Origin of the sequence: Halomonas denitrificans, assembly GCA_019800895.1 — a bacterium.
GTDB lineage: Bacteria > Pseudomonadota > Gammaproteobacteria > Xanthomonadales > Wenzhouxiangellaceae.
In genome coordinates this window covers 402,122-459,792 of sequence record JAHVKF010000001.1, presented here as the reverse complement: position 1 = coordinate 459,792, position 57,671 = coordinate 402,122, and the positions used below count along the sequence as shown (strand labels likewise).

General features: G+C 68.0%; 48 protein-coding genes (2 of these 48 running past the window's edge). 28 read left to right on the top strand and 20 right to left on the bottom strand.

The window, feature by feature from the left end:
- The 3 genes from KUV67_02015 to gcvH all read left to right on the top strand — a co-directional run.
- On the top strand, positions 1 to 559 hold the end of the coding sequence (locus KUV67_02015) for an iron ABC transporter permease (protein MBY6203644.1). It extends 992 nt beyond the left edge of the window; 559 of the gene's 1,551 nt are visible here — the last part of the coding sequence; the start codon falls outside the window, past its left edge; the stop codon is at positions 557 to 559.
- A 126-nt stretch (positions 560 to 685) separates the two neighbouring features.
- The gene (gene gcvT / locus KUV67_02010; GenBank protein ID MBY6203643.1) at positions 686 to 1,786 is read left to right on the top strand and encodes a glycine cleavage system aminomethyltransferase GcvT; all 1,101 of its coding nucleotides are present in this window, start codon (positions 686 to 688) and stop codon (positions 1,784 to 1,786) included.
- Between the two features lie 93 nt (positions 1,787 to 1,879).
- Complete coding sequence (gene gcvH, locus KUV67_02005) at positions 1,880 to 2,266, top strand: glycine cleavage system protein GcvH (protein MBY6203642.1); 387 nt, start codon at positions 1,880 to 1,882, stop codon at positions 2,264 to 2,266.
- Between the two features lie 39 nt (positions 2,267 to 2,305).
- On the opposite strand, the gene KUV67_02000 is transcribed toward gcvH, so the two are convergent.
- On the bottom strand, positions 2,306 to 2,764 hold the full coding sequence (locus KUV67_02000; protein MBY6203641.1) for an Lrp/AsnC family transcriptional regulator: 459 nt from the start codon (positions 2,762 to 2,764) through the stop codon (positions 2,306 to 2,308).
- A gap of 116 nt (positions 2,765 to 2,880) precedes the next feature.
- Between KUV67_02000 and megL the strand changes: the two genes are divergently transcribed.
- Complete coding sequence (gene megL / locus KUV67_01995) at positions 2,881 to 4,089, top strand: methionine gamma-lyase (protein MBY6203640.1); 1,209 nt, start codon at positions 2,881 to 2,883, stop codon at positions 4,087 to 4,089.
- A 27-nt stretch (positions 4,090 to 4,116) separates the two neighbouring features.
- Here megL and KUV67_01990 read toward each other — a convergent pair whose 3' ends face one another.
- Positions 4,117 to 4,569 carry a DUF962 domain-containing protein gene (locus KUV67_01990; GenBank protein MBY6203639.1) on the bottom strand — a complete coding sequence of 151 codons (453 nt, stop codon included), beginning with the start codon at positions 4,567 to 4,569 and terminating at the stop codon, positions 4,117 to 4,119.
- A 108-nt stretch (positions 4,570 to 4,677) separates the two neighbouring features.
- Here KUV67_01990 and glmM point away from each other — a divergent pair, with 108 nt between their 5' ends.
- From glmM to KUV67_01975, 3 genes are read left to right on the top strand one after another with little or no spacing between them, the layout of a single operon-like run.
- Positions 4,678 to 6,051: a phosphoglucosamine mutase gene (glmM, locus tag KUV67_01985; GenBank protein MBY6203638.1), complete on the top strand. Its 1,374-nt coding sequence runs from the start codon at positions 4,678 to 4,680 to the stop codon at positions 6,049 to 6,051.
- Positions 6,041 to 6,994 (top strand): isopenicillin N synthase family oxygenase, encoded by a 954-nt coding sequence (locus KUV67_01980; protein ID MBY6203637.1) that lies wholly within the window; start codon positions 6,041 to 6,043, stop codon positions 6,992 to 6,994. The genes glmM and KUV67_01980 overlap by 11 nt, the downstream gene beginning before the upstream one ends.
- A 59-nt stretch (positions 6,995 to 7,053) precedes the next feature.
- Positions 7,054 to 7,731 carry a hypothetical protein gene (locus KUV67_01975; protein ID MBY6203636.1) on the top strand — a complete coding sequence of 226 codons (678 nt, stop codon included), beginning with the start codon at positions 7,054 to 7,056 and terminating at the stop codon, positions 7,729 to 7,731.
- 97 nt (positions 7,732 to 7,828) lie between these two features.
- On the opposite strand, the gene KUV67_01970 is transcribed toward KUV67_01975, so the two are convergent.
- From KUV67_01970 to tdh, 3 genes are all read right to left on the bottom strand, one after another.
- Entirely contained in the window at positions 7,829 to 8,269 is a 441-nt protein-coding gene (locus KUV67_01970; protein ID MBY6203635.1) for a potassium channel family protein, read from the bottom strand.
- A 60-nt stretch (positions 8,270 to 8,329) separates the two neighbouring features.
- Positions 8,330 to 9,523, bottom strand: coding sequence for a glycine C-acetyltransferase (gene kbl, locus KUV67_01965; GenBank protein MBY6203634.1), 1,194 nt, complete (start codon positions 9,521 to 9,523; stop codon positions 8,330 to 8,332).
- A gap of 227 nt (positions 9,524 to 9,750) precedes the next feature.
- Positions 9,751 to 10,794: an L-threonine 3-dehydrogenase gene (gene tdh, locus KUV67_01960; GenBank protein MBY6203633.1), complete on the bottom strand. Its 1,044-nt coding sequence runs from the start codon at positions 10,792 to 10,794 to the stop codon at positions 9,751 to 9,753.
- Positions 10,795 to 10,982: 188 nt separating this feature from the next.
- Here tdh and KUV67_01955 point away from each other — a divergent pair, with 188 nt between their 5' ends.
- From KUV67_01955 to KUV67_01940, 4 genes are all read left to right on the top strand, one after another.
- Entirely contained in the window at positions 10,983 to 12,110 is a 1,128-nt protein-coding gene (locus KUV67_01955) for an efflux RND transporter periplasmic adaptor subunit (GenBank protein MBY6203632.1), read from the top strand.
- Positions 12,110 to 15,160 (top strand): efflux RND transporter permease subunit, encoded by a 3,051-nt coding sequence (locus KUV67_01950; protein MBY6203631.1) that lies wholly within the window; start codon positions 12,110 to 12,112, stop codon positions 15,158 to 15,160. The genes KUV67_01955 and KUV67_01950 overlap by 1 nt, the downstream gene beginning before the upstream one ends.
- 414 nt (positions 15,161 to 15,574) lie before the next feature.
- Positions 15,575 to 16,252, top strand: coding sequence for a type 1 glutamine amidotransferase domain-containing protein (locus KUV67_01945; GenBank protein ID MBY6203630.1), 678 nt, complete (start codon positions 15,575 to 15,577; stop codon positions 16,250 to 16,252).
- Between the two features lie 405 nt (positions 16,253 to 16,657).
- Complete coding sequence (locus tag KUV67_01940) at positions 16,658 to 17,812, top strand: NAD-dependent epimerase/dehydratase family protein (protein ID MBY6203629.1); 1,155 nt, start codon at positions 16,658 to 16,660, stop codon at positions 17,810 to 17,812.
- A gap of 270 nt (positions 17,813 to 18,082) precedes the next feature.
- On the opposite strand, the gene KUV67_01935 is transcribed toward KUV67_01940, so the two are convergent.
- On the bottom strand, positions 18,083 to 18,955 hold the full coding sequence (locus KUV67_01935; protein ID MBY6203628.1) for a phosphoribosylaminoimidazolesuccinocarboxamide synthase: 873 nt from the start codon (positions 18,953 to 18,955) through the stop codon (positions 18,083 to 18,085).
- Between the two features lie 400 nt (positions 18,956 to 19,355).
- On the opposite strand from KUV67_01935, the gene rpe reads away from it, so the two are divergent.
- The 11 genes from rpe to KUV67_01880 all read left to right on the top strand — a co-directional run bounded on the left by rpe (position 19,356) and on the right by KUV67_01880 (position 32,081).
- Complete coding sequence (gene rpe / locus KUV67_01930) at positions 19,356 to 20,027, top strand: ribulose-phosphate 3-epimerase (GenBank protein ID MBY6203627.1); 672 nt, start codon at positions 19,356 to 19,358, stop codon at positions 20,025 to 20,027.
- A gap of 109 nt (positions 20,028 to 20,136) precedes the next feature.
- The gene (gene trpE / locus KUV67_01925; protein MBY6203626.1) at positions 20,137 to 21,624 is read left to right on the top strand and encodes an anthranilate synthase component I; all 1,488 of its coding nucleotides are present in this window, start codon (positions 20,137 to 20,139) and stop codon (positions 21,622 to 21,624) included.
- On the top strand, positions 21,621 to 22,214 hold the full coding sequence (locus tag KUV67_01920) for an aminodeoxychorismate/anthranilate synthase component II (protein ID MBY6203625.1): 594 nt from the start codon (positions 21,621 to 21,623) through the stop codon (positions 22,212 to 22,214). Before trpE ends, KUV67_01920 begins: the two co-directional genes overlap by 4 nt.
- A 283-nt stretch (positions 22,215 to 22,497) precedes the next feature.
- Complete coding sequence (gene trpD, locus KUV67_01915) at positions 22,498 to 23,529, top strand: anthranilate phosphoribosyltransferase (protein ID MBY6203624.1); 1,032 nt, start codon at positions 22,498 to 22,500, stop codon at positions 23,527 to 23,529.
- Complete coding sequence (gene trpC, locus KUV67_01910) at positions 23,526 to 24,323, top strand: indole-3-glycerol phosphate synthase TrpC (protein ID MBY6203623.1); 798 nt, start codon at positions 23,526 to 23,528, stop codon at positions 24,321 to 24,323. Before trpD ends, trpC begins: the two co-directional genes overlap by 4 nt.
- 381 nt (positions 24,324 to 24,704) lie before the next feature.
- Positions 24,705 to 26,099: an aldehyde dehydrogenase family protein gene (locus KUV67_01905; GenBank protein ID MBY6203622.1), complete on the top strand. Its 1,395-nt coding sequence runs from the start codon at positions 24,705 to 24,707 to the stop codon at positions 26,097 to 26,099.
- Between the two features lie 100 nt (positions 26,100 to 26,199).
- Positions 26,200 to 26,646 carry a VOC family protein gene (locus KUV67_01900; GenBank protein ID MBY6203621.1) on the top strand — a complete coding sequence of 149 codons (447 nt, stop codon included), beginning with the start codon at positions 26,200 to 26,202 and terminating at the stop codon, positions 26,644 to 26,646.
- Between the two features lie 52 nt (positions 26,647 to 26,698).
- Complete coding sequence (locus tag KUV67_01895) at positions 26,699 to 28,180, top strand: alanine:cation symporter family protein (GenBank protein ID MBY6203620.1); 1,482 nt, start codon at positions 26,699 to 26,701, stop codon at positions 28,178 to 28,180.
- Between the two features lie 93 nt (positions 28,181 to 28,273).
- Positions 28,274 to 30,184 (top strand): ATP-binding cassette domain-containing protein, encoded by a 1,911-nt coding sequence (locus KUV67_01890; protein ID MBY6203619.1) that lies wholly within the window; start codon positions 28,274 to 28,276, stop codon positions 30,182 to 30,184.
- 109 nt (positions 30,185 to 30,293) lie between these two features.
- Complete coding sequence (mscL, locus tag KUV67_01885; GenBank protein MBY6203618.1) at positions 30,294 to 30,704, top strand: large-conductance mechanosensitive channel protein MscL; 411 nt, start codon at positions 30,294 to 30,296, stop codon at positions 30,702 to 30,704.
- 75 nt (positions 30,705 to 30,779) lie between these two features.
- Positions 30,780 to 32,081, top strand: coding sequence for an alkaline phosphatase (locus KUV67_01880; protein ID MBY6203617.1), 1,302 nt, complete (start codon positions 30,780 to 30,782; stop codon positions 32,079 to 32,081).
- 289 nt (positions 32,082 to 32,370) lie between these two features.
- Here KUV67_01880 and KUV67_01875 read toward each other — a convergent pair whose 3' ends face one another.
- The 3 genes from KUV67_01875 to serA all read right to left on the bottom strand — a co-directional run bounded on the left by KUV67_01875 (position 32,371) and on the right by serA (position 34,723).
- Complete coding sequence (locus KUV67_01875) at positions 32,371 to 33,033, bottom strand: OmpA family protein (protein ID MBY6203616.1); 663 nt, start codon at positions 33,031 to 33,033, stop codon at positions 32,371 to 32,373.
- A gap of 158 nt (positions 33,034 to 33,191) precedes the next feature.
- Positions 33,192 to 33,476, bottom strand: coding sequence for an N-acetyltransferase (locus KUV67_01870; protein MBY6203615.1), 285 nt, complete (start codon positions 33,474 to 33,476; stop codon positions 33,192 to 33,194).
- An 11-nt stretch (positions 33,477 to 33,487) separates the two neighbouring features.
- Positions 33,488 to 34,723 (bottom strand): phosphoglycerate dehydrogenase, encoded by a 1,236-nt coding sequence (serA, locus tag KUV67_01865; protein MBY6203614.1) that lies wholly within the window; start codon positions 34,721 to 34,723, stop codon positions 33,488 to 33,490.
- An 84-nt stretch (positions 34,724 to 34,807) separates the two neighbouring features.
- Between serA and KUV67_01860 the strand changes: the two genes are divergently transcribed.
- Positions 34,808 to 36,178 carry an FAD-binding oxidoreductase gene (locus KUV67_01860; protein ID MBY6203613.1) on the top strand — a complete coding sequence of 457 codons (1,371 nt, stop codon included), beginning with the start codon at positions 34,808 to 34,810 and terminating at the stop codon, positions 36,176 to 36,178.
- Positions 36,175 to 37,155 (top strand): hypothetical protein, encoded by a 981-nt coding sequence (locus KUV67_01855; GenBank protein ID MBY6203612.1) that lies wholly within the window; start codon positions 36,175 to 36,177, stop codon positions 37,153 to 37,155. Before KUV67_01860 ends, KUV67_01855 begins: the two co-directional genes overlap by 4 nt.
- 260 nt (positions 37,156 to 37,415) lie before the next feature.
- On the opposite strand, the gene KUV67_01850 is transcribed toward KUV67_01855, so the two are convergent.
- Positions 37,416 to 37,850 (bottom strand): hotdog fold thioesterase, encoded by a 435-nt coding sequence (locus KUV67_01850; GenBank protein MBY6203611.1) that lies wholly within the window; start codon positions 37,848 to 37,850, stop codon positions 37,416 to 37,418.
- Between the two features lie 100 nt (positions 37,851 to 37,950).
- Between KUV67_01850 and KUV67_01845 the strand changes: the two genes are divergently transcribed.
- Positions 37,951 to 38,193: a hypothetical protein gene (locus KUV67_01845; GenBank protein ID MBY6203610.1), complete on the top strand. Its 243-nt coding sequence runs from the start codon at positions 37,951 to 37,953 to the stop codon at positions 38,191 to 38,193.
- A 29-nt stretch (positions 38,194 to 38,222) separates the two neighbouring features.
- On the opposite strand, the gene KUV67_01840 is transcribed toward KUV67_01845, so the two are convergent.
- Positions 38,223 to 40,268 (bottom strand): elongation factor G, encoded by a 2,046-nt coding sequence (locus KUV67_01840; GenBank protein ID MBY6203609.1) that lies wholly within the window; start codon positions 40,266 to 40,268, stop codon positions 38,223 to 38,225.
- A 194-nt stretch (positions 40,269 to 40,462) separates the two neighbouring features.
- On the opposite strand from KUV67_01840, the gene KUV67_01835 reads away from it, so the two are divergent.
- Together KUV67_01835 and coaE are read left to right on the top strand one after the other, a co-directional pair.
- The gene (locus KUV67_01835; protein MBY6203608.1) at positions 40,463 to 40,996 is read left to right on the top strand and encodes a glycine zipper 2TM domain-containing protein; all 534 of its coding nucleotides are present in this window, start codon (positions 40,463 to 40,465) and stop codon (positions 40,994 to 40,996) included.
- Between the two features lie 87 nt (positions 40,997 to 41,083).
- Positions 41,084 to 41,707 (top strand): dephospho-CoA kinase, encoded by a 624-nt coding sequence (coaE, locus tag KUV67_01830; GenBank protein ID MBY6203607.1) that lies wholly within the window; start codon positions 41,084 to 41,086, stop codon positions 41,705 to 41,707.
- Between the two features lie 272 nt (positions 41,708 to 41,979).
- On the opposite strand, the gene KUV67_01825 is transcribed toward coaE, so the two are convergent.
- The 6 genes from KUV67_01825 to murJ form a co-directional block, all read right to left on the bottom strand.
- A complete protein-coding gene (locus KUV67_01825) occupies positions 41,980 to 42,834 on the bottom strand; it encodes an A24 family peptidase (protein ID MBY6203606.1) in 855 nt (284 codons plus the stop codon).
- A 122-nt stretch (positions 42,835 to 42,956) separates the two neighbouring features.
- The gene (locus KUV67_01820) at positions 42,957 to 44,180 is read right to left on the bottom strand and encodes a type II secretion system F family protein (protein MBY6203605.1); all 1,224 of its coding nucleotides are present in this window, start codon (positions 44,178 to 44,180) and stop codon (positions 42,957 to 42,959) included.
- Positions 44,181 to 44,395: 215 nt separating this feature from the next.
- The gene (gene lspA, locus KUV67_01815; protein MBY6203604.1) at positions 44,396 to 44,914 is read right to left on the bottom strand and encodes a signal peptidase II; all 519 of its coding nucleotides are present in this window, start codon (positions 44,912 to 44,914) and stop codon (positions 44,396 to 44,398) included.
- Between the two features lie 7 nt (positions 44,915 to 44,921).
- Entirely contained in the window at positions 44,922 to 47,753 is a 2,832-nt protein-coding gene (gene ileS / locus KUV67_01810) for an isoleucine--tRNA ligase (protein MBY6203603.1), read from the bottom strand.
- Between the two features lie 77 nt (positions 47,754 to 47,830).
- Entirely contained in the window at positions 47,831 to 48,760 is a 930-nt protein-coding gene (locus KUV67_01805) for a bifunctional riboflavin kinase/FAD synthetase (GenBank protein ID MBY6203602.1), read from the bottom strand.
- A 79-nt stretch (positions 48,761 to 48,839) separates the two neighbouring features.
- Positions 48,840 to 50,402 (bottom strand): murein biosynthesis integral membrane protein MurJ, encoded by a 1,563-nt coding sequence (gene murJ / locus KUV67_01800; protein MBY6203601.1) that lies wholly within the window; start codon positions 50,400 to 50,402, stop codon positions 48,840 to 48,842.
- 306 nt (positions 50,403 to 50,708) lie between these two features.
- On the opposite strand from murJ, the gene rpsT reads away from it, so the two are divergent.
- Positions 50,709 to 50,969, top strand: a complete 261-nt coding sequence (rpsT, locus tag KUV67_01795) for a 30S ribosomal protein S20 (protein MBY6203600.1) — start codon at positions 50,709 to 50,711, stop codon at positions 50,967 to 50,969.
- An 11-nt stretch (positions 50,970 to 50,980) separates the two neighbouring features.
- On the opposite strand, the gene KUV67_01790 is transcribed toward rpsT, so the two are convergent.
- From KUV67_01790 to KUV67_01780, 3 genes are all read right to left on the bottom strand, one after another.
- A complete protein-coding gene (locus tag KUV67_01790; GenBank protein ID MBY6203599.1) occupies positions 50,981 to 53,659 on the bottom strand; it encodes a serine/threonine-protein kinase in 2,679 nt (892 codons plus the stop codon).
- Entirely contained in the window at positions 53,652 to 56,201 is a 2,550-nt protein-coding gene (locus KUV67_01785; protein ID MBY6203598.1) for a serine/threonine-protein kinase, read from the bottom strand. The genes KUV67_01790 and KUV67_01785 overlap by 8 nt, the downstream gene beginning before the upstream one ends.
- 123 nt (positions 56,202 to 56,324) lie before the next feature.
- Positions 56,325 to 57,671: the 3' portion of a mucoidy inhibitor MuiA family protein gene (locus tag KUV67_01780; protein MBY6203597.1), read on the bottom strand. The gene runs 321 nt beyond the window's last position; 1,347 of the gene's 1,668 nt are visible here — the last part of the coding sequence; its start codon lies beyond the right edge, outside the window; its stop codon occupies positions 56,325 to 56,327.

The following is a 57,671-nucleotide window of genomic DNA, read 5'->3' as shown; positions in this document are numbered from 1 at the left end:
CGTCCTGTTGCTCGCCGGCTACCGCGCGTCGCGCCGTTTTACGCTGCTGAGCGAGCTGGCCGCGAGCGGCTACGCGATTCCGGGCACGGTGCTGGCCGTGGCGATCATGCTCGCGCTGACGGGCGTCGACCGGGTGCTCGAGACGACCCTGGCCGGCGGCCTGCTCGCGCTCCTCCTGGCCTACCTGATCCGCTTCGTGCGCGTGGCCTGGGGCCCGCTGGAAGGCGTGGCGGCGCGAATCCGGCCCGAGCTGTTCGAGAGTGCGCGCAGTCTCGGCGCGTCCCGCTGGGAGCGCCTGTGGCGGGTCATGCTGCCGCTGCTCCGGCCGGGCCTGGCCACGGCTTTCCTGCTCGCCCTGGTCGAGATCGCAAAGGAAATGCCGGCCACGCTGATGCTCCGGCCCTTCGGCTGGGATACGCTCGCGACCCGCATCTACGAACTGACCGCCGAGGGCCAATGGGAACGGGCGGCCCTGCCGGCGCTGGTCCTCGTCGTGCTCGGCGCGATTCCTGCCGTGTTGCTGATGCGGCGGCTCGGCGGTCGCACCGCCGATCGCTGACGCGGCGAGCGCCGACCTGCGTGACGTCGCCTCGGCAACGACGATCGGGCAGATTCCGGGGCGCTTCCCGGCTACACTAACCGGCTGCTCCGTCACGACCTTCTCGAAAGGTTCAACGAGACTTCAATGGCTGCAAAGACTCCCCTGTACGACGCCCATATCGAGGCCGGTGCCCGGATGGTGGAATTCGCCGGCTGGTCGCTGCCGATTCGCTACGGCTCCCTGGTCGAGGAACACCAGGCGGTGCGCGAGCGCGCGGGGATGTTCGACGTGTCGCACATGACCGTCGTGGACGTGGAGGGCGACGGCGCGCGCGAAGGTCTGCGCCGGCTGCTCGCCAACGACGTCGACAAGATCCGCGAGGACGGCCAGGCCATCTACGGCTGCATGCTGAACGACGACGGCGGCATCATCGATGACCTCATCACCTACCGCATCGAGGCGGGCTTCTATCGCCTGGTCGTCAATGCCGCGACGCGCGACGGCGACCTGGCGTGGATGAACGAACGGCTGGCCGGGGAGGACGTCACGATCCGCGAGCGCGACGACCTTGCCATGCTGGCCGTGCAGGGGCCCGAAGCGCGCGCTGTGCTCGCCGAGCGCCTAGGCGTGCCGGATATCGAGCATCTGAAGCCGTTCCGCTCGATGCTCCACGGCGAACTGTTCATCGCGCGAACCGGTTACACCGGCGAGGACGGCTGCGAGATCGTGCTGCCGAACGGGCTGATCGGGGACCTGTTCCAGACCCTGCTCGACGCCGGCGTTGCGCCCTGCGGGCTGGGTGCGCGCGATTCCCTCCGCCTCGAGGCCGGCCTGAACCTCTACGGCCAGGACATGGATACGACCACCACCCCGCTGGAGTCGAACCTGGCCTGGACGGTGGCGTTCGAGCCCTCCGAACGGGACTTCATCGGCCGGGGCGCGCTCGAGGCCCAGCGCGAGGGCGGAGTCGATCGCCAGCTCGTCGGGCTGGTGCTCGGGACCGGGGGCATTCCTCGTTCCGGTGCCCGGGTGATCACCGCGTCGGGCGACGGCGAAGTGACCAGCGGCGGATTCGGGCCCACGGTGGGTCGGCCGGTGGCGATGGCCCGGATTCCGACCGGAGCGAGCGGCGAGGTCGAGGTCGAGCTTCGCGGCAAGCGCCTGCCGGCGCGCGTCGTCAAGCTGCCCTTCGTCCGCAACGGCCGGGTCGCCGAGGCCGTCCTCGCCGAACCCGACGATGGCTGAACGGCCGGCGCGCAGCGCGTGTTGCGCTGACAATCCCCTGGCCGGAAGGCTAGAATCCCGGACCTGGTCTACTTTCGAATCGAGGACGTCGAGATGAGCGAGATTCCGTCGGAACTGCGTTACGCGGACAGCCACGAGTGGGCCGAGTCCCAGGACGACGGCCTGGTCCGGGTCGGCATCAGCGACCACGCCCAGGAGCAGCTCGGCGACCTGGTGTTCGTCGAGCTGCCGGAAGAAGGCGCAACCGTCACCCGAGGCGAAGCCTGCGCCGTCGTCGAATCGGTCAAGGCTGCATCGGACATCTACTCGCCGGTCACCGGCGAGGTCGTCGCGATCAACGGACTGCTCGAGGATTCGCCCGAGACGGTCAACAACGACCCCTACGGTGACGGCTGGCTGTTCACGGTCAAGCCGGAAGACGAGGGAGAGCTCGACGAGTTGATGGACGCCGAGGCCTACGGCGAACATCTCGAGGATTGAACGCGATCGGCGCCGGCCTGTCCGGCCTCCGAGCCTGCATCATCCTCGAGCGGGCAGAGCGCGTGCCTGCTTGACCACCCCATAGGCGAAACTCGTATCGATCGAGCCGATCCCGGGGATCGTATGGATCACGTCCCGGATGAACCGCTCGTAGCCCTCCAGGCTGCGGGCCACCACCCGCATCAGGTAGTCGCGCTGTCCGGTCATCAGGAAGCAGTCGAGGATCTCTTCGATCGCGCGGACCCGGCGCTCGAATTCCGCAACGGTCCGCGTATCGTGGCGTTGCAGAGCGATCCGTACGAACACGGTGATCGGGTAGCCGAGCGCCGACTGGTCGACGATCGCGGTGTAGCCGCGAATCACCCCCCTGGCTTCGAGTTGGCGCACGCGCCGCAGGCACGGCGACGGCGACAGGCTCACGCGCTCGGCCAGTTCCTGGTTGCTCAGCCGGCCACTCAGTTGCAGTTCGTGCGCGATTTGAAGATCTTTCTTGTCCACGGGGGGATCTGGATTGGCAGATTCTGCCAGTATCCTGCGCTGTGCGAGGAGATTTGGCAAGCATCTTTCGCCGGGGCAGCAGTAGGCTGGTCGCCTCGACCGAAAGGGCCCGTTCGATGCACCCGTCCAAAGACCTCGAGCCCGGGTTCGCCACCCGTGCAATCCATGCCGGCGACGCCGGTGATCCCCACGGCGCGCTGACACCGCCGGTTCACCTGACCTCGACGTTCACCTTCGATCGGGTGGCCGACGGCGCGGCGCGCTTCGCCGGTGAGCAGCCGGGTCATGTCTATTCGCGCATCTCCAATCCCACCGTCGATCTGCTCGAACGCCGGGTCGCGTCGCTGGAGGGCGGCGAAGCGGCGCTGGCGACCGCGTCCGGGATGGGCGCGATCACGTCGCTGCTCTGGACACTGGTCGCGCCCGGGGACGAAATCATTGCCGACGAAGCGCTCTACGGCTGCACGTATTCGTTTCTCCACCATGGACTCGCCCGCTTCGGCGTGCGGGTCCGGCACATCGATCTTTCCGACGCGGACCGACTGGCCCGGGCGATCGGACCGTCCACCAGGGTGGTGTACTTCGAAACGCCGGCCAATCCGACCATGCGCCTGGTCGACGTCGAGGCGGTTTCGACGATCGCACGCCGGGCGGGCGCGACCGTGGTCGTCGACAACACCTACGCCACGCCGGTGCTGACCCGGCCGATCGAACGCGGGGCCGACTATGTCGTCCACTCCGCCACCAAGTACCTCGGGGGACACGGCGACCTCGTCGCCGGCCTGGTGGTCGGGCCGGCCGAGGGCATGGAACGCGTCCGCCTGGAAGGGCTGAAGGACCTGACCGGCGCGGTCATGGCACCGCTGACCGCGCACCTGGTGATGCGTGGCCTGAAGACCCTGGAGCTGCGCATGCAGCGTCATTGCCAGTCGGCGGGCCGGATCGCGACCTGGCTGGAGCGCCAGGCCGGCGTGGCCCGCGTCCACTACCCGGGGCTGGGGTCGTGTCCGCAGCGCGAGCTCGCCGTTCGACAGATGGCCGGATTCGGCGGCATGATCGCCTTCGAACTCGAGGGCGGGCTGGACGCCGGCGTCCGTTTCATGGATTCGCTGCAGCTGATCCGCAGGGCCGTCTCGCTCGGCGACGCCGAGTCGCTGGTCCAGCACCCTGCGAGCATGACCCACTCGACGATGACCGCCGAGGAGCGCGCGCGCCACGGGATCGCCGAGGGCCTGATCCGGCTTTCGGTGGGACTGGAAACGCCGGAAGACCTGGTCGGTGATCTGGATTCGGCGCTGGCGGCCTCGCGGCTGCGTGCGGCTTGAACCCGTCGCTTCGAGGAAAGGAGCGAGCTAGTACGACCAGCCCAGTTTCCGATAGACGAAGCCCAGCAGCCACGCCGGGCCGATGAGGAGGAATTGCAGGTCCTTGAAGAAGCTCGGTTTCCGGCCTTCGATGTGGTGGCCGATGAACTGGCCGATCCAGCTGAGCACGAAGACCGCGAGACCGATCTGCCACAGCGGAATCGCGACGCTGGACTCGATCAGCGCGCAGAGCCCCAGGCACAGGAGCAGGAACAGGCCCAGTCCGATCGCCAGGGGAATCGACAGGGCGAGGTACCAGGCTTCGGCCAGGATCGCCATCGCCACGGCCCAGTTCAACCAGTCGAAGGGCGACGGGATCGACCAGATCAGCGCGGTCACGCTCCACACGATCAGCGGCACGCAGATCCAGTGAATCCGCTTGTTGGTCGAATTGCGATGACTCTGGCCATAGTCGCGGAACCACTCGTCGGCGGTGCGCATCGGGGCTCTCCGTCGTGGTGTCTGGAGCGACAGTCTGTCCAGTCGCCGGCCGGCGTGTCAACCGGTGCCGATGCCGGTCGGGCGGGGCGGTGGCGTAAAATGGCGCGCATGAGCTTCAAGTACTTCGGCACCGACGGCATTCGCGGCCGCGTCGGTGAGTCGCCGATCACCGCGGAATTCGCATTGCGCCTGGGCTGGGCCACTGGCCGCACGCTGGAGGAACAGCATGGAGGGCCGGTCCGTGTCGTGATCGGCAAGGACACCCGGATTTCGGGTTACCTGTTCGAATCGGCGCTCGAGGCCGGTCTGGCCGCGGCGGGCGCCGAGGTCCTGCTGCTCGGGCCGATGCCCACGCCCGCGGTCGCCCACATGACACGCTCGATGGGGGCGGCGGCCGGCATCGTGATCTCGGCCTCGCACAACCCGTATCACGACAACGGAATCAAGTTCTTCTCCGGCAGCGCACAGAAGATGCCCGACGCGATCCAGCACCGGATCGAGCAGGCGCTCGAACTCGAGATGCAGCACGTCGCACCGGAACGGCTGGGCAAGGCGCGGCGAATCGACGACGCGACGGGACGCTACGTGGAGTTCTGCAAGGGAACGGTGCAGCACGGCGTCCGCTTCGACGGGCTGAAGCTGGTCGTCGACTGCGCCAACGGCGCGACCTTCCGCATCGCGCCGCACGTGTTCCGCGAACTCGGGGCCCGGGTGGTGGCGACCCACTGCGAACCGGACGGGCTGAACATCAACCGGGATTGCGGATCCACCCATCCCGGCGGCATGGCTGCTCGCGTGGCCGCAGAAGGTGCCGATGTCGGTGTCGCGTTCGACGGCGACGGCGACCGGGTCATCCTGGCCGACGCCGGCGGCAACGTGGTCGACGGCGATGGCATCCTGTACGCACTGGCGTGCAGCCGCCGGGCCGCCGGAGGCCTCGACGGCGGGGTGGTCGGCACGGTCATGAGCAATTTCGGTCTCGAAGAGGCTTTCGGTCGACACGGAATCGAGTTCGCTCGCGCGCAGGTCGGGGATCGTCACGTGCACGAAGCGCTCGTCGATCGCGGCTGGACACTGGGCGGCGAAGCCTCCGGCCACATTCTCTGCCTCGATCGGGCGAGCACCGGCTGCGGTATTGTGAGCGCGCTCCAGGTGCTGGAGGCCATGGTCTCCAGCGGTCGCTCGCTGGCCGAACTGGTCGCCGACCTGCACAGGTATCCGCAGGTGATGGTCAACGTCGAGGTCGATGGTGCCGACCGGCAGGCCCTGCATCGAAGGCCGGCAATCGCCGAGGCGATCGACGACGCCGAGCGCTCGCTCGACGGGCAAGGGCGGATCGTCCTGCGGCCCTCCGGGACCGAACCGGTGGTCCGGGTGATGGTCGAGGCGCCGCAAGAGTCCCGGGCGCGGGAGCTGGCCGCATCGCTGGCCGACATCGTACAGAACGAAGCACGACGAACGGAATCGAACAATGGACACTGAACGCTACGGGATCCCGGTCCTCGACCTGGAAGAGTTCACCGGCAAGCGCGACGACTTCACCGACGCCCTCGGCGCCGCGTATCGCGAATACGGCTTCGCTGGCATCACCCACCACGGCGTCGACGATGCCCTGATCGAACGGGCGTACGACCGCTTCAAGGCGTTCTTCGCCCTGCCCCCGGACGTCAAGCAGGCCTACCACCTGCCCGGCAGGGGCGGCGCGCGCGGCTACACCGGCTTCGGCGTGGAGCAGGCCAAGGACCACGATGTGCCCGATCTGAAGGAATTCTGGCACGTGGGCCGGGAGCTGGACGCGGGCGCGGACAACCCGCACCCGGACATCCTGCTGCCCAATCTCTGGCCCGACGAGGTCGAGGGGTTCCGCGCCGCGGCGCTCGCCCTGTACGGCGCGCTGGACAATCTCGGGCGGCGCATGCTGTCCGCGATCGCGATCGACCTCGGCCTGCCGTCGGACTGGTTCGCCGACAAGGTCGATCTTGGCAATTCGATCCTTCGACCGATCCACTACCCGCCGATCCGCGACGCCGTCCCGGGCGCCGTGCGCGCTGCCCGCCACGAGGACATCAACCTGATCACGCTGCTGATCGGTTCGCGCGAGCAGGGCCTGGAGATTCTCAGCAAGAAGGGCGAGTGGATTCCGGTCACGACCGTGCCGGGTACCATCATCGTCAACGTCGGCGACATGCTCCAGCGCCTGACCAACCACGTCTACCAGTCGACCACCCACCGCGTCGTCAACCCGCCCGGCGACCTGGCGGCCAAGGCGCGCTATTCGATCCCGTTCTTCCTTCACCCGAACCCGGACTTCGTCATCGAGACGCTGCCGCAATGCATCAGCGACGACAAGCCGAACCGCTACCCGGAGCCGATCACCTCGCACGGGTACCTGATGGAGCGGCTGCGGGAGATCAAGCTGGCCTAGCGGATCGAGGGGGCAGCTTCAAAGGCAATTAGTCCGCAGATGAACGCAGATGAACGCGGATGAGAAACCTCGAAGACACTGAATTGGCAGGTCCATTCGATACCATCCGGGCATTCGTTGTTCTGTTGCTGTTTGGTTCATTTCAAGTAGGGCCCGTCCATTCTCAAGTGGGTGATCTGGACTACAGCCTGTCGCATGGCCGAGAGTCCCAGGTTGCGGCGTTCCGCAAGTGCTTGGAGATGCAAGCGCAGGTTCCGAGTACGGTCGATGAAGTCATGCTGGCGGCTGGAGAATGCCTGCCCGATGATGACCTTCGTTCAGGGGCGGTTGCCAGCGGACGTGCGCTGGTCGAGTATCAGGCTCTTCGGCGCGATCGCTCTTCTCCGGACACCCGAATCTTCATGTTTCTCGACCTTGTTCGACCCGAGTTTCATCAGGAGCTGATGAGTCTTGAACTGGGGCGCGCGATCGAGAATGGTCGATCCACCGATCTGTTTGTCGAGTCAATCGCCTACCATGCAGGTCGTTTCGCGGCGGAGGCCAAGCATTGCTGCACGGAAGATTGGTCCGATGAAGGGACATCGTGCACTTGGCCATCCCTGGGTGCTGCGACCCTGCACTCGATTCTCTTCGGCAATGCGGGCGAGCCGGTGGACTTCCTGTCACTCATTCGCGTCTATGACTCGAACTCCCATTGCAATGCCTTGTTTGCCCGGAGGTCATCTCGGCCAGAGTAGCTGAATCTGGCGGGTGGTAACCCAGGGGTTTCATCTGTGTTGATCTGCGTTCATCTGCGGACAGAATTCGCTTTTCGTTTGTCGCGAAGTCCGTTCTTTACAACGACTCCTCGTCTCCCGCCCCCCAGGCGCGGGCCATGATCAGGTAGGTGAAGGATGCCGACCAGGTGATCAGCATGAATCCGGTCAGGGCCTCGGTGCCGGCCAGGAAGCGTATCGGCCCGATCGCGGTGAGTTCGCCCCAGCCCACGGTGGTGTAGGTGGCTGCGGAGAAGTAGACGTAGTCGAGGAAAGTGAATTCCTCGTAGCCCAGAACCTCACCGAAGTCACCGGCAAGGTCGAGGACGAAGAAGCCGGCCGCGAACAGCCAGATTTCGGCGACGTGGGCAAGCAGCAGGGCGAACATCACAAGAAGCAGCGTCCGACGGTCCCGTCGACGCCAGAAGGGACCGCGCGACGGACGGCCCACCCATCGGTTCAGCACCGCGATGATCTCGTAATGGAGGACGACGGCCAGCGTCACGATGCCGGCGGTCATCAGCGTGACCACCCATTCGTTGACCCCGACCTGGCCGAACATCGTCAGCTCATCGCCGGATCAATTCACGACACCGAGCTCGCGGCCGACCTTGACGAAGGCCTCGACGGCGCGCTCCAGGTGTTCCTGCTCGTGCGCCGCCGAGATCTGCAGCCGGATCCGGGCTTCGCCCTTCGGTACGACCGGGTAGAAGAAGCCGATCACGTAGATGCCTTCCTCGAGCAGGGCATCGGCCATCTTCTGGGCGAGCGGCGCGTCGTAGAGCATGACCGGCACGATCGGATGGTCGCCGGGCTTGATGTCGAAGCCGGCTTCGGTCATGGCGTTGCGGAAGTACTTCGTGTTGGCGACCAGCTTGTCGCGCAGCGCCGTGGACTCGTCGAGAATCTCGAACACCTTCAGGCTGGCCGCGACCAGCGGTGGCGCCAGCGAGTTCGAGAACAGGTAGGGTCGGGAGCGCTGGCGCAGCAGGTCGATGACTTCCTGGCGCGCAGTCGTGAAGCCGCCCATTCCGCCGCCCAGCGCCTTGCCCAGCGTCGAGGTGATGATGTCGACCTTGTCGAGTACCCCGTGATACTCGGGCGAGCCGCGGCCGGTCTTGCCGAAGAAACCGGTCGCGTGGCAGTCGTCGACCATGACCAGCGCGTCGTACTTCTCGGCAAGTTGGGTGATCTCGTCCAGCTTCGCGACGTAGCCGTCCATCGAGAACACGCCGTCGGTCACGATCATGCGCGTACGCTTGTCCCGGGTCTTCTTCAGCGCGTCCTCCAGCTGGTCCATGTCCGAGTTGGCGTAGCGATATCGATCGGCCTTGCACAGGCGGACGCCGTCGATGATCGAAGCGTGGTTCAGCGCATCCGAGATGATCGCGTCCTCCGGACCCAGCAGCGGCTCGAACAGTCCGCCGTTCGCGTCGAAGCAAGCCGCGTACAGGATCGTGTCGTCCTTGCCGTGGAAGTCGGCGATGACGCGCTCCAGTTCCTTGTGCAGGTCCTGGGTGCCGCAGATGAAGCGCACGGACGCCATGCCGAAGCCGTGGCCGTCCAGCGCGTCCTTGGCCGCCTGGATGATGTGCGGATGGTCGGCCAGGCCGAGGTAGTTGTTGGCGCAGAAGTTCAGTACCTCGCCACGCTCCTTCGTCTGGATCGCGACGCGCTGAGGCGTGGTGATCTGGCGCTCGCGCTTGTACAGGCCGGCCTCGTCGATCTCGGCCAGCTCGGCGCTGAAGCGTTCATAGGTCTTGGCGTCGGACATTCGGTTACCTCGAATTCTTGAAAGCGATATCTACCGCAGATGAACGCAGATTAACGCAGATGGTTCTTTTTCGAGGGGCGAGGGGAGAGGGGCTAGGGGCTAGTGATGACTCGCTCCACAGGTGTGTACTAGTCCCTGACCCCTAGTCCCTAGCCCCTTTTCCCTTTGCCCCCCCGGAGATCGCACGCCGGGCCGATATTGCACCCAGCATGAGACGAACTACCGTGTCAGGCCGCGGGCTCGATCTCGCCGGTCCAGTCGCAGACGACCTTGCCGCACTGACCGCGTGCCATCAGGTCGAACCCGGTCTCGAAGTCGTCGATGGCGATCTGGTGGGTCAGGACCTTGTCCAGCGGAAAGCCGGTCAGGACCATCTGGGTCATCTTGTACCAGGTCTCGTACATCCGGCGGCCGTAGATGCCGTGCATCTGCAGCCCCTTGAAGATCACCTTGTCCCAGTCGATGCCCGTGCCCGCCGGCAGGATACCGAGCAGGGCGACCTTGCCGCCGTTGTACATGGCCGTCAGCAGGTCGTTGAACGCCTGCGGGTTCCCCGACATCTCCATGCCGATGTCGAAGCCGTCGATGTCGAGTTCGTCGAGCACGTCGAGGAGGCGCTCGTTCCTGACGTTGATGGTTCGCGTCGCGCCCATGTCAGCGGCCAGTTTCAGGCGGTAGTCGTTGACGTCGCTGATCACGACGTGGCGCGCGCCGACGTGCTTGGCGATGCCCGCGGCGATGATCCCGATCGGCCCGGCGCCGGTGATCAGCACGTCCTCGCCGACCAGGTCGAACTGCAGCGCGCAGTGGGCGGCGTTGCCGAACGGGTCGAAGAACGCGGCCAGTTCCGAAGGAATCTCGTCGGGAATCGGCCAGAGGTTGGTCGCCGGGACGACGACGTATTCCGCGAAGCCGCCGTCGCGATTCACCCCGATGCCCTCGGTGTGCGGGCACAGGTGGGGTCGACCTGCGCGACAGTTGCGGCACACGCCGCAGACCACGTGCCCTTCGGCGGAGACGCGCTGGCCCTCTTCGTAGCCACGCACGCCGACGCCGATCTCGGCGATCGTGCCGACGAACTCGTGGCCGATCACCAGGGGCGGCTCGATCGTGCGCTGCGACCAGTCGTCCCACTGGTAGATGTGCAGGTCGGTTCCGCAGATCGCGGTCTTCTGGAGCTTGACCAGGACCTCCCCGGGGCCCGGCGAGGGGACCGGCACGTCTCGCAGTTCCAAACCCGGTGCCGCGGCAGGCTTGACCAGGGCGCGCATGGTCTGGGTCATGGCAGGTACTCCAGGGTGGTGAAGCCGCCCATTATACGAGTCCGGAAGCTGACCCCCGTCGCTGATCTCGGTCGCTGATCCGCGTCGCCATCCCCGTGCGCGCCGGAGCTCTTGTCACGCGACCGCCACGGCCCCACCTCATCCTATCTATCGACCCGCCGAACTCCGGAACCGCCATGTCCCGCGCTCCCCGCCTGCTGATCGGAATCGTCCTCGTCGTTCTCGTGCTCGGGGGGCTGTTCGGCCTGCGCTACCTGCAGCTCCAGCGCCAGCAGGCGATGATGTCGCAGGCGCCGCCGCCGGCCCAGGTGGACGCCGTGACGGCCGCCGAGCAGCGCTGGCCGGCCTCGCTGGCCGCGATCGGCGGCCTGCGGGCGGTCAACGGCGTGCGCGTCGCCAACGAAATCGCCGGCGTGGTCGATGCGATCGAGTTCGAGTCGGGACAGCGCGTCGAGGCCGGTGATCCGCTGGTCCATCTCGACGACGAGACCGATCGGGCCGCCCTGGAGACACGGCAGGCCGAGGCGCGCCTGGCGAGCCAGCAGTTCGAGCGCTTTTCCGACCTGATCGGGCAGGACGCGGTTTCGCGCGCCCAGTTCGACGAGGCGCGAGCCAACCGTGAGGCCGCCGAGGCCCGGGTGCACGAACAGGAAGCGATCGTGGCGAAGAAGACGGTCCGGGCGCCGTTCGACGGCGTGCTCGGCCTGCGCCAGGTCGATCTCGGGCAGTTCATCCCGGTCGGCACGCCGATCGTCGAGATCAACCAGCTCGACCCGATCCAGGTCGACTTCACGATCGGCGAACGCGATCTGCCCCTGGTCCGGGTCGGCGATCCCGTGGAAGTCCGGGTGGCGGCCTATGCCGACGAGGTCTTCAGCGGTGAGGTGCTGGCGATCGAGTCGTCGGTCCGCGCCGCGACCCGGACCGTCGAAGTCCGGGCCCGCCTCGACAATCCGGACGGCCGCTTGCGGCCGGGCATGTTCGCCAACGTGACGACGTTCCGGCAGGAGGTGCGCGATGTGGTCACCGTGCCGCGCACGGCGATTTCCTACAACACCTACGGCGATTTCGTGTTCGCGCTGCGTGAGCAGGACGGCGCGACGACGGTCGAGCGCGTCCAGGTCACCACTGGCGAGGTCCGCGACGGCCAGGTCGAGATCGTCGACGGCATCGAGCCGGGCACCCGCGTCGTGGCGGCGGGCCTGCTTCGCCTTCGTCCCGGTCAGCCGGTGAAGGTGAAGGAGGACGGTGACGGCGAATCCGCGTCGGCCTCCGGAGCCGGCGTTTCGACGGAGTCGCGCTGATGCGCTTCACCGACCTGTTCGTCCGGCGACCGGTGCTGTCGACGGTCGTCAGTCTCCTGATCCTGCTGCTCGGCGCTCGGGCCGCGCTGGAGCTCGAGGTCCGTCAGTACCCGGAGCTCCAGAGCACCACGGTCACCGTGACCACGGCCTACCCGGGCGCCGACTCGGAGCTGGTCAAGGGGTTCATCACCACGCCGCTGCAGCAGGCCATCGCCGAGGCCGAGGGCATCGACTTCCTGGCCTCGACCAGCGGGCAGGGCGTTTCGACGATCCAGGCACGCATGGTGCTGAACTACGACGCCAACGATGCGCTGGCCGAGATCCAGGCCAAGGTGGCCAGCCAGCGCAACGTGCTCCCCGAGGCGGCGCGCGACCCGGTCATCACCTCGACCACCGGCGAATCGACCGCGCTGATGTACATCGCCTTCTTCAGCGAGTCCATGCCGGTGCCGGAGATCACCGATTACCTGATCCGGGAGGTCCAGCCCAGACTTCAGGCGCTGCAGGGCGTGGGCAAGGCCGAGTTGATCGGGCGGACCTTCGCCCAGCGCATCTGGATCGATCCCCAGCGCCTGGCGGCGATCGACCTGACGGCCCGCGAGCTGATCGACGTGCTGCTGGCCAACAACTACCAGGCCGGTATCGGCAATACGCGGGACGAGCTGGTTCGCATCGATCTGTCGACGGACACGGACGTCTCCGACCCGGAGCAGTTCCGGCGCCTGGTGATCAAGGAAGACGACGGCGGCATCGTCCGCCTCGGTGATATCGCGCGGACGGAGCTGGGTTCGCAGACCTACAGCTCCATCGCAAACTACAAGGGCCAGCCCTCGACCTACGTCGCGATCGAGATGGCGCCGGGGGGCAATCCGCTGCAGGTCGCCGAGCGCGTGCGCAACGAGCTGCCCGGCATCCGCGATCAGCTGCCCGACGGGCTGGCGGTCGAGTTGCCCTACGACGCGTCCGAGTTCATCGACCAGTCGATCGACGAGGTGATCAAGACCCTGGTCGAAGCCGTGCTGATCGTGCTGGTGGTGGTGTTCCTGTCGCTGGGCTCGCTGCGTGCGGCGCTGGTGCCGTCGCTGGCCGTCCCCCTGTCGCTGATCGGCGGCGCCCTGATCATGCTGCTGTTCGGCTTCTCGCTGAACCTGTTGACCCTGCTGGCCCTGGTGCTGGCGATCGGGCTGGTGGTCGATGACGCGATCATCATCGTCGAGAACGTCCATCGCCATATCGAGGAAGGCGAAACGCCCTTCGAGGCGGCGCTGCACGGCGCGCGGGAGATGGCGACCCCGGTGATCGCCATGACCACGACGCTGATCGCGGTCTATGCACCGATCGGTTTCATGGGCGGCCTGGTCGGCGCGCTGTTCACGGAATTCGCCTTCACCCTGGCCGGAGCGGTGCTGGTCTCCGGCGTGGTCGCGCTGACGTTCTCGCCGATGCTGTCCGGCAAGGTGTTGAAGGCGAAGGGCGACGGCAACGAGCGCTCGCGCTTCGAGAGCGCGGTCGAACGCAACTTCGAGCGACTGTCGGGCGGCTACCGTCGCGCGCTGGCCTGGACCCTGAAGTCACCGGTGGTCGTGGTCGTGCTTTCGCTGGCGATCCTGGTCTCGATCGTCGGCATGTTCCGCTTGAGCCAGAACGAGCTGGCGCCGACGGAGGACCAGGGCATCCTGCTGTATTCGGGCACCGCGCCGCAGACGTCCACGCTGGAGTACCTCGAGACCTACGGCCAGGAGCTGCAGGCCCGCTTCGAACGGCTTCCGGGCTACGACGAGAGCTTCATGCTGCTCGGCGCCCTGTCGCCGAACACGGTGTTCGGCGGCTTCAAGCTGGCCCCCTGGGACGAACGGGACATCTCGCAGTTCGAGGTCGAGCCCATGCTGCAGCAGGCCGTCGGCGAGGTGACCGGCCTGCGGACCTCGGTCTTCACGCGCCCGTCCATTCCCGGCGCCGGCGACGGCCTGCCCGTCCAGTTCGTGATCACGAGCGCGCAGTCCTACGACCGGATCGTGGCGGTCGCCGATGAACTGCTCGGCCAGGCGATGCAGAGCGGACTGTTCATGTTCCTGCAGAAATCGATCGATTTCGATCGGCCGATGACCCGGGTGATCGTCGATCGGGATCGGGTCGCGGACCTGGGGCTGTCCATGGCCGATGTGGGCCGGGAGCTCTCCAGCCTGCTCGGCGGCGGCTACATCAACCGATTCAACATGCAGGGCCGGTCCTACGAGGTCATTCCCCAGGTCGAGCGCGTCTCCCGGGCGACCGCCGAAGACCTTTCGAACTACTACCTGCGAGCCGACTCCGGCGAGCTCGTGCCGATGGGCACGGTCGTGTCCTTCGACTCGGTCGTCGAGCCTTCGCAGCGGACCCAGTTCAACCAGCTCAACTCCCTGGCGCTGGAGGGCGTGCTCGCGCCCGGCGTGGCCATGGGCGACGCGGTGGAATTTCTCGAGCGCGAGGCCGCCGAGCGGTTTCCGCAGGGCTTCGGCTACGATTACAAGGGCCAGTCCCGCCAGTTCAAGCAGCAGGGCAGCGCACTGGTGGTCACGTTCTTCCTGTCGCTGCTCGTGATCTACCTGGTGCTGGCGGCGCAGTTCGAGAGCTGGCGCGACCCGTTCATCATCCTGGTCTCGGTGCCGCTGTCGATCGCAGGTGCCATGGCGTTCATCATGCTCGGTTTCGCCAGCATGAACATCTACACGCAGGTCGGCCTCATCACCTTGATCGGGGTCGTGGCGAAGAACGGCATCCTGATCGTCGAGTTCGCCAACCAGCTGCAGATCGACAAGGGTCTCGGCAAGCTCGAAGCGGTGCTGGACGCGGCCGCGATCCGCCTGCGCCCCATCCTGATGACCTCGGCAGCGCTGATCGTGGCCATGATCCCGCTGCTGATCGCCTCCGGCCCCGGCGCCGAGAGCCGCTTTGCGATCGGCCTGACGATCGCGACGGGCCTCGGCATCGGTACTGCCCTGACCGTCTTCGTCCTTCCCGCCTTCTACCTGCTGCTCGCGCGCGACCACTCGGCAAGAGCGGAGGCCTGATGCTTTCGTTTTTCTTGAACCCGAAATCCGGATGATGCGCGCAAAGACGCAAAGACGCAAAGACGTAAAGGCGCGAATAGAAAGGAAAAACTACTGAAACGTATTGAAAACGTGTTTTTGTGGAAACGCAGAATCGAGTAGAAAACGCGGATGGAGGAGCCCGACGGCCGGATGCGCGAACCGATGGCGCTTGCTTACGGGTGTCATGTATTCAATCCAATGCGCGATCTGCAGTTCAACGGATTGAAGCAGTGCTGTTGGTTCTCTTGCGCGCCTTCGCGTCTTCGCGTTCATCATCTAGAGGAAATGGTCTTCAGAGTGCAGCGACTTGAATCGTCGACCGCGTTCGCATGAAGTTTGCGGTGGGCGACCACACTACGGCCTTGGAAACACGACTCAAAGGAGAGGATCGAAATGAATATCCTGATGGTGCTGACTTCGCACGAAAAGCTGGGTAACACGGGCGAGAAGACCGGGTTCTGGCTGGAAGAGTTCGCCGCGCCGTACTATGCGTTCCTGGATGCCGGTGCGGAGGTGACCCTTGCGTCGCCGAAGGGCGGGCAGCCGCCGCTCGACCCGAAGAGCGACGACGAGGACGCGCAGACCGACGCGACCCGCCGGTTCAAGGACGACCGCAAGGCCCAGGAGCAGCTCGCGCATACGCATGCACTGGTGGAAATGCACGCCGCGGACTTCGACGCGGTGTTCTTCCCGGGTGGCCACGGTCCCATGTGGGACCTCGTCGACCATCCGGTCTCCCAGGCCCTGATCGCGTCGTTCATCGAGTCGGGCAAGCCGGTCGGGGCGGTCTGCCACGCGCCCGCAGCGCTGACCGGCGTGAAGACCGATGCCGGCTACCTCGTGTCCGGCAAGCGCGTAACGGGATTCACCAATGCGGAGGAGGAGGGCGTGGGCCTGACCGACGTGGTGCCCTTCCTGCTCGAGAACCGCCTGAAGCAGCGTGGCGGACAGTTCAGCTCCGGGGAGGCCTGGGGGCCGCACATCGAAGTCGACGGCCTGCTGGTCACCGGCCAGAACCCCGCCTCCTCCGAGCCCGCCGCCGAGGCCCTGCTCAAGCTCCTGCGCAGTTAGCGGCTTTGTTTTCTCTCCGTGCCCGATTCCCTAGAGGATGTGCGCGAAGGCGCAAAGGAGCAAAGTGCGCAAAGAAATGCACGGGAGAAAGAAAAGCCAACTATCAAAGCTGCCGCAAGAGTGATCAATTGACCCGAAGTTGAATGCCGGGCGAGACCAACCGCCATCGACCGTATCTCGAGACCGTTCCGAAGGCGTCGCCAACCGCTGATGCTTTTCCGATGATCCTGATTCTCTTCGCGCTTCTTCGCCCCTTCGCGCCTTTGCGACCATCCTCTAGGGGGTCGCCCCCAAAGGCCTGATCGAGGCCAGACCCTGCCATTGGTCCCATTGCTCGCGGCCGCGGCGCGTGGCAAGTTGAGCTGATCGACAGCCGGCCGCCGACGAGCGGGTGAGGAGCGGACCATGGGGCAGACGCGCAGGGATCTTCTGAAGGTCGGAGGGCTCGGGCTGGGAGCGGCCGCGCTTTCCGGCCTGGGCCTGCAGGCCGAGGCAAGGACGATGTCGGTGGTTCCGAAGGCCGATCGGCCGCTGGACCTGCTGATCCTCGGCGGCACGGGCTTTACCGGGCCGTTCCAGGTGCGCTACGCGCTGGCGCGAGGTCACAGGGTCACGATCTTCAACCGCGGCAACAAGTCGCTGGACTGGCCGGGCCCGGTCGAGGAACTGGTCGGCGACCGCAACGAGGGAAACCTGTCGGCGCTCGAGGGCCGGCGATGGGATGTCTGCATCGACAACCCCACGACGCTGCCGTTCTGGGTTCGCGATGCCGGTCGGGTCCTGGAGAACCAGGTCGACCACTACGTCTTCACCTCGACCCTGTCGGTGTACGCCTCGAACGCTGACCCGGGCGCCGACGAAAGCGCTGCGCTGCTCGAGTACCAGGGCGAGGACCGCATGGCCGAGACCATGAAGAGCGTCCGCGCGAACATGGCACTCTACGGTCCGCTCAAGGCCGAGTCCGAGCGCGAAGTCGCGCGCTGGTTCCCGGGTCGGCACACCATCGTCCGGCCGACGCTGATCGTCGGCCCCGGCGATGCGACCGACCGCTTTACCTACTGGCCGGTCCGGTTGGCGCGCGGTGGGCAGGTGCTGGCGCCCGGCGACGGCAAGGATCCGGTCCAGCTCATCGATGCCCGCGACCTGGCCGAATGGACCGTACGCATGGCCGAAGCACAGGCCGGCGGGGCCTACAACGCGGCGGGCCCGGACTACCGGTTGACCTTCGACGCGATGTTGCACGGCATCCGTGCAGTGACCGGCGTGGCCGCCGAACTGAACTGGGCACCCGCCGAATTCCTCGCCGAGCGGGGGATCAACCCCTGGTCCGACATGCCCGTGTGGATTCCGTCCGAGGGCGAGTACGCCGGCTTCGCGTCGCGCTCGAACCGCAAGGCCATCGACGCCGGCCTGGCCTTCCGCCCCTTCGCCGACACCGTCGAGGCCACCCTGGCGTGGTTCCGCGACCAGCCCGACGACCGCCGCTCCCAACTCCGCGCCGGCCTCACGCCCGAACGGGAAGCCGAAGCCCTGGAGGCGTTGCGGGCAGCTTCGTCGTAATCGAGCTCGGAAAAGCTAGATGATGGGCGCGAAGGCGCGAAGGGGCAAAGGACGCAAAAAAAAATCGATAAGAAGATGGAACAAGCGACGTCCGGTGCTTCGATAGGACTTTTTTGATGCCGGATTCAGTTCGTGCAGTTCCACTCCGTCCGCTGAAACGAGCTTTCGGCCCTGCGGCAGCAACTTTTTCTGGTGACTTCGCGTCCTTTGCCCCTTCGCGCCTTTGCGTCCGTCCTCTAAAAGCCGCAGGCACCAGGCTCTGATCGAAACCTATTCGGACAGAAGAATGCGTTCGGCTTCTCGATAACGCGCCACGGTCTGGTCGATGATTTCCAAGGGAAGCGCCGGGCCCGGGGCGGTCTTGTTCCAGTCGAGGGTCTCGAGGTAGTCGCGGACGAACTGCTTGTCGAAGCTCGGCGGGCTGATGCCCAGCCGCCAGCTTTCCTCGGGCCAGAAACGCGAGGAGTCCGGGGTCAGCACTTCGTCGATCAGGTAGAGGTGCCCGTCGGCATCGGTGCCGAACTCGAACTTGGTGTCGGCGATGATGATGCCGCGCTCGCGCGCATAGGCGCCGGCGCGCAGGTAGATCGCAAGGCTGATGTCGCGGACCTGGACGGCCAGCTCGGGCCCGATCAGCTCCTGCATGCGGTCGAAATCGATGTTCTCGTCGTGGTCGCCGACCGCCGCCTTCGTCGACGGGGTGAACACGGGCTCGGGCAGGCGGGCGGCCTGCTCCAGGCCTTCGGGCAGCTCGACGCCGGACACCGCACCGGTCGCCCGGTAGTCCTTCCATCCGGAGCCGGCGAGGTAGCCGCGCACGATGGCCTCCACCGGTAGCGGCTTCAGGGCACGCACCAGCATCGAGCGCGGTGCCAGTGCTTGCGCCAGGGCGGCGTCGCCCAGGACGTCGGCCAGGTCGTCGTCGAGGAGGTGGTTGCGGACCAGGTCGCCGAACTGCGCGAACCAGAATTTCGAGATCCGGCTCAGGATCTCGCCCTTGCCCGGAATCGCATCCGGAAGCACCACGTCGAAGGCGCTCAGCCGGTCCGAGGCCACGATCAGCAGCTGGTCGTCGTCGACGCGATAGATATCGCGCACCTTGCCCTGGTGCACACGCTCGAGCGGCGGAAGGGGATAGCTCACGATCGATTCTCGACAGGCGGGAATCCCGGAATTATACGGTTGGTGGGGGTGTCTATCGGCACGCGGTGGCCGAGCCCTCTAGAGGATGGACGCAAAGGCGCGAAGGGGGCGATGGACGCGAAGAGAACGAAAGGAGGTGCTGCCACAAGGCAGCATGAGCGTTTTCACGCGCAGTGTGACAATTCGACCATCGAGATCGAGAAAGCGTCCACCTCAGCTGCAAGCGCGGAAGAAGGCTCCGGTTTTCCAATTGTCACGATTTTCTTCGCGTTTCTTTGCCCCTTCGCGCCTTTGCACCCATCATCTGAACGTCGATGGCACGGCGCGGATCGAAGCCACCCGCCCGGCCCGTTCATTCGGCGACAATAGGGGCCTGATCCAATCACGCCGGAACTCCGTCATGTCGCAGCAATCACTGGTGATCGCGCCGTCCATTCTTTCTGCCGATTTCGCTCGCCTCGGCGAGGAGGTCGAGACCGTGCTCGCGGCCGGCGCCGACTGGGTCCATTTCGACGTGATGGACAACCACTACGTGCCCAACCTGACGATCGGACCGATGGTCTGTCGGGCCCTGCGCGATTACGGCATCGAGGCACCGATCGACGTGCACCTGATGGTCAAGCCGGTCGACCGGATCATCCCGGATTTCGCCGAAGCGGGCGCGACCACGATCTCGGTGCACCCGGAATCCACCGAGCACCTCGATCGGACCCTGGGCCTGATCCGCGAATCGGGCTGCCGCGCGGGCGTGGTGTTCAACCCGGCGACCCCCCTGGACGTGCTGGACTGGGTGATCGACAAGGTCGACCTGGTGCTGGTGATGTCGGTAAATCCCGGTTTCGGCGGCCAGTCGTTCATTCCGGCGGCGCTGGACAAGCTGCGCATGGCGCGCCAGATCATCGACGACTCCGGCTTCGACATCCGGCTCGAAGTCGACGGTGGGGTGAAGACCACCAACGCCGCCGAGGTGATCGCGGCCGGCGCCGACACGCTGGTCGCCGGCTCGGCGATCTTCAACGCCGAGGACTACCGCACGGTGATCGAGCAGATGCGCGCCGCCGCGTCGGTCTGAGGACCGGGGCCTCGCCGAGCCCGCCTCTACCGGCGATCTGCAATAATCGCCGGTCGCCCTGCGGCTCCATCGGGGTCGCCGGAACCGAGCCTCATTCCGTGGACGCATCATCGTGGACCTGAAGCAATTCGAACGCTATCGCGCCGAGGGATACTCCCGCATTCCCGTGTGGCGCTCGGTCGCGGCCGATCTCGACACGCCCCTGTCGGTGTACCTGAAGCTGGCCGACGGGCCGAACTCGTTTCTTCTCGAGTCGGTCGAAGGCGGCGAGAACTGGGGCCGCTACTCGATCATCGGCCTGCCGTGCCGGAGGGCCTACCGTGCATCGGGCCGGACCTTCGAGGTGCTGGACCATGGCCGGGTGGTCGAGACCCGCGAGGACGTCGATCCGCTGGACGAGATCGCGAAGCTTGCCGAATCCGTTTCCATGCCGCGGATCGACGGGCTGCCCCGGGTCGGCGGGCTGGTCGGCTATTTCGGCTACGAAACCGTTGCCCTGGTGGAGCCGCGCCTGGATTTCTCCGGTCTTCCCGATGCGCTCGGCGTGCCGGAGATCCTGCTGCTGGATGCCGAAGAGCTGGCGGTGTTCGACACGCTGGCCGGGCGCCTGTACCTGATCGTCCAGGCCGATGCGCTTCGCGAGGACGGCTACGACCAGGCGGTTCGCCGGCTGGACCAGCTCGGCCACCGGCTGCGCGCCGGATCACCGGGCTATCCGCACCCGGTGGACCTGCCGGTGCCGGGCGAAGACGATTTCGAGTACGGCTTCGAGCAGGCCGATTTCGAGCGGGCCGTGGGCCGGATCAAGGACTACATCCTGGCCGGCGACGCGATGCAGGTGGTGCTGAGCCAGCGGATGAGCGTCGACCTGGCGGCCCGGCCGCTCGACGTCTACCGTGCCCTGCGCGCGCTCAACCCGTCGCCGTACATGTACTTCTTCGACTTCCAGAACGATCACGAGACCTTCCAGGTGGTCGGGTCGTCGCCCGAGGTCCTGGTCCGGGTCGAGGACGACGAGGCGCTGGTCCGGCCGATCGCCGGCACCCGTCCACGCGGCCGAGACGAGGCCGAGGACCGCGCCCTGGAGGCCGACCTGCTGGCCGATCCGAAGGAGCGCGCCGAGCACCTGATGCTGATCGACCTCGGTCGCAACGACATCGGCCGGATCGCCGAGATCGGCTCCGTCGAGTTGACCGACCGGATGATCATCGAGCGCTACTCGCACGTCATGCACATCGTCAGTCAGGTCCGCGGCCGCTTGCGTTCGGGCATGGATGCGCTGGACGTCCTGCGCGCGACGTTCCCGGCCGGCACCCTGTCGGGGGCGCCGAAGGTGCGGGCGATGGAGATCATCGCCGAGCTCGAGCCGGTCCGGCGCGGCATCTACGCCGGCGCGGTGGGCTGGATGAACTGGCACGGCGACGCGGATTTCGCGATCGCCATCCGCACAGCGCTGGTCGCCGGCGGCCGGATCCACCTGCAGGCCGGTGCCGGCATCGTTGCCGACTCCGACCCGGCGCTGGAGTGGGAGGAAACCATGAACAAGGGCAGGGCGCTGATCCGCGCGATCGCCGAGGCCAGCGAGGGCATCCGATGAAGGTGCTGATGATCGACAACTACGACTCGTTCACCTACAACCTCGTCCAGTACCTGGGCGAGCTGGACGTGGAGGTCGTGGTCCACCGTAACGATGCCATCGACGTGCAGGGCGTGCGCGACCTGGCCGCGGACGCCATCGTGCTGTCGCCGGGGCCGTGCACACCGAACGAGGCGGGTGTCTGCCTGCGCATCGTCGACGAACTGGCCGGCAAGGTGCCGATCCTCGGCGTGTGCCTCGGCCACCAGGCGATCGGCCAGGCGCTGGGGGGGAAGGTCGTCCGGGCTCGCCAGGTCATGCACGGCAAGACGTCGTTGATGCACCACGCCGACGAAGGCGTGTTCCGCGGCCTGGACAACCCCTTCGAGGCCACCCGCTACCATTCGCTGATCGTCGAGCGCGACACCCTGCCCGATGTGCTGGTCGAAACCGCCTGGACCGCGCACGACGACCGGGAGCCGCAGAACCGCGACGAGATCATGGGGTTCCGGCACCGGGACTGGCCGCTCGAGGGCGTCCAGTTCCACCCGGAGTCCATCCTGACGCAGCACGGCCACGACCTGCTGAGGAATTTTCTGGGGAGCGTCTGATCACGCCTCCGCGGACAACGAACAAAGGAAAAACGGAAACCGCAGATGAACGCGGATGGACGCAGATAAGACCTTCGGATCGAGCAGGTGATGAACTGAAGCGGGCCGCTTGTCCCTTCTGAAAAAGGGCCCGAACGTTTCGTACCGGTGACGGTCCGGACCCTTGGAATTAAGCCTCTTCGGGCGAGCTGCAACGCAAACTGCTGAGGTTTTTCATCTGCGTTCATCCGCGTTCATCTGCGGTAATTGGTTTTTGAATTTCGATGACCGGAACGAAAACGATATGAACCAGACTCCGATCCAATCCGCCATCGCCACGGTCACCGGCGGTTCCGATCTCGACGCGGCGTCGATGCAGGCCGCGATGCACCAGATCATGGCCGGGGAGGCGACGCCGGCGCAGATCGCCGGGCTGCTGGTCGGGCTGGCGGTCAAGGGCGAGACGGTCGAGGAGATCGTCGCGGCCGCCACGGTGATGCGTGAGCTGGCCACCGGCGTGACCGGCCTGGACGGCCCACTGACCGACATCGTCGGCACCGGCGGCGACGGCGCGTCCCTGTTCAACGTGTCCACCGCCTCGGCCTTCGTCGCCGCGACCGGCGGCGCCCGGATCGCCAAGCACGGAAATCGGTCGGTGTCCAGCAACTCCGGCGCGGCCGACGTGCTCGAGACCGCCGGCGTCCGGCTGGAGCTGACGCCGGAAGAGGTCCGTGCGGCGGTCGATCGCTTCAATGTCGGCTTCCTGTTCGCGCCGGTCCACCACAGCGCGATGCGGCACGCGGTCCTGCCGCGCAAGGAGATCGGGGTGCGCACGATGTTCAACCTGCTCGGGCCGCTGACCAATCCGGCGGGCGCGACTCGCCAGGTGCTCGGCGTGTTCGACTCGCGCTGGTTGCGTCCGCTGGCCGAAGCGCTGGGCGAGCTGGGCAGCGAGCACGTGCTGGTGATCCACTCCGACGACGGTCTCGACGAGTTCTCGATCGCGGCACCCACCCGGGTCGCGGAACTGAAGGACGGCGAGGTTCGCGAATTCACCTTCGATCCCGACAGCGTCGGCCTTCGTGGATCGCTCGACGGCCTGGCCGTGGCCAACGCGCTCGAGAGCCTGCAGATCATCCGCGGCGCGCTGGGCGGGACAACCGGGCCGGCGGCCGATATCGTCGCGCTGAATGCCGGGGCCGCGCTCTACGTGGCTGGCCGGGCCGACACGCTGGAGACCGGCATCGCGCAGGCCCGGGCGCTGCTGGCCGACGGCGAGCCGCTCGAACGACTCGAGGCCTACGCCGCCTGGACACAACAGGCGCCGGAATCGTGAGCACGCCGTCGGTCCTGACGAAGATCTGCGCGACCAAGCGCGACGAGGTCGCCGCGCGCCGCGCGAAGCGGTCCGAAGCCGAACTGCGCTCGCGGATCGGGGATCGTCCGCCTTGCCGGGACTTCCATGCCGCGCTGGCCGAACGCGTCGCCCGCGAGGAGCCCGCGATCATCGCCGAGTTCAAGCGCGCCTCGCCGTCGGCCGGCTGGATCCGCCGCGACGCCGACGCGGTCGAGGTGGCCAGGCGCTACGAAGCGGGCGGGGCGGCCTGCATGTCCGTGCTGACCGACGTCGAGTACTTCCGCGGCTCCGATGCCGACCTGCAGGCCGCCCGCGGCGCCTGCTCGCTGCCGGTGATCCGGAAGGATTTCGTGATCGACCCCTACCAGGTGTACGAAACCCGGGCCTTGGGCGCCGATGCGATGCTGCTGATCGTTGCCGCGCTCGACGACGCGCAGCTGGCGGATTTCAGTGCGCTGGGCCGCGAGCTGGGCCTTTCGGTGCTGGTCGAGGTCCACGACGCGGAAGAGATGGATCGCGCGCTTCAGGTGCCCGGCCACCTGCTCGGCATCAACAATCGCGACCTGCACGTCTTCGAGACCCGTCTGGAGACCAGCGAGCAGCTTGCCCCGCGGATTCCCGCCGATCGCATCGGTGTCTGCGAATCCGGCCTGAACACCCGCGCCGATCTCGAGCGCATGCAGTCCGCCGGCCTCCACGCCTTCCTGATCGGCGAGGCCCTGATGCGGGGCGGCGACCCGGTGGCCTCGTTGCGGGCGTTGCTGGCGCTTTGATCGAGTGACCGGGCGCGTTCTCAAGATGGTGGGCGCGAAGAAAAAAGCCTCCGGCTGGGAAAGGCAAGAGCGTTTTCTCGCAGAGACGCAAAGGCGCAGAGGAAGCGCTGACGTTGTGGCAGGACGCCAATGGAATTCTGTCGACCCGGCACGCATCGGGGTTTTCACTCGATAAATCAGTGGCTTGTAAGAAACATTCCCGATCATTCCTCGGATTTCTCTGCGACTTCGCGTCTCTGCGAGAAAACGCCTTTGCCCGTTCGGCACAAGCAGTCACTTGCCTTCTCCTTCGAGCCCATCATCCGGAAAAGTGCGAGCATTGCCTCTCCAGCCCTCGACCTGCGCTACGCTTGAGAGCCGGGACCTGACAGGCAACCAGCAATGGCCGATGCGGATACGGAACTGAGCGGAAAGTACGGCGAGCTGGTCGAGCGGTTGCGCGCGACCTTCGATGCCGGGGTGACGCGGCCGCTGGACTGGCGCCGGTCGCAGCTCGATGCGATGAAGGCGATGCTCGAGGACAACGAAGGGGTGATCGCCGAGGCGCTGGCCGCCGACCTGTCGAAGCCACCGCAAGAGGTGGTCCTCGGCGAGACCGCGCTGCTGTTCGCGGAGATCCGGCACGCCCGTTCCCGCGTCGAGCGCTGGGCGCGGCCGCGCAAGGTCGATACGCCGATGTTCGCCCAGCCGGCCACGAGCCGGGTCCGGCCCGAGCCGCTCGGTGTCGCCCTGATCATCGGTGCGTGGAACTATCCCCTGCAGCTGACCCTGGCGCCGCTGATTCCGGCGATCGCGGCCGGCAACTGTGCGGTGCTGAAGCCGTCGGAGGTCGCGCCCTACACCTCGAAGCTGATTTCGAACCTGGTGCCGCGCTACCTCGACCGTCGTGCGTTCGAGGTGGTCGAAGGCGCGGTGCCGGAAACCACGGCACTGCTGGCCCAGCGCTGGGATCACATCTTCTACACCGGCGGCGCCGAGGTCGGCAGGATCGTGATGAGGGCGGCCGCCGAACACCTGACGCCGGTGACGCTGGAGCTCGGCGGCAAGAGCCCGGCGATCGTCGACGACACCGCCGACCTGAAGTCCGCAGCGCGGCGGATCGCCTGGGGCAAGGCGCTCAACGCAGGACAGACCTGCATCGCCCCGGACTACGTGCTCGTCTCGCCGAGTCGCAGGGCCGCGCTGCTCGATGCATTGAAGTCTGAATGGCGGACGATGCTGGGCGAGAACCCCTGCACCAGCGACGATTACACGGCGGTGGTCAACGAGCGCCATTTCAACCGCATCGCGGAATTGATCGAGCAGGGCACGGTGGCGATCGGCGGCCGGGCCGACCCCGAAACGCGACGCATCGAACCCACGGCCCTGATCGATCCCGACATGGATGCCGCCGTGATGACCGACGAGATCTTCGGGCCCGTGCTGCCGGTCATCGAGACCGAGAACCTGGACACCGCCATCGCCTTCGTGCGCGCCGGCGACAAGCCGCTGTCGGCGTACCTGTTCACGAAATCGAAGGCCGCCGAGAGGACGTTCCTGGACGAACTGGCCTGCGGCAGCGTCTGCATCAACGACGTGATGATGTTCATGTCGGTTCCCGAGCTGCCGTTCGGGGGCGTCGGCATGAGCGGCATCGGCCAGTATCACGGCCGGGCCGGCTTCGATCGCTTCAGTCACCTGAAGTCGGTGATGAAGCGCGGCCGCTTCCCGGATCCGTCGATCCGCTATGCGCCGTACTCGGCGCTCAAGACGAAGCTGCTGAAGTGGTTTGCTTGACTGAATGGAAGGGGCAAGGGACGAGGGGACAGGGCCAGTGACAAGCAAACCCTCGACCCTCCACACTGAATCCTGAACTCCCGAGCAAGGCGCTTTCCCCATGCCCGAATCCTATCCCCGCTTCCACCTCGCGCTGCCGGTCACCGACCTCGACGCGACGCGTGCGTTCTACACCGATCTGCTGGGCTGCCCCACCGGGCGCGAGTCGTCGCGGTGGGTCGACCTGGACTTCTTCGGCCACCAGCTCGTCCTGCATCGGGTCGAGCCGGAGGACCATCCGGCCGCGGCGTCGAACGCGGTCGACGGCCACGACGTGCCGGCCGGTCACTTCGGTCCGGTGCTGGCCTGGGAGACCTGGGAAGCGCTGGCCGAGCGCATGCGCGAGCGAGGCGTCGAGTTCCTGATCGAGCCGTACGTCCGATTCGAGGGCAAGGCCGGCGAGCAGGGCACCTTCTTCGTGCGTGACCCCAGTGGAAACGCGCTGGAATTCAAGACCTTTCGCGATATCTCGAAGCTTTTTGCCACCGACCTCGACACGCCGGCCTGAACCCATGACCCTCGCCTGCTAGGATTTCCGCTCACTCGAGCCGGACCCCGACATGGCCCTTTCGGACGCCGCGCCGAGCGCGGCCGGCATCGACGAGACGATCGATGCCTGGATCTCCCCCGTCGCGACCTTCGTCCAGGACCTGATCCTGTTTCCACTGCCGCTCGGTGCGGCCGAAGTGCCCTTCGTGGTGCTGTGGCTGGTCGCCGGCGCATTGCTGTTCACGCTCTACTTCCGCTTCGTCAACGTGCGCGGGCTGGCCCAGGGCTTCCGGCTGGTTCGCGGCGACTACGACGACCCGTCCCACGCCGGCGAAGTCACCCATTTCCAGGCGCTGGCCACGGCGCTGTCCGGGACCGTCGGCCTCGGCAACATCGCCGGGGTGGCGATTGCCGTATCGATCGGCGGACCGGGGGCCGTGCCGTGGATGATGCTGGCCGGTTTCCTCGGCATGGCGTCGAAGTTCATGGAGTGCACGCTGGGCGTCAAGTACCGGCACGAGAACGACGACGGCACCGTGTCCGGCGGACCGATGTGGACCCTGTCGCGGGGGCTGGCCGATCGCGGCCCGGTGCTGGCGAAGCTGGGTGCGGTCTGCGCGGCGGTGTTCGCGGTGTTCTGTATCGGCGGATCGTTCGGCGGCGCCAACATGTTCCAGGCCAACCAGAGCTACGAGCAGTTCGTCGGCATCACCGGTGGCGAGGCGTCCTGGTGGGCCGACAAGGGCTGGCTGTTCGGCCTGATCCTGGCCGTTCTGGTCGGACTGGTCATCCTCGGCGGCATCCGGTCGATCGCCCGGGTGACATCGAAGATCGTCCCGGTGATGGCCTGCATCTACGTCGGCGCGGCCCTGCTGATCATCGGCCTGAACCTGGACGCGGTGCCCGCTGCCTTCGCGCTGATGTTCTCGAGCATGTTCGGCATCGACTCGGTCGCCGGCGGCGCGCTCGGCGTGCTGGCGGTCGGCTTCCAGCGCGCGGCGTTCTCGTCCGAGGCCGGGGTCGGCTCGGCGGCGATCGCGCACTCGGCGGTCCAGACCGACACGCCGGTGACCGAGGGCCTGGTCGCCCTCTACGAGCCCCTGGTCGACACGGTCATCGTCTGCACCATGACCGGGCTGGTGATCATCCTGACCGGGGTCTGGGACGCCGGCTCCGGCATCAGCGGCGTGGAGCTGACCAGCCGGGCCTTCGGCAGCGTGATCGACGGCTTTCCGGTGGTGCTGGCCATCGCGGTGATCCTGTTCGCCTATTCAACGATGATCGCCTGGGCCTACTACGGCATGAAGGCCTGGACCTACCTGTTCGGCCGCTCGCCGGGGAAGGAGCTGGCCTACAAGCTGCTGTTCCTGGTCTTCGTGGTCGTCGGCACCACCATGGAGCTCGGCGCGGTCATCGGGTTCTCCGACGCGATGATCCTGGCCATGGCCTTCCCGAACCTGCTCGGCATGCTGTTCCTGATGCCGGAGGTCCGGCGCGATCTCGAGGCCTACCGGCAGAAGCTGACGGCGGGCCCGGTTCGACGCCGCCGCTGATCGGCCGTCGACGGCCGGATCGCCGTTTCCCCGAGTGCGAGGCCGCGCTGCGAATTCCGCATCGCGATCGGTCTGCACGCGTATCCTTGCGCCATGTCGCTGTTGACCCTGATCGATGTGGAATTCGCCGTCGGTGGCCCGCCGCTGCTCGACGGCGTGGACCTGGCCCTGGAAGCGGGCGAACGCGTGGCCGTGGTCGGCCGCAACGGCGCCGGCAAGTCGACCCTCCTGAAGCTGATCGACGGCACCCTGCAGCCCGATGGTGGCGAAGTCCGGGCGATGCAGGGCACGCGGATCGCGCGGCTGGACCAGGACGTGCCCGACGACGATCCCGGCACGGTGTTCGACGTGGTCGCACGCGGGCTCGGCGAACTCGGCGCCTGGATCCGCGATTTCCATGCCGAAGCCGAAGGCGATGCGCACCCCGAACGTCTGGCGCGCCTGCAGTCGAAGATCGAGGCCGCAGGCGGCTGGGATGCCGATCTGCGGATCGAGCAGGTCCTCGAGCGCCTCGGCCTCGACGGTTCGACGCGTTTCGCGGCGCTGTCCGGCGGCCTGAAGCGCCGCGTGCTGCTGGGCCAGGCGCTGGCCGCACGGCCCGAGGTGCTGTTGCTCGACGAACCGACCAACCACCTCGACATCGAGGCCATCGAATGGCTCGAGGAACTGCTCAAGGGTTACGACGGCGCGCTGGTGTTCATCACCCACGATCGCCGCTTCCTGAAGGCCCTGGCCACGCGCATCGTCGAGATCGATCGGGGCGCGCTGACCTCGTGGCCGGGCGACTGGGCCAATTACCTGCGAAGGCGCGACGAGCGGCTGCACGCCGAGGCGCTGGCCGACCGCGAGTTCGACCGCCGCCTGGCCGAGGAGGAGACCTGGATTCGCCAGGGCATCAAGGCGCGCCGCACGCGCAACGAGGGACGCGTCCGTGCGCTGGAAAGGATGCGCCGGGAACGCGCGGCGCGGCGCGAACAGGTCGGCCAGGTGAAGATGGAGGTCTCGGAGGCCGGGCGGTCCGGAAAGAAGGTCATCGAGGTCGAGAACCTGCGCTTCGGGTGGAGCGATGCAGAGGGCGACGAGCCACCGTTGATCGACGACTTCTCCACGACGATCTTTCGCGGCGACCGGATCGGACTGATCGGCGCCAACGGCAGCGGCAAGTCGACGCTGCTGAAGCTGCTGCTGGGCCAGCTCGAACCCGACGGCGGCGAGGTTCGCCTCGGTACCCGCCTCGAGATCGTCTATTTCGATCAGCAGCGGGCCGTTCTCCGGGACGACTGGAGCGCGGCGGAAAATGTCGGCGACGGGCGCGAGTTCGTCACGATCAACGGTCGCGACCAGCACGTGATCGGCTACCTGGGGGATTTCCTGTTCTCCCCGGAACGGGCTCGCGCACCGATTTCCCGGCTGTCGGGCGGCGAGCGCAACCGCCTGCTCCTGGCCCGGCTGTTCGCCCGGCCGTCGAACCTGCTGGTGATGGACGAGCCGACCAACGACCTGGATGCGGAAACGCTGGAGCTGCTCGAAACCCTGCTGGCCGAGTATCCGGGCACGCTGTTGCTGGTCAGCCACGACCGCGACTTCCTCGACAACGTGGTCACCGCGACGCTGGTCATGGAGGGCCGGGGGCGGGTCGGCGAATACGTCGGCGGCTACACCGACTGGCAGCGCCAGCGCGACGCGCGGGCCTCGCGAGCAGGCCCCGACCGGTCGTCGGCGCCCCCGGCCCCGAAACCCGCACCGGCATCGACCCACCGGTCTTCGAATGACCGACCGAAGCGGAAGCTGACCTACAGCCAGCGCCTGGAACTCGAGGCCCTGCCGGCCCGGGTCGAAGCGCTCGAGGCCCGGATGGCCGAGCTGACCGAACGGCTCAACGACCCGGAACTGTATGACCGGCCGGCCGACGAGATCCGCCGGGTCAACGAGGACGTCGCGTCCCTCCAGGCGGAGATCGATGCCGCCTACGCCGACTGGGAATCGCTGGAAGCCGATTCCTGAGGCGGTGGAACGCGGGTTGTCGCGTGCCTATACTGGCTTCGTCCGCCGGCCCGGTGCCGGTCGGCCTTACCACTCCACAACAACCACACCAATTCAGGGAGAGCGCGACATGGGCATGATGACGGAGTTCAAGAAATTCGCGATCAAGGGAAACATGGTCGACATGGCGGTCGGCATCATCATCGGCGCGGCCTTCGGCAAGGTGGTCGCGTCGTTGGTCAAGGACGTGATCATGCCGCCCCTGGGGCTGGCGATCGGCGGCGTCGACTTCAGCGAACTGGCGATCGTGCTCAAGGAGGCCACCGACGAGGCGGCCGCGGTCACGATCAACTACGGCGCGTTCATCCAGACCATCGTCGACTTCCTGATCGTTGCCTTCGCGATCTTCGTCGCGATCAAGGTGTTCAATTCCATGAAGCGCAAGGACGAGGACACGCCGGCGGTACCGCCGAAGCCCAGCGAGGACATCGTTCTGCTGCGCGAGATCCGCGATTCGCTGGCCAGTCGCGATCCGCGCTGAGCGACGGGCTGCCCCATCGGCGTGCGGATCGCGCTAGGCTTCGTGGCTGTTGTCGGTAACGGAGTCCACGCCGCGATGCGATCCGCACGCCTGATCCTGCTGCCGCTGGCCCTCGGGCTGGCGGCCCTCGCTTCCGCCCAGGAGCCCACCGGGCGGGGCGCGATCTTCTTCCACCCCGACGGGGCGTCGCTGACCCACTGGGACGCGGCCCGGATGCGCTACGCGGGCCCGGACGGTGCGCTGAACTGGGACCGGTATCCGTATTCCGCCCCATACCGCGGCCACATGAGCGATCGCCTGGTCTCGACCTCGAACGGCGGCGCCGTGTCGCACGCCACGGGCACCCGGGCCCACGCCGGTTCGTTCGGGCTGGACCCGGACGACCGGGAAATGGTCTCTGCCGACGGCACCACGCGCACCATCGTGGAGGCCGCGATCGAGGCCCGTATCCCGACGGCGCTGATCCAGACCGGCTCGCTGATCGAACCGGGGACGGCCGCCTTCGTTGCCGAGGCACCCAGCCGGGGTCGCTACGAGGACATCGCGCTGCAGGTGGTCGAGTCCGGGGTCCATATCCACCTCGGGGCCGGCGAACAATGGCTGCTGCCCGAAGGCGTTCAGGGCCGGTTCGGTCCCGGACGACGCACGGACGGCCGCAACCTGATCGACGAACTCGCGTCGGCCGGCTACACCGTCGTCTACACGCGCGAGGAGCTGGCAGCGCTTCCCGAGGACGTCGAGCGCGTGTTCGGCGTGTTCGCCGAGGACCATTCGTTCTTCGATGAATCCGAAGAGGATCTCGCCGAGCTCGGTCGCGCGCCGTATCTCGAGACCGCGCCGAGCGTGGCGGAAATGACCCGGTTCGCGCTCGACCGCATCGCCGGCGGCGAACGCGGGTTCCTGATGGTGATCGAGGAAGAGGGCTCGGACAACTTCTGCAACCGGCTGAACGCGTCCGGATGCCTCGAGGCGCTGCGGCGAGCGGACGAGGCGGCCGGGCTGCTGCTGGACTTCGTCGAACGCCATCCGGACACGTTGCTGGTCACCGCGGCGGACTCCAACGCCGGGGGCATGAACGTAATCGACGTACCGTGGGGCTTGCAGCAGGTTCCGGAGCGGGACCCGTCCACCGGCGGCCTGCTGGACGGCGAGCACGGCACGGGCACGGCGCCGTTCTTTAGCGGCCCGGATGCATCGGGTCGCCGGTTCCCGTTCGCGGTCGCGTGGGCGTCGGCCAGCGACCTCGGCGCCGGCGTGGTCGCGCGCGGGGCCGGCTGGCAGGCGGGACGGTTCATCGACCCGGCCGGCGTCCACAACATCGACATCTACGCCATGCTCTACGAAACCCTGTTCGGCGAAGCGCCGTCCGCCGACTGAGTCACGGGCTTCGATCGGGGAAGGGGCTTCGATCCTTAGATGATGGGCGCGAAGAGCGCCAAGGAAAAGGCAAGAACGCAACAAGATCAATAGGCTGAAAACCGTCTTCCTGATGATGCTGGTCTAGTGGTTTTCTGATTCACTCCGATTGCTTCGCGGTCTTGCAGTACTCCTTGCGCCTTTGCGTCAATCATCTGCCGTTGCTTTCTGGTTTTGGCAGGCAACTCGATGGCCAGCAGGCAACACCCGATGCCGCGGGGCAGCATCGGGACGGTGCGAGAGGCTCGCCTCAGGTGATGGGAATCAGGGTGAGTTCGACGCGGCGATTCTGGCGCCGGCCTTCGCGGCTGCCGTTGCTGGCGACCGGGTAGTCCTCGCCGTAACCGGACGCCTCGATGCGGACCGGGCGGATGCCCCGGTTGATCAGGTACTCGGCCACGGTCTCGGCGCGGTTCTCGGACAGGCGCTGGTTGTAGGAATTCGGCCCCGAGGAATCGGTGTGGCCGTCGATCACCAGCACGGTCTGGTCGTATTCCTCGACCACCAGCGCGACCGAGTCCAGCACCTCGAAGAATTCCGGCCGCAGGCTCGCCGAGTCCACGTCGAAGGTGACGTTGCCCGGCATGTTGAGGATGATCTGGTCGGCGCGTCGGGTCACGCTGACGCCGGTGCCCTCGAGCTGCTCGCGAAGCTCGGCTTCCTGGCGGTCCATGTAGGCGCCGACGGCGGCACCGGACAGCGCACCGATGCCGGCGCCGATCGCCGCGCGCTCGAGGCGGTCGCCGCCGCTGATCGCGCCGATCACGGCACCGGCCGCGGCACCGATGGCCGCGCCGGAGCCGGCGCGCGAGGTCCGTTCCTCGCCGGTGTAGGGGTCGGTGGTTGCACAGGCGGCCAGCGCGGCGGCGAGCACGACGGCGAGCGGGGGTCGAAGGTTGATCGAATGATTCATCGCAATATTCCTGTCGATTCGATGGGGACGATTGCGAGCGATCTTGCCCGCTTCCGATCCACCCATGGGGCACGCGGAACGATGGAGTTCACGGTTCAGGGCCTGGATTGCGAACCGCGCCTCTGCATCCGGCGCGGCGGCTCTCGACGTCGGCCGGCTCAGTCGGTTTCGGAGACGAGGTCGGCGTATTCGTCGTGGCGCCGGATCCAGGCCGCTACGTAAGGACATCGGGGCACGACCCGGAAGCCGTGCTTCCGGCAATGGTCCAGCGCGTAGCGGGTCAGGTGCGACGCGATTCCTCGGCCCTCGACCGGCGGCGGAACGAAGACCCGGGTCATGGTCATCACGCGGTCGGCGAGACGGTAGTCGAGGACGCAGGTGTGGCCGTCGACGTCGGTCGCGAATCGATCGTCCTCGGGCTGGTGGCGAATGTCGAGCTGCATGCCGGTTCTCCTCAGTACAGGAATCGCGTGCGAATCGTTGCCGGGATGTCGTGCAGCCTGCGCAGGACCGGCCCTGCATCGTCGGTCTCGACGTCCATCACGACGTAGCCGACGTCGGTCAGGGTCTGCAGGTACTGACCGACGATGTTGATGCCGGCCTCGGAAAACGCATGGTTGATCGCCTGCAGGACACCGGGCTCGTTGCGGTGGATGTGCAGGATGCGCCGTGCGGTCGCATGATCCGGCAGGTTGACCTCGGGAAAGTTCACCGCGCCCGTCGACGAGCCGTTGTCGGAATACAGCGTCATCTTGGTGCTGACGTCGAGCGCGATGTTCTGCTGCGCCTCGTGGGTGCTGCCGCCGATGTGCGGCGTCAGCAGCACGTTGTCGAACTCGCGCAGTTCGGACACGAACTCCTCGTCCTTCGAGGTCGGTTCGGACGGGAAGACATCGATGGCCGCGCCGCCGAGCCGGCCCTGCTCGAGCGCCTGGGCCAGCGCGGGAATGGACACTACCTTGCCGCGCGAGGCGTTGATCAGGTGCGCCCCGGGTTTCATCCGGGCCAGCTCCCCGGCGTCGATCAGGCCGCGGGTCTCGGCCGTGTCCGGGACGTGCAGCGAGACCACGTCCGCGCGTTCCAGCACTTCGTCCTGGCTGTCGGCAGGCTCCGCATTGCCCAGCGGCAGCTTGCGCACGACGTCGTAGTACATCACGCGCATGCCGAGTCCCTCGGCGAGGATGCCGAGCTGGGAACCGATGTGTCCGTAGCCGATGATGCCCAGCGTCTTGCCCCGGACCTCGAAGCTCGCCCGGGCCGATTTCAGCCATTCGCCGCGGTGCGCCGCGGCATTCTTCGCGGGAATTCCGCGCATCAGCATCACGATCTCGGCCAGTACCAGTTCGGCCACGGAGCGAGTGTTAGCATACGGCGCGTTGAACACCGGGATTCCGCGGTGCCGGGCCGCGGCGAGGTCGACCTGGTCGGTGCCGATGCAGAAGCAGCCGATGGCCGTGAGCCTATCGGCAGCGTCCAGCACCCGTTCCGTGACCCGCGTTCGGGAGCGGATGCCCAGGAAATGCACGTCGGCGATGCGCTCGACCAGTTCGTCGACCGGCAGCGCCCCGGGCAAGCATTCGACCTGGTGGTAACCGGCCGCGTTGAAGCACTCCACGGCCCGTTCGGAGATGTTTTCCAGCAACAGGATCCGGATCTTGTCCTTGGAAAGCGAGAGATTGCGCTGCGTCATGACGAGGCGGCTGCGATGCGGAGGAAGCTGAATGATAGACGACCCGAAGCCGCGCCGAAGCCCGCTGGCCCCGGCCCCGGCCCCGTGAGCCGGCCCGCGGGCATCGAGTTCGTCGACGATCCGTCCACGCTCGAACACTACGGCCGCGACTGGACCCGCTTCTGGTCCCCGGCGCCCCGTGCGGTCGCGTTCCCCCGCAGCACCGAGGACGTCGCCGAGCTGGTGGCCTGGGCGCGTCGCGGGCGCGTGGCGCTGGTCCCCTCCGGCGGCCGGACGGGCCTGTCCGGCGGCGCGGTGGCCGGCGACGGCGAAGTGGTCGTGTCCTTCGATCGGATGCGCGACGTCGTGGCGCTGGATACGACCGAACCGTCGATCACCGTCGATGCCGGGATCGCCGTCGGCGAGGTGCAACGACGCGCGAGCGAGGTGGGTCTCTGCTACCCGGTCGACTGGGCCGCGGCCGGTTCGAGCCAGGTCGGCGGGTCCGTGGCGACCAACGCCGGCGGCATCCGGGTGCTCCGATACGGCATGACCCGCGACTGGGTCCGAGGCCTGACGGTGGTGACGGGGCGGGGCGACGTGCTGGATCTGAATCGCGGACTGATCAAGAACAACGCCGGGCCGGACCTCCGCCACCTGATGGTCGGAAGCGAGGGAACCCTCGGTCTGATCACGCGGGTCACCCTCGGCCTGATCGACGCACCGCCCGAGCGCTCCGTCCTCCTGCTGGCCTTCTCCGGCCTCGACGCCGTGATGCCCGCGTTCCAGTCGCTGCGGTGCGGCCTGGACCTGTCGGCCTTCGAGTTCTTCGATCGGGCCAGTGTCGAGGCCGTGGCGACCGGCTCGGGCCGCGAGTTCCCGCTCGACGAGGTCGCGCCGTATCACGCCGTGGTCGAGTTCGACGACCCCGACGGCAGCCGCCAGGACGCGGCCCTGGCGGTGTTCGAGGCGCTGGTGGAGGCCGGGCACGTGGTCGACGGCACGATCAGCCAGTCCGGTGCGCAGGCCGAGGAGCTGTGGCACTGGCGGGAGGCGATCAGCGAATCGATCGCCGGCCGCACACCGTACAAGAACGATCTCTCGGTCCGCGTTTCCCGGGTTCCCGGCTTTCTCACCGCGCTCGACGAGCTGGTCGGACAGCGATACCCGGAGTTCGAGGTGGTCTGGTTCGGCCATATCGGCGACGGCAACCTGCACATGAACGTCCTCAAGCCCGACGACTGGTCCATCGACGACTTCCGGTCGGCCTGCGAGCGCCTGACACCGGCCGTGTTCGAACTCGTGGGCCGGAGCGGCGGCAGTCTTTCGGCCGAGCACGGCGTCGGTCTGCTCAAGCGCGATTACCTCGCGTCGATCAAGCCGGCCGCCGAAATCGAGCTGATGCGCGAGATCAAGCGCGCGTTCGATCCGGACGGCGTTCTCAACCCCGGCAAGCTCTTTCCGCCCGACTCGTGAGCATCGCGCCGCTCCTGGAACGCTCGGCGTGGCCGCGTCTGTTGCTGGCCGCGCTCGTCCTGGGCGCAGCCGGGTCGGTGCGCGCCGAGGGGCCCGATCTCGAGCGCGCGCTGGCGCTTCGCGACCTCGAGCCGATCCGGGCGTGGTTGGCCGATGCGCCGGAGCCGACGGCGGCCGCGTGGCGCGCGCGGATCGCGCTGGCCCGGATCGAGTCCCCGAATGAGGTCAAGGACCTCCTCGATGCGGCACGAGCGGACCATCCGGACGACGCGGGCCTGGTCCTGCAGCAGGCGGCGACGGCCCTGGAGGCGCTCGACGCCCGGGACGGGCGCTTCGAGCGAATGCGCGAGGCGCGGGCCGTGGGCCGGCTGCTCGAGCGCGCCCTCGACCTCGACCCGAATCATCCCGAAGCCCTGGCCGCGGCGATCGGCTTCCACCGGGACGTCCCCCGGATCGCCGGCGGCCGCGAGGACCGGGTGCCGGCGCTGGTCGCGCGCCTCGCCGAGGTCGATCCGGCTCGCGCGGCGCAGGTCGAGTCCGAAACGGCCCGGCAAACGGGCCGCGAAGCGGCCGCCCTCGAGGCGATCGAGCGCGCCGTCCTGCTGGACCCGCTCCGGCGGCCGGGCTGGCGCGTGCAGCGGGCCGCGGCACTCGGCCGGGTCGGTCGGATCGAGGCCGCCGTCGCTCACCTCGAAACCGTGATCGCCGACGCCCCGGCCTACGGTCCGGCGTGGTTCCAGCTCGGCCGGTGGATCGCCGCCGGCGGCGGAGCGGCGGAGCGCGGGATCGAAGCGCTGGAACGCTATCTCCTGATGCCCGGCTGGCCGGGCGATCCGTCGACGGCCGAAGCGCTGGTCCGAATGGCGACCCTGAAGACCCGCGCCGGCGACGCCGACGGCGCCCGCCGCGCCCTCGAGCAGGCGCGCATCCTCGATGCCGGCCTGTTCGCGGATGATGGGGCAAATTCCGTTAGATGATGAGCGCGAAGACGCGGAGACGCGAAGGCGCGAAGAGAAAAGCAGGAATCCCTGGAAAAGCCCTCGACGGGTTCGAGGAGACGTTCCGGTCGCTGTCCGAAATCTGCCATTCGAAGTGATCTGCGGCGGGGTCCAGCCCGATTCGCGCATCGGAAGCCGGAATTTTCTAGACGAAGTACTCGTTCGCCAGGTGTCCGCGTTGGTTCTTTCCTTCGCGCCCACCATACAAGCGCCGTTGCACGGGAGCCGGCGACCGCCCGTCAGTCGCCGGGCGGGGAGCGGTCCTCGAGGACGAGCATGGTGAGCTTCGCCAGCGCGACCTTGCGGCCATCGGCGTCGTCGATCCTGATCTGCCACAGGTGGGTGGAGCGGCCCAGGTGCACCGCTTCGGCGCGGGCCCGGACCATGCCACCGGATCGCACCGCGCCGAGGTGGTTGATCGCCAGTTCGAGCCCGACCGCAGCGCGACCGCTGCCGGCGAGCACCATGGCCGAGGCGGCCGACCCGACGCTTTCGGCCAGGGCCGCGCTGGCACCGCCGTGGAGGATGCCCATCGGCTGGAGGTGGCGCGAGTCGACCGGCATTTCAGCAACAAGGAACGTCTCGCCGGCCTCGCTGTAGCGAATGTCCAGCGTGTCCATCAGGGTGTCGTCGCGGTGCGCGTTCAGGCGCGCGATCCAGTCGGAAGAAGTCATCGTTCAGCGTCACTCGCTTCGAAGGGTGGGCTCTTGGTTCGAATCTTGCACTCAGTACGACAGGAACTGCTGGAAGGGGGTGGGGTGGTCCCGTGCCGTCATGACCTCTCCGAACAACCAGATCGCTCGCGAATGCCGACCGTTGTTGATCGACGAGGTCGAGCCGGCTGCCGAGCCGCCGTCGCTGACCACGCTGCGGTGGGGCCTGGCCATGCTGTTCGCCGGCATGATGCTGACGCTGGGCGTCACCTTGAGCCTCGATGCGGCGGGCGACGGCCATCGCCCATCGACCGCGGACTCGCCGCGGGCGGAGCGGGCCGCCGGATCCGGGCGATCCTCCTGATTCCTCACCCACCACCGGAGCGCGACCGCTCAGTGCGCGCTGTCGTCGTCACGGGCCTCGAAGCCCTCGACCAGCGTCTGCTGGACATTGGGCGGCACGGCTTCGTAGTGGCTCAGCTCCACCACGAACCGCCCCTCGCCACCGGACATGCTCTTCAGCTCGGTCGGGAAGTCGCTGATCGATGAAAGCGGCACGGCCGCGTGGACCACGGTCTGCCCGCCGCGTTGCGCTTCCGTGCCCTGGATCCGGGCTCGCTTCGACGCCAGCAGTCCGGTCAGGTCGCCGAGCACCGAGTCCGGGACGCTGACGTCGAGCGTGACCACCGGCTCGAGTACCTGCGGACCGGCGGCGGCGATCGCTTCGCGGAACGCCTTCCGGCCCGCGATCACGAACGCCACTTCCTTCGAATCCACGCTGTGGTACTTGCCGTCGTGGACGGTCACTTCGATGTCCTGCATCGGATAGCCGGCGATCGCGCCCTCGTCCATGACCTGGCGCACTCCCTTCTCGACCGCGGGAATCAGTGCGGTCGGAATCGCGCCGCCGACGACTTCGCTCTGGAACCGGAACCCTTCGCCGCGGCCGAGCGGTCGGATGCGCAGGAAGACCTCGCCGAACTGGCCGGCGCCGCCGGTCTGCTTCTTGTGCCGGTAGTGGCCCTCGGCCGGCCGAGTGATCGTCTCGCGATAGGCGATCCGGGGCGGGCGGGTCTCGACTTCGACGCCGAAGCGCTTGTCCATCCGTTCCAGCAGGATGCGCAGGTGCATTTCGCCCAGTCCGCGGACCACGGTCTCGTTGAGTTCCTGGTGGTGCTCGACCTGGATGCAGGGGTCTTCCTCGGCGAGCCGGGCCAGCGCGGAGGCCAGCTTCTGCTCCTGGCCGCGGGTCTTCGGCTCGATCGCCAGGCCGTACATCGGCTGAGGGAAGTCCACGGGCTTCAGGTAGTAGTGGTCTTCGGCATGGTCGTCGTGGAGGATGGTGTCGTACTCGATCTCGTCGATGCGCGATACGGCACAGAGGTCGCCGGGGATGGCTTCGTCGATCTCGATGTGTTCGCTGCCGTGGATGCGGTAGAGGTGTGCGACCTTGACCGGCTTGCGGGCGTCGCCGAGGAGCAGGGCGTCGCCGGCGCGGATTCGACCCTGGAAGACCCGGAACACCGACAGCTTTCCGGCATACGGGTCGTTGATGATCTTGAACACATGCGCGATCGCGTGGGCGTCGGGATCCGGTTTCGCGGGCACCTTCTTCTCCTCGCTGCCGACCCGGAAGCGCGGCGGATTCCCCTCCAGCGGGCTGGGCAGCAGGCGGACGATGAAATCCAGCAGTTCCTCGATCCCCGCCCCGGTGCGCGCCGAGGTGAAGCAGATCGGCACCAGGTGGCCCTCGCGCAGCGCCAGCTCGAAGGCATCGTGCAATTCGTCCCGGCCGATGGTTTCGCCGTCGAGGTAGCGCGCCATCAGGCCTTCGTCGGCCTCGATGACCTGGTCACGAATCTCGTCGTGGGCAGCGGCCAGCGAGAAGATGTCCGTGTCGCCGGAATCGTGGAAGAAGCAGTCACGGACCGCGGCGCCGCCGTCGGCCGGCAGATTGACCGGAAGGCACTGCGGACCGAATTCCTCGCGCAGGTCGCGGATCACGGCCTCGAGATCCAGGTCCTCGGCGTCGATGCGGTTGACGATGATCATCCGGCACAGGCGACGCTGGCGGGCGCGCCGCATCAACCGGCGGGTCGACGACTCGACGCCGTTGCTTGCGTTGACCACGATTGCCGCCGTCTCCACGGCGCTCATCGCGGCCAGTGCCGGTCCGCGGAAGTCCGGGTCGCCCGGTGTGTCGATGACCTGGATCTCGTGATCGTCGTGCTCGATCCGGGCGAGCGCCGTGTCCAGCGAATGGCCGTACTGTTTTTCGAGGGGTTCGAAGTCCGAAAGCGTGTCGCCCTTCTCGACGGTGCCGGCTTCGCCCTTCGCGCCGGATGCGAGCAGCAGGCGTTCGAGCAGCGAGGTCTTGCCGGAGCCGGCGTGGCCGAGCAGGGCGAGCGTTCGGATGGCGGAACTGGACCGGCTGGACATGGCGACTCCCTGCGTGGCTGTAAACCGCATCGATGGACGGACGGTCATCGTACTCCGGTTGTCCGGAGCGCTCAAACCGCCTCCGGCACGGCGATTCATCGACGGTTCAAGGGGGATTCAGAGGGAGTTCAGTCGCGAAGGCGCAGACTGGCGCCGCGTCATCGAACCCGGCCCGAGGCCGAAGGAGCTCCATCGTGAACACCCGAATCGCTGGTTTGTCCGCCGCCCTGCTCGCGGCCGCCCTGGCCGCAGCGCCGGCCGACGCATCGCACCGGCATGGCGAGGTCGTGCGGGTCCGCGTGATCGATGTTCACCCCGTTTACGCGTACGAAGAGATTCCCGTCGAACGCGACGTCTGCCGGCAGGAACTCCGGCGCCGCGGGCCGAATCCCGCCGCCGGGGCCATCGCCGGTGCGCTCGTCGGCGGCGTCATCGGCGATCGAATGGGCAACCGCTTCGGCGACGGTCGCGGCCAGCGGGCGGTGACCGTGGCGGGCGCAGCCCTCGGCGCGGCCGTCGGCCACGAGGTCGGCCGCGACTTGGCTCGGCACCACGGCCGGGTGGTTCCGGTCCGCCGCTGCGACGTCGTCGTGCACTACGAGACCCGGGAAGTACTGGTCGGCTACGACGTCGCCTACCGCTACGGCGGTCGGGTCCGCCACGTCCGGATGGATCACGACCCCGGTCCCTCCATCGACGTCGAGGTCGACGTCCGCCCCCTGCGCTGAACCCGCGGCGGCCCGGGTGCCCGGGCCGCCCCTGCGCTCCGCGCGCGATTCGGGGACAATGAGCGGTTCCGGCCGAAGGAGCGAACCGTGTCCCGAGACGTCCCGCCCCGCGTGATCGCATTGACCGGCGGTATCGCCAGCGGCAAGACCGCCGTGTCCGACCGTTTCGCCGCGCTCGGCGTTCCGGTCGTCGACACGGACCTTCTCGCCCGCGATGTCGTCGCCCCGGGCACCCCGGGACTCGACGACGTGGTCGAGGCCTTCGGTGCCGAACTTCTCGATGAAACCGGTGCGCTGGATCGTCGCGCGCTTCGCGAACGCATCTTCGGCGATGCAGACGCCCGTCGCAGACTGGAATCGCTTCTGCACCCCCGGATCGTGCAGGCCGCCCGCCAGGCCATCGAACGTGCCGGATCCGACCCGCAGGTCCGCTACGTGGTCCTCGTCGTTCCGCTGCTCGTCGAGACCGGCCTGTTCGAGGATGCGGACCGGGTCCTGGTCGTCGATGTCCCCGAGACGCTGCAGCTCGAACGCCTGGCAGCGCGCGATGGGGTCGGCGTGGAGCAGGCCCGCGCAGCGGTGGCGGCCCAGGCCACCCGCGAACAGCGCCTGGCCGTCGCCGACGACGTGATCGACAACACGGGATCGCTGGACGCGCTGGACGAAGAAGTCGAGCGACTGGATCGACAGTACCGGGCGCTTGGAAAATGACCGGACGGCGGGCCCTGATGCTGCAAGGGGTAGGGCCTGCTTCAGGATTCAGGTTTCAGTGAGCGGTGAGCGGTGGGTACTGAGCGATCAGCAGGAACGATCGGCTGCGTGCCTCGGATTTCGGGTTTCAATCCGTGTTCATCTGCGTTCATCTGTGGATGAATGGCTTTTGAAGTGTTCGCCCTGGGACGTCGGTTTCCGGCCGGCTCCGGCCAACCAAAAGCGACGACCTGTGGTGCCACAAGGCTCCCTTTCCTGATCTCCGGTTCCGCTCAGAATGCCATCCAGAAATTCACCACGCGGTCGCCGAAGACCAGGACCAGCCAGCCGGCGGCGGCGAGAAACGGACCGAAGGCGATCGGGACTTCTCGGCCCATGCGACGGACCGCGATCAGGACCAGGCCGATGACGGCGCCGACCGCGGAGGCCAGGAGGATCACCGTGGGCAGCACCTGCCAGCCGAACCATGCGCCGATGGCGGCGAGCAGCTTGAAATCGCCGTAGCCCATGCCTTCCTTTCCTGTCGCCAGCCGGAAGAGGTGGAACACGGCCCACAGCACCAGGTAGCCGGCCGCGGCGCCGATCACGGCCGAACCGAGGTCGATGAACAGGCCATCGATATTCAGCAGAAGCCCGAGCCAGAGCAGGGGCAGGGTGATCTGGTCGGGCAACAGCTTGTGATCGAGGTCGATGCCGGAACCGGCGATCAGCGCCCAGGTGAACGCCAGGCCGGCCAGGCCGGCTGGAGTGGGGCCGAGCGCCGCGACCACGGCCACGGACAGCAGCCCGGTCAGCAGTTCGACGATCGGGTAGCGCGGCGAGATGCCCGCGCCGCAGTCGCGGCAGCGGCCGCGCAGGATCAGCCAGCTGATGACCGGGATGTTGTCGTAGGGCCGGATGCCGTGGCCGCAGGCCGGGCAGCGCGATCGGCCGGACGCGATCCCGGCGGGCGTGTCGTTCGCTTCCGCGTCCAGTTCGAGCAGTTCGCGACACTGGCAGCGCCATTCGTGGAACAGCCTGGACGGAAGACGCAGGATCACGACATTGAGAAAGCTCCCGACCAGCAGGCCGAGCGCGAGAGTCAGGCCGTACAGGGCGGCCGGGTGCAGGTCGGCGAGATAGGCCATTTGGAATTCCCCGAGTGGATCTTCGGAAGTCGGGTTCCCCCGTCTTCCGTTCGCGCCAGTGCGCCTTCACGCCGCGCGCAGGCCGCGCGACCTGCGAAAGCGTCCGGCGCGTCGCGCGCGGTCTACATCACCGCGGCCATCTGGAAGATCGGCAGGTACATCGCGACCACGATGCTTCCGACGATGCCGCCGACGAGCACGATGATGAAAGGTTCCAGGAGGCTGGACAGTGCATCGACCGTGTTGTTGACCTCTTCCTCGTAGAAGTTGGCGACCTTGAGCAGCATCTGGTCCAGCGAACCCGCTTCCTCGCCGATCGCGGTCATCTGGATGACCATCGGCGGGAACAGGCCGGTCTGCTGCATCGCGAGCTGCATCTGGTGGCCGGTCGCGACGTCGTCGCGGATCTGCAGCGTGGCGTCGGCATAGACGATGTTTCCGGTTGCGCCGGCGACGGTCTTCAATGCATCGACCAGCGGCACGCCGGCCGCGAAGGTCGTTGCCAGGGTGCGGGCGAAGCGCGAGAGCGCGGCTTTCTCGAGGACCGAGCCGATGATCGGAATCTTCAGGCTCGCCCGGTCGATGAAATGGGCGAAGCCACGGCTGCGCTTCTTCAGCGCGATGATGCCCGCGATACTGCCGCCGATGATGATCAGGTACAGCCAGCCCTGTTGCTGCATCGACTCCGAGAGGGTGACGATCAGCCGGGTGAACGCGGGCAGGTCGGCGCCGAAGCTGGCGAAGATGGATTCGAACTGCGGGATGACGAAGATCAGCAGGATCGCAGTCACGATGATGGCAACGGCAATCACCGCGGCGGGGTAGAACAGCGCCTTCTTGATCTTGCCCTTGATCGACTCGATGCGCTCCTTGTAGGTGGCGATGTCGTCGAGGACCTTGTCGAGCACCCCGGCGCCTTCGCCGGCGTTGACCAGGTTGATGTAGAGCTCGTCGAAGTAGACCGGGTGCTTGGCCAGCGCCTCGGCCAGCGTCGCGCCCGATTCGACGTCGACGCGGATCGTGCCGATCAGCTTCTGCAGCCGCGGGTTCTCGGCGGCGGCACCGATGATGCCGAAGGCCTGGACCAGCGGAATACCTGCATTGAGCATGGTGGCGAGCTGGCGCGTGAAGATCGCGATATCGCGCGAGGAGATCCGCTTTCCGGCGCCGCCGAACAGCGGTTTCGGCTTCTTGCGGATCCGCGAGGGCGTGATGCCCTGCTTGCGCAGTTCGGCACGGATCAGCGTCTGGTTTCTCGACTGACGTTCGCCCTTCAGGGTCTTGCCGCGCTTGTCCTTGCCTTCCCAGACAAAGGTCTCCAGCTCGTCGCGGGTGGTTGCTGCCATCAGACGTCTCCTCTCATCGCGGTCGACTTGTCCCCCGAACTTCCTATTTTCATGCACATACGCACGAATTACAACGTCTTTTCAAGATTGCGGCCCGGGCGCGGGGTCACGCATCGGGCTCAACGACGTGAACCGGGTCTGCAAATGCTCCACCGATCCGGTTCCGTCGAGACAACGGAAGCGGAGGTCGCCTGCGCCGGGACGCGGTCCGCGGCTCATTCCGCAGCCGGTGCCGGCGTCCCGCGCGGCGGTAGCAGGCTCTCGATCAGCATCAGCGCGATGCCGATGACGATCGCGGAGTCGGCGATATTGAACGCCGGCCAGTGCCAACCGCCGTAGTGGACATCGATGAAGTCGACCACGTAGCCGAGGCGCACACGATCGACCAGGTTTCCGATCGCCCCGCCCAGCAGCAGCATCAGCGCGGCCGGGAGCGCCCGGCCCTGGAGCGGAATGCGCCACAACCAGACCAGCAGGAACAGCGAGATTCCCGACGCCACGACAATGAAGAAGATGCGCTGCCAGCCGTCGCCGTCGGCCAGGAAACTGAAGGCCGCACCGGTGTTGTGGGCCAGCGTCAGGTTCAGCCAGCCGGTGATCTCGACCGGGCGATACAGCTCGAGGTTGGCCGTGGCCAGTGCCTTGGTCCAGAGGTCGAGGACAGCGATCAGCACGGCCAGGAGCAGCCACGCGGCGTAGCGCGGCAGCGTCATTCTGGGATGCGTGGTATCCATGGCCCGCTCAGCCCCAGCGCCGGTGCTCGCCGTCGCCGGCCACGTTCTCGACGCAGCGACCGCAGAGTTCCGGGTGGTTCTCGTCGGAGCCGACGTCCGGGCGCAGGTGCCAGCACCGGGTGCACTTCGCCGCCTCGCTGGGGCGCACCGCGACGCGGAGCGCGCTGCCGGCGACCGTCGCGGTCTCGTCCGCATTCTCCACCGGGCCGAGTTCGACCTCGGCGGTCAGCAGCAGGAATCGCAACTCCTCTCCGATCGCCTCGAGGTCCTCGGCCAGGGCGCCGTCGGCGTCCAGCCGCACGACCGCGGCCAGCGACGAGCCGATGACCTTGTCCCGACGAAGCGATTCGAGGCGCGGGCCGACCACGTCGCGCACCGCGCGTACGCGCTCCAGTCGCTCGCGCGTCGCTTCGTCCATCGTGGCGAGACCGTCGTACCAGGTCGCCAGCATTACCGTGTCGCGCGGCGGCGCATCGGCCGGTCGCGGCATGGCTTGCCAGATTTCCTCGGCGGTGAAGCTGCAGACCGGCGCCAGCCATCGCGTCAGCGCTTCGAGGACGTGCAACATGGCGGTCTGGGCCGAACGCCGTGCCGTGTGCTTGCGCGGCAGCGTATAGAGCCGGTCCTTGATCACATCGAGGTAGAACGCGCCCATGTCGATCGAGCAGAAGTGGTGGACGCGCTGGTACACCTGCCAGAATCGATAGTCGCGGTAGGCATCGGTCACGTCCTGCTGCAAGCGAGCGGCCAGGTCCACCGCATAGCGGTCCAGGGGCAGCAGCTCGTCGATGGGCAGCGCATCGGCCTCGGGATCGAAGCCGTCCAGGTTGCCGAGCAGGAAGCGGGCGGTGTTGCGGATCCGCCGATAGGCGTCGGCAACCCGCTTGAGGATTTCGTCGGAGACGCTCATTTCCTGGCGGTAGTCGGCGGCGGCCACCCACAGCCGCAGGATGTCGGCGCCCAGCGTGTTCATCACGGTCTGCGGGGCCACGACGTTGCCCTGTGATTTCGACATCTTCCTTCCGTCCGCGTCCACCGTGAATCCGTGGGTCAGGACGGCGCGATAGGGCGCTTCGCCGTGCATCGCGACCGACGTCAGCAGCGAGGACTGGAACCAGCCGCGGTGCTGGTCGGACCCCTCGAGGTACAGGTCGGCCGGGCGATCGAGTTCGTCGCGCTGGTCGAGCACGCAATGGTGGGTCACGCCGGAGTCGAACCACACGTCGAGGATGTCGGGCACGGTCTCGTAGCGTTCACCGTCGACGCCCAGCCGGTCGGCGATGTCGTCCTCGTACCAACCGTCGACGCCTTCGGCCTCGACCAGGTCGGCGAATCGGGCCAGGATCGCGGCGGAATCCGGGTGCGGTTCCTGGGTTTCCCGGTCGATGAACAGTCCCAGCGGAACGCCCCAGGTGCGCTGGCGCGAGATGCACCAGTCCGGTCGGTTCTCGATCATGCCGTGAATCCGAGCGCGCCCCCAGTCGGGAACCCACTGCACGCCCTCGATCGCGGCCAGCGCGTCGCGTCGCAGGTGCTGCTGGTCCATCGAGATGAACCACTGCGGCGTGGTCCGGAACGCGGTGGGCGTCTTGTGTCGCCAGCAGTGCGGGTAGCTGTGCCCGAAGGGTTCGACCTTGAGCAGGGCGCCACGGGCCGTGAGCAGTTCGACCAGCGCATCGTTGGCCTTCCACACGTGCTCGCCGCCGACGTGCGGAGTGTCGGCCACGAAAAGGCCGCGGGCGTCGACCGGATTGACCACCGGAAGGTCGTAGCGGCGGCCGATGTCGAAATCTTCCTGGCCGTGGCCCGGTGCCGTGTGCACCGCGCCGGTTCCGGTTTCGGTCGTGACGTGATCACCGAGGATCACCGGGACGTCGTACTCGTTGAACGGATGCTGCAGCCGCAGATGCTCCAGCCGCGCGCCGCGGGTCGTGGCCAGCACCTTCGCTTCGCCCAGGCCGATGCGATCGACGACCGCGTCGCGCAGGTCCGACGCCAGCACCAGGCGAACCGTGCGGCCGTCGCCGAGACGGCCTTCGACCAGCGCGTATTCGAGCTCGGCGTTCAGGGCAACGGCCTGGTTGGCCGGGAGGGTCCACGGCGTGGTGGTCCAGATCACCACACCGCAGGAAGCGCCCGCCAGTGCATCCGGGGCGAGGCCGAACGCCTCGGCCAGCCGCTCGGCCGCGAGCGCTTCGAACAGGACATCGACCGCGGTCGACGTCTTGTCCTGGTACTCGATCTCGGCCTCGGCCAGCGCCGAGCCGCAGTCGAAGCACCAGTGCACCGGCTTGACGCCCCGCTTCAGGTGGCCGCGTTCGACGATTTTCGCCAACGCGCGCAGCATGTCGGCCTCGAAGCGGAAGTCGCGGCTGGCGTAGGGGCGGTCCCAGTCGCCCAGCCCGCCCAGGCGCTTGAAGTCCTCGCGCTGGCGCTCGATCTGCCGATCGGCGTACTCGCGGCACTTCTGGCGGAACGATCGCGCGTCGATCTTCTGGCCGACCTTGCCGGCCTTCTTCTCGACCTGCAGTTCGATCGGCAGGCCGTGGCAGTCCCAGCCCGGCACGTAGGGCGCGCGATAGCCCGACAACAGCGCCGATCGGACCACGAAGTCCTTCAGGATCTTGTTGACCGCGTGGCCGATGTGGATGTCGCCGTTGGCGTAGGGCGGGCCGTCGTGCAGGACGAAGGTCCGTTCCCGGTCGGCCGTCTCGCGCTGGATGTGCCCGTAGAGGTCGCGGGCGTACCAGTCGGCCAGCATCTGCGGCTCGCGGCTGGCCAGCGAGGCCTTCATCGGGAAGTCGGTCTTCGGCAGGTTGATCGTGTCTTTGTAATCCATGGTCTCGCAGGAGTTCGGGCGGCGGGCCGGGCTCGGCTTCGTATTGTCGCCGCTATTGTCGCCGGTTTTGCGACCCGTCAGGGCGGCGCGCCGAGGGCGCGGCGGGCCTGTTCGGCGTCGACGTGCATCCGTGCGGTCATCGCGGCCAGGTCGTCGAAGGGCAGTTCGGGGCGGATCCGCTCGACGAACTCGACCAGCAGGTGTTTGCCGTACAGGTCGCCGTCGAAATCGAACAGGTGGACCTCCAGCAGCCAGTCGCGCCCGCCGACCACGGGCCGCTGGCCGAGGCTGGCCACGGCCGGGTGGGCCGCGAGGCCGGCCCCGTGGACCCGGACCGCGCACACGCCGCTCAGGGCCGGCGGTTCGGCGACGCGGAGATTGGCCGTGGGAAAGCCCAGCGTCCGACCGATCTCGTTGCCGTGGATCACCCGACCCGAGATTCCGTAGGGCCGCCCGAGCAGGCGCTCGGCAGTGACCAACTCGCCGGCGGCCAGGGCCTCGCGCAACCACGTGGAGGAAATCCGCCGGTCGGTCCGCGGGTCGACCACCGCCGCGACCGTCTCGACCTCGAAGCCGAAGCGCCGGCCGAAGGTCCGCAGCGCGTCGACATCGCCGGCCGCCTTGTGGCCGAAGCGGAAATCCTCGCCGACCACTACCCGCCCGGCGCGCAGGCCATCGGCCACGATCTCCTCCGCGAAGGCCTCGGGCGAAAGCGACGAGAACGCGGCGTCGAAGCGCAGCGGCGCGATCAGTTCGAGCCCGAGATCGCGTCCGACGCGGAGTCGATCGCGCAGCTTCATCACCCGGGGGACGGGCCGGTCGGGTGCGAAGAAGGTGCGCGGCAGGGGCTCGAAGCACATCAGGCCGGGCCGCAGATCGGGACCGGCGGCGATCACGCGTTCGATCAGCGCCCGATGGCCGAGATGCAGGCCGTCGAAGTTGCCGATCGCAAGGGCGGTCGCGCGCGGGTCGTCGTCGGCCAGCGGAGGGCGTCGAAGCAGCAGCATCCGGCGAGTGTAGCGGCGGCGCGTCGCTCGGGGGTGGCCTCGCGTCGATCCTCTGCGCCGGCGGCCCCGGCGCGGCGGATCAGCCGGGGTCCGGCCGGACGAGTTGACGAGGCCGCAGCCCGAAGGCCAGCAGGACCGCTGCATAGACCGCGGCCCCGCCGCCGACCGCAAGAACCAGCCAGACGATGCGCTGGCTCAGGCCGGCCTCGATCCAGGCCGCGGGGGCTGGAACCATCAGCGTCAGCGCCAGACCCATCAGTGCGACGCCGCAGACGGCGGCGAGGACGATCCGGTGACCGACGCGCGGGCGAAGGTGCTGACCGGCGAGGTGGCGCCACAGGAGCCACGCGTTGAGCCAGGCGGCGGTGCCCGAGGCCAGCGCCAGGCCCGCGTGGGCCCCGGGCTGCGCCGCGAGCGTCGCGAACAGGCCGGCGCCGAAGTCGCCGCCGGTCTGCCAGGCGACGATCGCCAGGACGAACACGAGGTTCAGGGCCATGTTGACCACCAGCGCGATGATGCCGATCTTGACCGGCGTCGCCGTGTCCTGGCGCGAATAGAAGGCCGGGGCCAGGATCTTGACGCCGATGAACGCCGGCAGGCCGATGCAGTACGCCAGCAGGGCCAGCGCGGTCATCCGGACGTCCATGGCGCTGAACTCGCCGTACTGGAAGAGGGTGGTCGCGATCGGCGCGGCGAGCAGGGCGAGACCCACGGCCGCCGGCAGCGCGATCAGGACGCCCCAGCGCACGGCCCAGGCAAGCGTCCCCCGGAACGCGTCGACGCTGTTCCTGCTGTGTTGCGACGACAGGGTCGGCAGGATCACCACAGACAGCGCGGCGCCGAGCAGGCCCAGGGGAAAGGCCATCAGGCGGTCGCCGAAGTACAGCCAGCTGATGCTGGCCTCGAACAGCAGCGAGGCGATCACGATGTCGAGCATCAGGTTGATCTGGGCGACGGAGGAGCCGAACAGCGTGGGCAGCATCAGCCGGAGGATGCGCTGGACGCCGGGGTGGGCGAAGCGCGGAACGGGCCGGGGCAGGACGCCGTGGCGGGCCAGCGCCGGCAGCTGGATCGCCAGCTGGAGGACGCCGGCCGCGAACACGCCCCAGGCCAGAGCGGTGACGGGCTCTTCGAAGTGCTCGGCGAACAGCAACGCCGCCGCGATCAGGCTGACGTTGAGAAGCGCCGGCGTGACGGCGGGCAGGGCGAAGCGACCGAGCGTGTTGAGAATGCCTCCGGCCAGGGCGGTCAGCGCGATCAGCGGCAGATAGGGAAAGGTGATGCGCAGGAGATCGCTGGTCAGTGCCAGCTGCTCGGGTTGGTCGGCGAAACCCGGCGAGATCAACCGGATGACCAGCGGTGCGGCCAGCATGCCCGCGGCGGTCAGGACCAGCAGCACGGCCAGCAGGCTGCCGGCCGCGGCGTCGATCAGCGCCCGGGTCCGCTCGTGGTCCCCGCGTTCGCGGTACTCGGCGAGCACCGGAACGAAGGCCAGGGAAAACGAGCCCTCGGCGAACAGGCGCCGGAGGAAGTTGGGGATCTTGAAGGCGACGAAGAACGCGTCCGTGGCCGCCGATGCGCCGAAGGTCCGGGCAAGCACCGTGTCGCGCACCAGGCCGAGGACCCGGGAGATCAAGGTCATGCCGCTGAACGAGGCGGCCGAGCGGGCCAGGCTCACGATCGATTCCGAGCGGTGCGGCCATTGACAGGCGGGCGTTTCAGGGCGATACTATGCGGCTTGATTTTTGTCATTTTTTTGATCGTTCTCGTTCGTTTCGGCTGAATCCGGTTCCGGGCGACTCGATAGGGGCGAACGCGCCTGTCAGGTTCAAGCTCCGGAATTCCCATGGGCCACCTGCCATGGAGCGGGCATCGAGCCGTCGGACGTCAACGATCGACCGAGATTCATCAATCGAACAACCGGAATTCGCGAGATTAGGAGCAGTTCGTGGCCAATAGTGCATCAGCGCGCAAGCGCGTCCGCCAGTCGGAGCGGAATCGTCAGAACAACGCGGCCCAGCGGTCGTACGTTCGTACCATGATCAAGAAGGTCGTCAACGCGGTCAAGGCCGGCGACAAGGCCGCAGCCGAAGCCGCGTACAAGGCGGCGGTTCCCGCCATCGACAAGTCCGTGTCCAAGGGCATCATGCCGGCCAACAAGGCCGCGCGGCACAAGTCGCGCCTCAACGCGCACATCCGCGCGCTCTGACGCCGGCCCGGTCAGGGGCGTCTTGCCGCTGACCCGAGCAATCCGATCCTGAGACGCTCGGTTCGACCATGGGTCGGGCCGAGCGTTCGTGCGACCGTATCCAGGTCGCGCAACAGGGCCTGCGTCGCCGGCCGGTTCTCGGCCACCGCGCGCAGCAGGCGGGCCTCGGCGCCACGCCATTCGCTGACTTCCACCTCCTCGACATAGATTCGCTCGCATTCGGCGGCCGCTTCGCCGGCGCCGTCGAGGCCGCGTTCGATGCGCAGTGCCGCCTCGTGGCATCGTGCCTCGGCCCGGAAGCGTGCGGTGCTCGCTCCGCCTCGCTCGAGGGCCTGGAGGGCGCGGTCCAGCGCTTCCAGTCCGCCCGCTTCGCCGGCGACGGCATCGGTCAGTGCCTGGTCCATCCGCGCGATGGAGGTGAACAGGTGGTCCGGGCCGACCTGGTCGGCGAAGCGTTCCACCACGCGGCCGATCTCTTCCCGGGCGCGCGCGAAGCGGCCCGCTTCCCGGTCCAACCGCGCACGGGCCTGCAAGCCGCGCGTGTAGCTGACGCTGTCGCGGCCCTCGAAGCGTTCGATCATGGCCAGGCCCTCGGCGATGTGCCGCTCGCCTTCGTCGATCCGGCCGGTCAGGACCAGGAGGCTGCCGAGGTTCAGGTGCATGGCGGCCAGCGCGCCCGAATCGCCGTAGCGCTCGATGCGCCGGCGCAGCGTTTCGCGATACAGCGCCTCGGCGTCGGCGAGGTCTCCGCGCTGATGGCGCAGGCCGGCCAGGTTGCCCATCACCGTCAACGCGCCGGGGCTGTCGGCGCGGTCGAGGCCGCGCCAGTTGGCCAGTGACCGCTCCAGGTAGGGCAGCGCGTCGGCATTGCGGCCCAGGTAGATCAGCGTCGTGCCGAGGTTGTTGGCGGTGGTTGCGCGCAGCCGGGACGGGCCGGGGAGGGTTCGCGCCAGACGATGGGCTTCCCGCAGCGCATCGATCGCCGCGTCCCAGCGCCCCAGGCCGCGCAGCGCCTGGCCCCGGATCTGCAGCGTGTCGGCGACATAGGCCACGCTGGACGAGCTCGAGTGTGCGCGCAGGCGATCCAGGGCCTGGTCCGCCAATGCCAGCGCTTCCTCCGATCGCCCCTGGCGCAGGCGGATCTGGGCCAGGTCCGCCTCGACGAACGCGGTGACGCGGTCGGTTTCTGCGCCGCCGTCGGCCAGGACCGCTTCGAGCAGGGGCTCGGCGGCTTCGAAGTCGTCCAGCGCGATGTAGATCTCGCCCAGGAACGCCTGCATCGCCGCGCGCGTTTCGGCGTCCCCGGCATAGAGTCGTTGGGCCAGGGCGGCGGAGTCGGCGAGCAGGCCGCGCGGGTTGTCGCCGGTCGCGCCGCGCATGCCGTTGCCGATGGGGCCGGGACCGTCGTCGGGTCGATCCTCCGCCTGCCGTCCCGCTTCCCGAAACAGCAGCACCATCTGCTCGCGCAACAGGGCGAGCCGCTCGGCCTCGTACAGCGCCGCGTCGCGCTGTTCCCGGACCTGTTCGGACTGCCAGGCCAGACCCAGCGACGCGATCACGACGCTCGCAGCGGTCAGGCCGAGCAGCGCCGCGGCCAGCCGGTGGCGACGGGACCACAGCCAGAAGCGGGCCAGGGCGCCCGTGCGCCTGGCGCGGACCGGGCGGTTCTCGAGCAGGGCGAGCAGGTCGTCGGTGAACTCGGGCACCGAACGGTACCGTTCGGCGGGATCGGCGCGCATCGCCCGGTCGAGGATCGCCTGCAGTGCCCCGGGTCTCGGGGCCGGCAGCTCGCTCCGGGCGGGAGGTGCGTCGGCCCGGCCCGGTCGGCCCGTCAGCAGCCAGCGCAGCAGTGCGCCGAGGGCGTAGAGATCGGACTGGGTGGAGGCGGGCTCGCCGGCCAGCTGCTCCGGCGCCGAGAACGCCGGGGTGAGCGCCGCCAGGCCGCCATGCTCGACGTCGTCGGTGACCAGGCGCGCGACCCCGAAGTCGAGCAGCCGCATCCGGCCATCGGCGGTCATCCGGACGTTGGCCGGCTTGATGTCGCCGTGGACGACTCGCCGCTGGTGGGCGTGGGCCACGGCGCTGCTCAGGTCGGCGAAGCGGCGCAGCGTTTCCATGGGATCGGCGAGCAGTTCGTCGCGGCAGTCGGTCAGGTCGCGGCCTTCGATCCACTCCATGACCAGGTAGCCCTGGCCGTCGTCGAGCGTGCCGCCGTCGATCAGGCGAGCGATGCCGGGGTGATCGAGCCGTGCGAGGAGTTGGCGCTCGACGGCGAGGCGCTCGGCGAGACGCCGGTTGGTCGAGGTGCGGATGAACTTGATCGCGGCCTGCATCTCGAAGGCGCCGTCGGCGCGCTCGGCCCGGTAGACCTGGCCCATGCCGCCGCGACCGACCGTCTCGAGCAATCGCCAGTCGCCGACGCGTGTCCCTCCGGCCATCGGCTCGTCGCAGGCATCGAGCGACGCCAGTGCGGCGGCGCCGACGCGGCCGAACGCGGTCATGAATTCATCGTCGTCCGGGTCGGCCGCAGCGGCCAGGCGGGCGAGATGGGCGTGCAGGCGGGGGTGACTGTGCGCGAGCCGGTCCAGTCGACTCCGGCGCGCACTGTCGCCGAGGTCGAGCAGTTCGTCGAACAGCCGGTCAAGCAGGCGACGGCGAGCCGGAGTCAGACGCGCGGGAGGTTCAGCCATCGGATTCCGCGTCGTCGAGGTCGGCAAGCAGTGCCCGGGTGCGTGCGGCCTCCGGGTGGTCGTCCCGGCCGTGGACTTCGGCGAAGGTGGCCAGCGCTCGTCGGGCCCATTCGCGTGCCGACTCGATGTCGCCACGGGCGCGGGCGAGGCGGGCCAGGCCTTCCTGCGAATTGGCCACCTCGGAGTGGATGTCGCCGAGCAGCTCCCGGCGCATCGCGTAGGCGGCGTCCAGGCGCGCTTCGGCCTCGTCCGGACGGCCCATCTCCAGCGCCAGGATGCCGAGGTTGTGCAGCGTCGAGGCCACGGCGTAATGCGATTCGCCGAACCGGGTCCGGGCGATCGCCAGGACCTCCTGCAGCACCTCCCGGGCTTCGGCCAGGCGGCCCTGGTCGCGCATCACGAAGGTCATCGCGTTCAGGCTGGCGCCGATGTCGGGGTGCATCGGGTCGAGCACCTCGCGCCGGATCGCCAGGGCCTCGGACCAGTACGGTTCGGCCGCGTAGAGATCGCCCTGCCGCCACTTGAGGATGCCGATCGAGTGGAGCAGCCACGCCGTGCGCGGGTGGCGATCTCCGTAGATGGTCCGGTAGCGGTCGAGCACGCGGAGGTAGGTTTCTTCCGCGGCGTCGAGTTCGCCCATCGACATCTGCGAATCGGCGACGCGATAGAGCGCATCGGCCGTATCCGGGTGTTCTTCGCCGAGCAGCTCCAGGCGCATCGTCCAGGCCTGCTGGAAATGATCGCGCGCCTGCTGGAGCTGGTCGCGGATCGCGAACACGGAGCCGAGATTGAGCAGCACCAGGGCTTCGCCTTCGCCGCCCGCGTCGATCGTCCGGTGGATGGACAGGGCCTCTTCGTAGTAAGCCTGGCTGGCGGCGAAGTCGCCCTCGGCGTAGGCGATGTTGCCCAGGTTGTTGAGCGTGTCGGCGCGCTCCGGCCCCGGCCCCGGCGGCAGGAGCTCGAGGGCCTCTTCGGTCCGTTCGCGCGCCTCGGGATAGCGGCCGGCCGCGCTCAGCAGGTCGCCGAGGCGAACGCGAAGTTCGGCGCGCTGGACCGCCGTGGCGCCCGGGGTGGCGTCGGCCAGTGCCAGCGCGCGGCGCAGCAGGGGCTCGGCGGCCTCGTAGTCTCCCAGGGCCCGGTGCACCCGCCCCAGCGTGCCGAGGACCCGGGTCTGCACGCGTGGCTGGGCGTCCAGTTCGTCGATCCGCTCCGTGCCGAGCGCGACGAGCTCGCGCGCGGTGAGTTCGCGGCCGCGGGCCCGTTCGGGATCGGCCTGTTCGAACAGGCCGACCAGGAAGTCCGTGACGCGCTCGGCGGTGGCGGCCTCGACCTCGGCACGGTCGCGCTGCTCGATCGCGATCCGTCCCTGCCAGGCGATGCCGGCGACGCCGGCGATCATCAGCAACAGGCACAACCCCGCCAGCGTGACGCCGGCCCGGTTGCGCCGGACGAAGCGGGCCATCACGTAGCCCCGCTTCGCCGGCATCGCGCTCAGGGGACGGAACGTTCGGAATGCCTCGAGATCCCGCAGCAAACCGTTCACCCCGTCGTAGCGCGCGTCCGGGTCATCGGCGGTGGCGGTCGCGACCAGGGCGGCCAGCTCCCGCCCCCGCGGATGGACGGCCCGCAGCCGATCCTGGCGGACGTCGGCGTCGTCCTCGGCCGGGGTGCGGCGGGTCAGCAGCCAGTAGAGCAGGGCGCCCAATGCGAAGACGTCGGCCTGGGGCGTGGCCGGTTCGCCCCGCTTCTGCTCCGGCGCGGCGAAGGCCGGGGTCAGCGCGGCCAGGCCGTCGTCGGCGTCGTCGCCGAGCAGGCGCGCGACACCGAAGTCGAGCAGCCGGGCGCGGCCGTCGCTTGCCACGCGCACGTTCGACGGCTTGATGTCGCCGTGGACGATCCGGCGGCGATGGGCCTGGGCCACGGCATCGGCCAGCTCGGCAAAGGTCTTCAGCCGTTCGCGGATCCCGGGCTGCGTACCGATCCAGTCGCCGAGATCGGCGCCGTCGATCCATTCCATCGCCAGCCAGGCCCAGCCCTCGTCGGTCACGCCGCCGTCGATCAGCCGGGCGACGTTCGGGTGGTCCAGGCGGGCCAGAAGGCGACGCTCGATCTCGAGCTGCCGGACCAGGGCCGGCTCGAGCCGGCGGATCAGTTTCAGCGCGACCTGCATCTCGAACGCACCATCGGCGCGCTCGGCCCGGTAGACCAGGCCCATACCGCCGGCGCCGGCGGGTTCGAGCAGGCGCCAGCCGCCGATCCGGGTACCGATCGGCAGGCTGCATTCGGGGGCGTCGTCGGGGAGCGCGCTTCCGCGCATCCGCTCGAACAGGGTCTGGAGATAGTCGGTCGGCGCGGTCGAGGCTTCGACCAGCCGGACGACGTGGGCGTGGATGCGGGGGCAGCGCCGGCCAAGGGCCTCGAGGCGCTCGGTGCGAGCCGTCGGATCGAGGTCGAGCAAGCTGTCGAGCAGCGCGTCGATGCGCTTCCGACGCTTGGGCGTGAGCCGTCCCCGTCGCGTGGGTTGTTGCGGAGTCGGAGGCATCGAGTCCCGGTCCAGTGCACGTCGCCCGACGGCCGGGGCCGACCGTCGGGCGTGAGTATAGCAGCGGTCCCCGGGTCGCCTCGGCGTCCACCGCAGCGGAGCGGGACCTCTCCGAGGGGTCGCCTACCAGCCCATGATGCCGGGCAGGTCCTCGGGCCAGGAAACGACCACGCCGAGCACCAGTTCCCGCGTCTGACCGGGCGCCAGCTCGAGGTCCCAGGCGATTCTGCCCGGCTGGTCGTCGACGTCGCGGCGATCCGGTGCCGTGCTGCGATCGGTCAGGCGGATTTCGATCCGCTCGTCGCGCGAGACCGGCAACTGATCCAGCACCGTCAGGGAAACGGGGCGGGCGTGCCGATTGGTGATCGTGATCCGGTGTTCGCGCAGTTCCCTGACCGTCTTGCTCAACAGCCCGGTGACCTCGCGCTCCTGGCGGACCAGGTCGTAGTCGATCTCGATCCGGTCGTCGACGCCGAAGCTCGATTCGATGATCGCGCCCGGCGCGGCGCCCGGGAAACCGGCCCGGCCCATCGAGGCGCCGTCCTGGAACAGCTGGACCGGCCCCGGCGGCAGCGCCGCGTCGCCGGTCCACTCGGCCTCGACGAAGGTCCACGCCGCCGGCTGGCGGCTCGGCACCGCCCGAGCGGCGAGCTCGGCCTCGAGGGTGCGCTCGTCGAGCCGGAACCGGTGCGGCTGGTTGTCCGACGGAATCGCGACCCGGCCGGGAAGGTCGTAACGCTGGGTCAGGGCCGGGCCCGCGAGTTCGGCCTGTGCGTGACCGGCGGCCTTGCCCGGCGCCGGCGACTCGGCGAAGCGGGCGACGTCGGCGGCGGACTCGGCCGCGTTGCGTGAACGGAGCGCCTGCGGGGCCGGCTGGGCGACATCGATCCACCAGGGGTAGAGTTGCGGCAGGGCCCCGCCGCTGGACGGCCGGGCCAGCGAAACCGCGACCCGGGCGCCCGACCAGTCTTCTCCGGTGGCCTGGCGGACCTCGGCGGACTGGACCAGGGTCAGGTCGCCGGCCCGCGTATCCAGTTGCCATTCGTAGACCGGGCGCCACGAGGCGCCGCCGACCGTGTAGTCGATCGTGAAGCGGGCCGAGCCGGCGTTCGGCGCGTCGAGCGCGATGCGCAGTTCGAGCCGGTCCTGCTGCTGGTTGCCGAGATCGGCAAGCTGGCGCTGCAGGCGCTCGATGTCTTCGCTCAGCGCGGCTTGTCGTTCGAGCAGTTCGCGCCGCTCGGCGTAGACGCGATCGGCCTGCTCGCCGATCCGGTCGAGCTGGGCGAGCAGGTCGGCCGGATCGGGCGCGTTGTCGCCCGACGGCGCGACCACGCGCTGCAGGAGGTTGAGCTGGAGGTCGCGGGCGGCAATGCGGTCGGCGACACCGGCGCGTTCGGCCTCGAGCGCTTCGATGCGTTCCGTCAGGTCGCGTGCGGCGGGATTGACCCGTTCGCTGCCGCGGACGATGTC

Excerpts from the sequence above, each read along its gene's own strand:
- gcvT (MBY6203643.1), top strand. The coding sequence starts at position 686 with ATGGCTGCAAAGACTCCCCTGTACGACGCCCATATCGAGGCCGGTGCC.
- gcvH (MBY6203642.1), top strand. The coding sequence starts at position 1,880 with ATGAGCGAGATTCCGTCGGAACTGCGTTACGCGGACAGCCACGAGTGG.
- megL (MBY6203640.1), top strand. The coding sequence starts at position 2,881 with ATGCACCCGTCCAAAGACCTCGAGCCCGGGTTCGCCACCCGTGCAATC.
- KUV67_01990 (MBY6203639.1), bottom strand. The coding sequence starts at position 4,569 with ATGCGCACCGCCGACGAGTGGTTCCGCGACTATGGCCAGAGTCATCGC.
- glmM (MBY6203638.1), top strand. The coding sequence starts at position 4,678 with ATGAGCTTCAAGTACTTCGGCACCGACGGCATTCGCGGCCGCGTCGGT.
- KUV67_01980 (MBY6203637.1), top strand. The coding sequence starts at position 6,041 with ATGGACACTGAACGCTACGGGATCCCGGTCCTCGACCTGGAAGAGTTC.
- KUV67_01975 (MBY6203636.1), top strand. The coding sequence starts at position 7,054 with ATGAGAAACCTCGAAGACACTGAATTGGCAGGTCCATTCGATACCATC.
- KUV67_01970 (MBY6203635.1), bottom strand. The coding sequence starts at position 8,269 with ATGACCGCCGGCATCGTGACGCTGGCCGTCGTCCTCCATTACGAGATC.
- kbl (MBY6203634.1), bottom strand. The coding sequence starts at position 9,523 with ATGTCCGACGCCAAGACCTATGAACGCTTCAGCGCCGAGCTGGCCGAG.
- tdh (MBY6203633.1), bottom strand. The coding sequence starts at position 10,794 with ATGCGCGCCCTGGTCAAGCCTGCCGCGGCACCGGGTTTGGAACTGCGA.
- KUV67_01955 (MBY6203632.1), top strand. The coding sequence starts at position 10,983 with ATGTCCCGCGCTCCCCGCCTGCTGATCGGAATCGTCCTCGTCGTTCTC.
- KUV67_01950 (MBY6203631.1), top strand. The coding sequence starts at position 12,110 with ATGCGCTTCACCGACCTGTTCGTCCGGCGACCGGTGCTGTCGACGGTC.
- KUV67_01945 (MBY6203630.1), top strand. The coding sequence starts at position 15,575 with ATGAATATCCTGATGGTGCTGACTTCGCACGAAAAGCTGGGTAACACG.
- KUV67_01940 (MBY6203629.1), top strand. The coding sequence starts at position 16,658 with ATGGGGCAGACGCGCAGGGATCTTCTGAAGGTCGGAGGGCTCGGGCTG.
- rpe (MBY6203627.1), top strand. The coding sequence starts at position 19,356 with ATGTCGCAGCAATCACTGGTGATCGCGCCGTCCATTCTTTCTGCCGAT.
- KUV67_01920 (MBY6203625.1), top strand. The coding sequence starts at position 21,621 with ATGAAGGTGCTGATGATCGACAACTACGACTCGTTCACCTACAACCTC.
- trpD (MBY6203624.1), top strand. The coding sequence starts at position 22,498 with ATGAACCAGACTCCGATCCAATCCGCCATCGCCACGGTCACCGGCGGT.
- KUV67_01905 (MBY6203622.1), top strand. The coding sequence starts at position 24,705 with ATGGCCGATGCGGATACGGAACTGAGCGGAAAGTACGGCGAGCTGGTC.
- KUV67_01900 (MBY6203621.1), top strand. The coding sequence starts at position 26,200 with ATGCCCGAATCCTATCCCCGCTTCCACCTCGCGCTGCCGGTCACCGAC.
- KUV67_01895 (MBY6203620.1), top strand. The coding sequence starts at position 26,699 with ATGGCCCTTTCGGACGCCGCGCCGAGCGCGGCCGGCATCGACGAGACG.
- KUV67_01890 (MBY6203619.1), top strand. The coding sequence starts at position 28,274 with ATGTCGCTGTTGACCCTGATCGATGTGGAATTCGCCGTCGGTGGCCCG.
- mscL (MBY6203618.1), top strand. The coding sequence starts at position 30,294 with ATGGGCATGATGACGGAGTTCAAGAAATTCGCGATCAAGGGAAACATG.
- KUV67_01880 (MBY6203617.1), top strand. The coding sequence starts at position 30,780 with ATGCGATCCGCACGCCTGATCCTGCTGCCGCTGGCCCTCGGGCTGGCG.
- KUV67_01875 (MBY6203616.1), bottom strand. The coding sequence starts at position 33,033 with ATGAATCATTCGATCAACCTTCGACCCCCGCTCGCCGTCGTGCTCGCC.
- KUV67_01870 (MBY6203615.1), bottom strand. The coding sequence starts at position 33,476 with ATGCAGCTCGACATTCGCCACCAGCCCGAGGACGATCGATTCGCGACC.
- serA (MBY6203614.1), bottom strand. The coding sequence starts at position 34,723 with ATGACGCAGCGCAATCTCTCGCTTTCCAAGGACAAGATCCGGATCCTG.
- KUV67_01850 (MBY6203611.1), bottom strand. The coding sequence starts at position 37,850 with ATGACTTCTTCCGACTGGATCGCGCGCCTGAACGCGCACCGCGACGAC.
- KUV67_01845 (MBY6203610.1), top strand. The coding sequence starts at position 37,951 with ATGACCTCTCCGAACAACCAGATCGCTCGCGAATGCCGACCGTTGTTG.
- KUV67_01840 (MBY6203609.1), bottom strand. The coding sequence starts at position 40,268 with ATGTCCAGCCGGTCCAGTTCCGCCATCCGAACGCTCGCCCTGCTCGGC.
- KUV67_01825 (MBY6203606.1), bottom strand. The coding sequence starts at position 42,834 with ATGGCCTATCTCGCCGACCTGCACCCGGCCGCCCTGTACGGCCTGACT.
- KUV67_01820 (MBY6203605.1), bottom strand. The coding sequence starts at position 44,180 with ATGGCAGCAACCACCCGCGACGAGCTGGAGACCTTTGTCTGGGAAGGC.
- lspA (MBY6203604.1), bottom strand. The coding sequence starts at position 44,914 with ATGGATACCACGCATCCCAGAATGACGCTGCCGCGCTACGCCGCGTGG.
- ileS (MBY6203603.1), bottom strand. The coding sequence starts at position 47,753 with ATGGATTACAAAGACACGATCAACCTGCCGAAGACCGACTTCCCGATG.
- KUV67_01805 (MBY6203602.1), bottom strand. The coding sequence starts at position 48,760 with ATGCTGCTGCTTCGACGCCCTCCGCTGGCCGACGACGACCCGCGCGCG.
- murJ (MBY6203601.1), bottom strand. The coding sequence starts at position 50,402 with ATGACCTTGATCTCCCGGGTCCTCGGCCTGGTGCGCGACACGGTGCTT.
- KUV67_01790 (MBY6203599.1), bottom strand. The coding sequence starts at position 53,659 with ATGGCTGAACCTCCCGCGCGTCTGACTCCGGCTCGCCGTCGCCTGCTT.
- KUV67_01785 (MBY6203598.1), bottom strand. The coding sequence starts at position 56,201 with ATGCCTCCGACTCCGCAACAACCCACGCGACGGGGACGGCTCACGCCC.